Genomic DNA, 56,042 nt, shown 5'->3' with positions numbered 1-56,042 from the left:
CCTGCACTCAACAACGACGACGTCCCCTCACCAAAGGTGATCAGCGCGCCGATCGGGAATCCACCGCCCAGGCCCTTGGCCAGGGTGACCGCGTCCGGCATGATCCCGGCGTCCTCGCTGGCCAGCCATTTGCCGGTCCGGCCGATGCCGGTCTGCACCTCATCGAGGATGAGCAGGGCGCCGGTGCGGGCGGTCAGTTCCCGTGCAGCCTTCAGGTATCCGGGCGGCAGGGGACGGACCCCGGCCTCGCCCTGGATCGGTTCGAGGAACACTGCGGCCACGGTTTCGTCAACGGCTGCCTTCAGGGCTTCGATGTCGCCGAACGGGATGTGCACCACGCCGCCGGGCAGGGGCTCGAACGGCGCGCGGTAGGCCTCTTTTGCCGTCAGCGCCAGGGCGCCCATGGTCCGGCCGTGGAAGGCACCTTCGAGCGCGATGATTTTGGTCCGTTTGGTCTCCCCGCCGCCCGAGTTGCGGCGCGCCAGCTTGAAGGCGGCCTCGTTGGCCTCGGTTCCGGAGTTGGTGAAGAACACCTTGGATCCGGCCGGCGCGTTACTGAGGGCCAGGAGCTTTTCGGCCAGCGCAATCTGGGTGGGGCTGGTGAAGAAGTTGGACACATGGCCCAGGGTGGCCAGCTGGCTGGAAATGACCGATGTGACGAAGGGGTTGGCGTGGCCCAATGCGTTGACGGCAATGCCGCCGAGCAGGTCGAGGTATTCCTTGCCGTCGGCGTCCCACACGAGGCAGCCGGCGCCGCGGACCAGGACGCGCTGCGGGGTGCCGAACACGCCCATCAAGGAGGTGGAATAGCGGGCCAGCCACTCGGATCCGCTTCTCGTTCCAGTCATAACGGAAGCTTTGGAGGCCGGACCGGCGATGGGGGCCCGGGAGTGGTCGGGCACCGCGAAGCGGGCGGGGCCCCCATCGCCGGCCGGACTCACCTCAAAAGTTTCGTTCATGCGTTCATCTCCTCGTCGGGGACGACCTGGGTGCCAATGCCCGCCGTCGTAAATGTTTCCAGAAGCATGGAGTGGGGCAGGCGCCCGTCCACGATGTGCGCACGTTCCACTCCCTCGTCGATGGCCTTGAGGCAGGCGGCCATCTTGGGGATCATGCCCGATTCGAGTTTGGGCAGCATGTCCCGCAGCTCCGAGGCCGTCAGCGAGGAAACCAGGGAGGACTTGTCGGGCCAGTTGGCATACAGGCCTTCAACGTCCGTCAGGATGACCAGCTTGGAGGCGCCCAGCGCCGAGGCGACGGCCGCAGCCGCGGTATCGGCGTTAACGTTGAGGACCTGGCCGGTGGGCTGGAAGCGTGCCGTACCGGCCACGCCGTCGCCGCCGTCCACGATCTCCGGGGCAACGGTGGAGATCACCGGGATCCGGCCGGCCTCAAGGATGTCCACAATGCCTGCCGGGTCGACGCCGACCACCTCGCCCACCAGCCCGAGGTCCACTTCTTCGCCGTCCACCACAGTCCCGGTCCGGACAGCGCGCAGCAGCCCGCCGTCTTCCCCGGACATGCCCACAGCGTAGGGCCCGTGGGAGTTGATCAGGCCCACCAGTTCGCGTCCCACCTGGCCGGTGAGGACCATCCGGACCACGTCCATGGCCTCGGGGGTGGTGACGCGCAGCCCGCCCTTGAACTCGGATTCAATGCCCAGCCGGCCCAGCATGGAGTTGATCTGCGGGCCGCCGCCGTGGACCACCACCGGGTGGATGCCCACGTGGTGGAGGAACACGATGTCCTCGGCGAAGGCGCGGCGCAGCTCGTCGTTGACCATGGCGTTGCCGCCGTATTTGACCACCATGATGGAACCGGCGAACCGCTGGATCCAAGGCAGCGCTTCGATCAGGGTGGCGGCCTTGTCCTGGGCATCGGACATGCTGGTGGTTTCACGCGTCTGGGTGTTCATGCTGTCACTTTCCGCAACGGTTTTTCCGGGGGCGCGGCTCCTAGCTGGAGTAGGCGCTGTTCTCGTGCACGTAGTCGTGGGTGAGGTCGTTCGTCCAGATGGTGGCCTCGGCGTCGCCTGCCTGCAGGTCGATTTCCACGAGCACTTCGCGGGGCTCCAGGTCCACCAGGGCGCGGTCATCGCCGATGCTGCCGTTGCGGCAGATCTGGATTCCGTTCATGGAGACGTTGAGCTGGTCCGGTTCGAAAGCGGCGTCCGTCGTACCCACAGCGGACAGCACCCGCCCCCAGTTCGGATCCTTGCCGAAGATGGCGGCCTTGAAAAGGTTCGACCGGGCCACGGACCGGCTGACGGTTTCGGCGTCGGCCTCGCTTGCCGCGTTGAAGGTACGGATGGCGATGTCGTGGCTGGCACCCTCGGCATCACCAATGAGCTTGCGGGCAAGCTCGGCGCACACCTGGGTGAGGCCGGCGCCGAAAGCCTCGGCGGACGGCACGGCGCCGGAGGCGCCGGAGGCCAGGAGCACCACGGTGTCGTTGGTGGACATGCAGCCGTCGGAGTCCGCGCGGTCGAAGGTGACCCGCGTGGCATCGCGCAGGACGACGTCGAGCATTTCCTGCTCCACTACCGCATCCGTGGTGAGGACCACCAGCATGGTGGCCAGGCCGGGTGCCAGCATGCCGGCACCCTTGGCGATGCCGCCGATGCTGAATTCCTGGCCGTCCGCGTCGGTGCCGATGAACAGCGCCGCCTTGGGCACCGAGTCGGTAGTCATGATGGCGGTGGCAGCGTTCGGTCCGCCGTCGGTGCTGAGGGCCTTGGCGGCTGCCTCAACGCCGGGGAGGATTTTGTCCATGGGCAGCTGCTCGCCGATCAGGCCGGTGGAGCAGACGAACACATCGGTGGCCGAGATACCCAGCACTTCGGCCACTTTTTCGGCCGTGCTGTGGGTGTTCTGGAAGCCTGTGGGCCCGGTGCAGGCGTTGGCTCCGCCGGAGTTCAGGATCACGGCGTCCACCCGGCCGTCGGAGACCACCTGGCGGGACCAGTGGACCGGGGCCGCAGCCACGCGGTTGCTGGTGAACACCGCGGCAGCAGCTTTTGCGGGGCCGTCGTTAACCACCAGGGCAAGGTCCGGGTTGCCGGAGGCTTTCAATCCGGCGGTGACGCCGGCGGCCCGGAAGCCAAGGGGTGCGGTAACGGTCACGGGGCTACTCCCTGCAGGTCAAGGCCGGCGGTTTCCGCCAGGCCGAGTGCGATGTTCATGGACTGCACGGCGCCGCCGGCGGTCCCTTTGGTGAGGTTGTCGATGACACAGGTGACAATCACGCGGCCGGTGTGCGCGTCAAAGGCAAGCTGCATGGCCGCGTGGTTAGACCCCTGGACGGCCTTAGTGGCGGGCCACTGGCCTTCGGGCAGGACGTGCACAAACGGTTCGTCGTCGTACGCGTCGGTCCAAGCCTGGCGCAGCTGTTCGGCGGAAGTGCCGGGTTTAACCCTGGCAGTGGCGGTGGTGAGGATCCCGCGGCTCATGGGCGCAAGTGTGGGAGTGAAGGAAACAGTCACTTGCTCCCCCGCCGCATTGGACAGGCCCTGTTCGATTTCGGGCGTGTGCCGGTGTCCACCGCCCACACCGTAGGGGCTCATGGAGCCCATGACCTCGGAGCCGATCAGGTTCACTTTTGCTGCCTTGCCCGCGCCGGAGGTGCCGGAGGCGGAAACGATGACGACGTCGTCGGGCTCAAGGAGGTGCGCTGCGAACCCCGGCGTGAGGGCCAGCAGGGCCGACGTCGGATAGCAGCCGGGCACGGCGATGCGGCTGGCGCCTTTGAGCGCTTCACGCTGTCCCGGCAGTTCCGGCAGGCCGTAGGGCCAGGTTCCGGCATGGGCTGAACCGTAGAACTTCTCCCAGGCGGCCGGGTCCTCCAGGCGGTGGTCGGCGCCGGCGTCGATCACCAGCGTCCCTTCCGGAAGCTGGGCAGCAATCTCTGCGGAGGCGCCGTGCGGCAGTGCGAGGAAGACCACGTCGTGGCCGGAGAGGTTCTCCACCGTGGTGTCCTCCAGGATGCGGCTGGACAGTCCGTGCAGGTGCGGCTGCAGCTCGCCGAGGCGCGAACCGGCATTGCTGTGCGCTGTGATGGCCCCGATGGTCACATCCGGGTGGCCCGCGAGGAGGCGGAGGACCTCTCCCCCGGCGTAGCCGCTGGCGCCTGAGACTGCAACAGAAATAGTCATGGTTCCACCTTACAGCAAAAGTATTCACTAGGCCCGATATTTATGCATACGCCCGCGTTCCTCCCTCAGACTTAACGGCCGAAGGCCTGCCGTATCCTGAGTAGAGGGTGATCCTGACCGTGCAGTCCGAATGTCGGCTGCAATGTTGCCCGCAACAGTCACGAGGCGTCTTTGACCACCACCCTACCCACTTCCGTCCGCCGTGGCCCGCGTGTCCGGCAGCCGAACGCCGTAGTCCTGAGCTACTCCGAACTCTTGAAAGCCGTCAAAGCCGAAGGCCTGCTGGAACGGCGCGTGGGTTTCTACGCCACACTGTTCTCGGTCCTGGTCCTCCTCATGGCAGCCGCGTGGTTCGGCTTCGCCCTGATCGGGGACAGCTGGTTCCAACTGCTGATTGCGGCCGCCGTCGGCGTTCTCTGCACGCAGCTCAGCTTCCTCGCCCACGAGGCCGGCCACCGGCAGATCTTTGCCTCCCGGCGCGCCAACGACTGGTCAGCGCGCCTGCTGGCCACGTCCGTGGCCGGGATCAGTTATTCCTGGTGGGAACAAAAGCACGGCGCGCACCACAACCACCCCAACGTGGTTTCCAAGGACCCGGACATTGCCACCGGCGCCATCGCTTTCCACGCCGAGGGCGCGGCCACCAGGCAGGGCCCGCTGTCCTTCCTGACCAGGAAACAGGGCTGGTTCTTCTTTCCGCTGCTCCTGCTCGTTGGGCTGGGCCTGCAGATAGATTCCGTGCGCTTCATTATGCGCAGGGCAAAGGTCACGCACCGCTGGGTGGAGATTCCCATCCTCGCCGTCCGGCTGGCCCTGCTCCCGGTCCTGGCTTTCACCTTCCTGCCACCGGGAATGGCGGCCGCTTTCATCGGCGTCCAGCTGGCGGTCTTCGGTTTTTACATGGGGGCCTCCTTTGCCCCCAACCACAAGGGCATGCCTGTCCTGCCGGCGGACAGCAGGGTGGACTTCTTCAGCCGCCAGGTCCTGACCTCACGGAACATTTCCGGCGGCCGTTTTATGGACATCCTGCTGGGCGGGCTGAACCGCCAGGCGGAACACCACCTCTTCCCGGACATGGCACGGCCCCAGCTGGACCGGGCGGCCGCCATTGTTCGTGAGTATTGCAGCAAGCACCAGGTTCCCTATACCGAGACCACTTTGCTGCAGTCCTACGGCATCATCGTGCGCTACCTCAACCAGGTGGGGCTTGCGGCAGGACGCCACTTCGAGTGCCCCATGGCAACGGTTACGCGCCGCTACTGAACAGCCCCGCCGCGTCGCAGGTGGAGCCTAGGATGGGTGAACCGGGCCAGGAAATCCCCGCCCGTGGAAGGAAACCCATGACGCACGCAATTGTCGCCGGGCAAGCCGGCGGTCCCGAAGTCCTCTCCTATGTTCCGGTTGAGCGCCCTGTTCCCGGTCCTGGGCAGCTGCTGGTCAAGGTGGCCGCGGCCGGAGTGAACTTCATTGACACGTACAAGCGCAGCGGCGTGTACAAGGTGCCGTATCCCTTCATCCCCGGTTCCGAGGCGGCCGGAACGGTGGAGGAGGTGGGTGAGGGCGTCACAGCCTTTGTTACCGGCGACCGTGTTGCCACCGCCGAAGGCCAGGACTGCTATGCGGGTTATGCCCTGGTGGAGGCTGACAAAGCTCTGCCCGTGCCTGACGGCCTTGATGATTTCACGGCCGCCGCCCTCCCGCTGCAGGGCCTCACGGCGCACTACCTGATCAACTCCACCTTCAAGGTTGAGGCCGGCCATAACGTCCTGCTGCACGCCGGCGCCGGCGGAGTGGGGCTCCTGCTGATCCAGCTCCTGAAGGCAAAGGGCGCCCGGGTGATCACCACGGTGTCCACCGACGAAAAGGAAGCCCTCGCCCTCGACGCCGGGGCGGACCATGTCCTGCGCTACGACGGCTTCGCTGATCGGGTCCGGGACCTCACGGACGGCCGCGGCGTGGACGTTGCCTACGACGGCGTGGGCAAGGACACCTTCGACGGTTCGCTCAGCTCATTGCGGGTGCGCGGCACTTTGGCTTTGTTCGGCGCTGCTTCGGGTCCTGTCCCGCCCGTGGATCCGCAGCGGCTCAATGCCGGCGGATCGCTGTTCCTGACCAGGCCCACCATGGGCCACTATCTGCAGGACGCAGCAGAACGCCGCTGGCGGTCGGACGAAATTTTCGCCGCAGCAGCCAACGGAAGCTTGAAGGTCCGGATCGGCGCACGCTACCCGCTGTCCCAGGCGGCCCAGGCGCACCGCGACCTTGAGGGCCGGAAGACCACCGGAAAGGTCCTCCTGGTTCCGTAGCAGGCATCAGCTGACATACAGAAAGGTCCCCGCTGCCAGGATGAACTCATCCGGGCAGCGGGGACCTTCCGCGTGTTAAGGCTGCGCTGCCTACCGCTGCACCGCGCCGAAGCGTTCAGCGGCGAGGGCCACGGCGCTTTCCCGTGCAGCCGATGCTTCGTCCGCTGTCAGGGTGCGGTCGTCGGCACGGAACCGGAGTCCGAAGGCCAGTGATTTCTTGCCGTCCTCGATCCCCTTGCCGGCGTAGACGTCAAAGAGTGCAACGTCTTCCAGGAGTTCGCCGGCGCCTTCCCGGAGTGCGGCAAGCACGTCGTCGGCCGGGATGTCCGCAGGAACCACGAGCGCTACGTCCTGGGTGGCCACCGGGAACGAAGAGATGTGGCGGGCCACAATCACATCGGGCGCGGCGTCGAACAGTGCGTCGGCGTTGAGCTCCAGGGCCACGGACCGGGCCGGCATGTCCGATGCCGCCAGCAGCTTGGGGTGCAGCTCGCCGGCGTAGCCCACCAGTTCTCCGGTGCGCAGGGAGAGCCTGGCCGTCCGGCCGGGGTGGAATGCCTGGTGGCTGCCCTGGCTGACCACGAGCTCCACGCCCAGGACGTCACCGGCAAGCCGGGCGATGTCCAGGGCGTCAGCCCAGTCCCACACACGCGGAGCGTGCGCGGCGGCGGCCGGCGAATCATGCCCGGTGAGGACCACGGCGACGTGGAACGGCTGGGCGGGGACGCCGTCGTACAGGGCATCCAGCACCTCATCGGAGGGCTTCATGCCCAGCGGCGGGATGGATTCGGTACCCATCTTCTCGGCGGGCAGGAACACCAGGCCGGACTCGTAAAGCGCCAGGTCGCGGAAGCCGCGCGAGTGGTTCCGCTTGGCCACCTCGATGAGCCCGGGCAGGACGGAGGTCCGCAGGAAGCCCTGCTCCTCGCTGATCGGGTTGGCCAGCTTCACAGCCGTACGGCCCGCACCCTGTTCCGCCACGCCGAAGGTGTCGTTCGCGGCCTTAGACACAAACGGGTAGGACAGGACCTCGGTGAGGCCCGCATCGGCCAATGCCTGGATGAGGCGGCGGCGCTGCTGCTGCACGCGGGTCAAGCCGCGCCCGGGAGGTGCCACGGGCAACGTCGCGGGAATCTTGTCGTAGCCCACCAGGCGGGCGATCTCCTCGGAGAGGTCCTCCTTGGTCTCAAGGTCGTTCCGCCAACTGGGGGCAGTGACGCTCCAGCCGCCGTCGTGCTTTACGACTGCAGCGCCGAGGTCCTCGAGGGAGGTGACAATCTGCTCTTCGGTGAAGTCGATGCCGATCCGGGCGGCAGCAAAGTCTGCGGGGAGATCGATGGTCACGGTGTCCGGGGCCGTTCCTACGTCGGTTCCTGCCTCGTCTGCCGTGCCGCCTGCGAGCTCCACGAGCAGGTCCACCACGCGCTGGGCGGCGATGCCGGCCACCTGCCAGTCAACGCCGCGTTCGAAGCGCTTGGACGCTTCGGACGGGAGCTTGTGGCGGCGGCGGGAACGGGAGATGGACACCTCGTCGAAGTGCGCAGCTTCCACCAGGATGTTCGACGTCGTGTCGCCCACCTCGGTGGCCGCACCGCCCATGACGCCGGCGATGCCGATGGCGCCGGAGTCGTCGGTGATCAGCAGGTCCTCGGGGTCAAGGGTGCGCACCTTGTCATCGAGGGTAGTGATCTTCTCGCCGGCCGCGGCACGGCGCACCACGATGTCTCCGGACAGCTTGTCCAGGTCGTAGCAGTGCGTGGGCTGGCCAAGTTCGAGCATCACGTAGTTGGAGATGTCCACCGGCAGGGAGATGGAGCGGATGCCGGCCAGCCGGAGCCGGGACACCATCCACTGCGGGGTGGGCCTGGTGGCGTCCACGCCGCGGACGGTCCGGGCCACGAAGCGGTCGCAGCCCGGCTTGCCGTAGATGGGCGCGTCGTCGTTGAGCTTGACGCCGTAGCCGCCGGCGAGCTCCTCCCGAGCGGTTACGCGGGATGCGGGATCGGTGAAAGTCGTGCCGGTGGCGTGCGCGTATTCGCGTGCCACGCCGCGGATGGAGAAGGCGTAGCCGCGGTCCGGGGTGACGTTGATTTCGGCGGCTTCGTCGTAGAGGCCGAGCAGTTCCATGGCGTCGGTGCCGATTTCGGGGTCCAGCCCGATGCGCGACAGCACCAGGATGCCGTCGTGGTCCTCGCCGATGCCCAGTTCGCGGACGGAGGCGATCATGCCGGCGGAGAGGTGGCCGTAGGTTTTGCGCGCGGAGATATGGAAGTCGCCCGGCAGCACGGCGCCCGGCAGCGTGACCACCACTTTGTCGCCCTCAACGAAGTTGTGGGCGCCGCAGATGATGCCCTGCACGCCAGAGGGGTCGATGCCCTTGCCGGTGAGCGTCTGCTCCTGCCCCTCGGGGACAACGCGGACCTGGCACCAGTTGATGGTTTTGCCGTTGGTCTGCGGTTCCTTGACCAGGCTCAGGACCTGGCCCACCACAATGGGGCCCTTCAGGGTGTCCGTGGGACGGTGGACGTCTTCTTCCTCAAAGCCCACCTTGACCAGTTCGGCCATCACGTCTTCGGCCGTTGCTCCGGCCGGTACCTCCGCGAATTCACGCAGCCAGGAAATTGGGATACGCACTGTTAGATCTCCATCCCGAAGTGCTCGCTGAAACGTACATCGCCTTCGATCATGTCGCGCATGTCGCCGACTTCGTTGCGGAACATAAGGGTCCGCTCGATGCCCATGCCGAAGGCAAAACCTGAATAAACGTCCGGGTCGATGCCCGCGGCGCGGAGCACGTTGGGGTTGACCATGCCGCAGCCGCCCCACTCGATCCAGCGCGGTCCGCCCTTGGCCCCCGGGTGGAAGATGTCCAGCTCGGCGGAAGGCTCGGTGAACGGGAAGTAGTTCGGGCGCAGCCGGATCTGGGCTTCGTCGCCGAACATCTGCCGCGCGAAGTGCTCAAGGGTGCCGCGCAGGTCCGCCATGCTGAGCCTCTTGTCGATGGCCAGGCCCTCGAACTGGTGGAACACCGGCGTGTGAGTGGCATCGAGCTCGTCCGTACGGAACACCTTGCCCGGACACAGCACGTAGATGGGCAGTTCGCGTTCCAGCATGGAGCGGACCTGCACCGGGGAGGTGTGGGTGCGCATCAGCAGGTGTGCCTCGGGCGGCTCCACGAAGAAGGTGTCCTGCATTTCGCGGGCGGGGTGGTCCGGTTTGAAGTTCAGGGCATCGAAGTTGAACCACTCCGATTCGACTTCCGGTCCCTCGGCTATTTCCCAGCCCATGCCCACGAAGATGTCCGCGACGCGGTCCTGCAGGGTGGACAGAGGGTGCCGGGCACCAGCACGACGGCGGCGGGGCGCGGCAGTGACGTCAACGGTCTCTTCGAGGAGGATCCGGGCGTCGTTTTCGGCTTCCAGCGCTGCCGTGCGGTCCGCGAGCGCCTTGTTAACCCGGCCGCGCGAAGCGCCCATGAGCTTTCCGGCGATGGCCTTCTGGTCCTTGGGCAGCTTGCCGATTTCGCGGTTGGCAAGGCTCAGCGGCGATTTCTCACCGGTGTGCGCGAGCCTCACCGCCTTCAGCTCATCAAGGGTGGCCGCGCCGGCGATGGCGGCGGTGGCCTGGTCTACAGCGGCAGTAATGGCGGCTTCATCCGTGGGGTTCGGGATGGCGGCGCCCGGCAAAGTTTCAGTCATCTACTGTTCTTAGCTACGAGTCGTGGCTGCCGGCGGGCATTTCCGGTTTCCCGGCAGCGCTTCCGCTGGCAGGTCATGGATGAATGACCCCTAATTCACGTGCAAATATCGGTTCATTCAATGACCAGGTCAGGGCATACCGGAAAATCCGGCGGCCACTGCCCTCCAGTCTAATTGAACCGTCCAGCTACCATGGCCTCATGACACCACGGAAGCCTTTGGCGCTTCGTGCGCCGCTGACCGGGCCGCAGGTGCTGCGGCTGCTCGCGAACGCTGCCAACGGCAGCACCGTCCTGGGGCTCGCCGTGGCTGCGTTGGCACGGACGGATGTCAGCCGGGGCCCGCGCGGACTCATTATCGGCGCCGGCTACCGGTGGCGCGTGCCGTTTGCCGGAGCATTTGCTCTGGGCAACGTTATTTTGTGCCGGTGCACCGCCGGTGATTTGCTGGCCCGCCCGGAGCTGCTCGCCCATGAAGAAAAGCACTGTTCCCAGTACGCCTGGTGCCTTGGCGCCCCATTCCTCCCGCTCTATTTCCTGGCTGCCGGGTGGTCGGTGCTGCGGACCGGCAATCCCGGAACGGGCAACTTCTTCGAACGGCATGCGGGTCTTGTTGCCGGCGGTTACCCGGTCCACGGGACACCGCCCCGAAGCTTCCGCCTGCCGGGCATGATACGCCCCTCCGGAACGGAGGCGTGAACCATGCCGGGCGAAGCCGCACATCCAACCGGGGCGACGAGCCGCGATGCGGCGGGCAACGCCGTCGGACAGGCCAGTCATCAGTCCGGCGGCGATGCTTCCGTCGGGACTGTCAGCGTCACCGGGACGGGCTCGGCCGAAGCTGCCCCTGACCTGATGGTGGTTTCCATCGGAGTGGAATGCCGTGCCGATTCCGTGGCCGCGGCGTGGCAGCGGGCAGGCAGCAGTTCCGACGCCGTGGCGTCAACGTTCCGCCGCCATGGCGTTGCCGGTGCGGACATCAGGACCACTGGGCTCAACGTCCGGGCGGACCTCGTCTGGCGCGAAGGCGAAGGCCAGTCCGTGACCGGATACGTCGCCGCGAGCACCCTCACAGTGAGGTTGCGGACGCCCGGTTCAGCTTCTGCCGTTATTTCCGACGCGGTGGAGGCCGGCGGCAACGACGTCCGCCTCAACGGCCTTGAACTGACTTTTGCGGACGACGCCGAGGTCCGGGCGCGAGCGCGGGAAGCGGCGTGGCTTGACGCTCTCCGCTCGGCCGAGCAGTTTGCCCGCCTCGCCTCCGCCCGGCTGGGGCGGGTCCTTTCCATCATGGACACCGTCACGCCACAGGCGCCGGTGCCCCTCCCCCGGATGCAGCGTGCATCCTCCGTGGAAGCCCTGGCGGTGGAAGCCGGGGAAACGGCAGTGGATACGGGCATCAAGGTGGTTTCGGAGCTCAAGGCGCTGACTTGATCCGCTACCGGCGCCTGCGTGGTTCCTTGACTTAAGTTCGAACATACATTCGAATAGAGTCCATGAGATGGGACGCCCAAGCACTGATGCCGCCACCGGCCGGAGCAGCCGCCAACGGCGCCTCACCCGCGCTCCTGCCCTTGGCCGGGCTGGTCCGGTCCGTCACCACTCCTGAATTAGCCGGCATCACCTTCCACGAGGTCACCGCCAAATCGGTGCTCAACAAGGTTCCGGCAGGCTCGCGCATGCCGTTCGAATGGACTATCAACCCTTACCGGGGGTGCAGCCACGCCTGCGTGTACTGCTTTGCCAGGAAAACGCACACCTACTTGGATTTCGACGCCGGGCGTGACTTCGACAGCCAGGTGGTGGTGAAAGTCAACGCGGCGGAGGTCCTCCGGAAGGAACTGGCCCGGCCGTCCTGGGGCCGCCACCAGGTAGCACTGGGCACCAACACCGATCCGTATCAGCGTGCCGAGGGGCGATACCAGCTGATGCCCGGGATCATTACCGCCCTGGCCGAATCCGGCACTCCGCTGTCCATCCTGACCAAAGGAACCTTGCTGGCCAGGGACATTCCGCTGCTGAAGAGCGCCGCCACCCAGGTGCCAGTGGGCCTGGGCATCTCACTCGCCATGACCAACGAAGCATTGCAGGAAGCCATCGAGCCGGGCACCCCCGGTCCCCGGGCGCGGCTCAAGCTGGTCTCCCGGCTGCGCGAGGCCGGTCTCCCCTGCGGAGTCATGGCCATGCCCATCCTGCCCTGGCTCACAGACAGTGACGAAGCCCTGGATTCCCTGTTTTCCTCCCTGGCCGCCGCGGGGGCCACCGGCGTCACCGCGGGCGCCCTGTACCTGAAGCCGGGCGGCACCAAGGAGTGGTTTATGAAGTGGCTCGCAGCCAATCATCCCGGGCTGGCGGGCCGCTATGGCCGGCTCTATGGCTCAGGCTCGTACGCTTCCAAGGAGTACCGGGCGTGGCTGGCCGGCCGGGTCCGTTATTTCAAGGCCCGGTATGGTTTCTCCGATTCGTCGGGCTTCAGCCACCGGGACCTGGACGATCCCCGCAACGAAGAAGCGGAGTACCCGGCGGGCATCATCCCGGCCCCAAAACCCACAACGGCACCGGCATCCCCGACACCCGCGACGCAGGCCACCCTGTTTTAGCGCTCCGGGCTGCTGTCAGCGCTTACCCGCTGCCGGCACTTCGAGTGCCGCCAACAACTCGTGGACAATTGGGAAATCAGCCGGAATCCAGGGCAGGCCAAGGACTTCATCCTGGTCGGCCAAGGACACCCATCGAAGTTCGTCGTGGTCCTGAAGGGGCTGTGGCTCGCCTGCCAGGATCTCTGCGAACCAGACACGCATGCTGGCCCGCTCACTCAGCGGCCAGCCGGTGGGAGAGTCCGCGGCAAGCTCAGGGCCAAGGCGCACCCCGATCCCCAGCTCTTCGACCAGCTCCCGGCGGAGCGCCGACTCAGGCTCTTCACCCGGCTCAACTTTGCCTCCGGGGAACTCCCACAGGCCGGCCAGCTTCTCAGGAGCACTGCGGCGGGCCACGAGCAGCAGGGAAGGGTTCGCGAGGTGGTCCACTACAGCTCCGCCCACCACCTGTATCAGTCCAGTCACCGCCCCATTCTATGAGGGACAATGGGAAGGCCCGGGCACTCACTCCGCTTTCCCGGGAATACCTGCACCTTCCCGGGGGTTGTCCCGGTGGTCCAGGCCCTATCCAGCCCCACTGCCGTGGCTGCAGCCACTTGTATCCCAGCACCTCGAAAAGCAGGCACATGAGCAGCGTCATTCAGTCGCCCACGGCAACCAGCACCACCTCCCCCAATATCGCCCTGGCCATCATTGCGCTGGCCATGGGCGGGGTGGGGATCGGGGTCACAGAGTTCACCATGATGGGCCTGCTGAAGGAAGTGGAACAGGGCCTCACCATCAGCACCCCCGAAGCCGGGCACCTCATCTCCGCTTATGCGCTGGGTGTGGTGGTGGGCGCACCGCTGCTGGCCGCCGTCGGCGCTAAGCTTCCGCGCAAAAACCTGGCCCTCGGCCTGATGCTGTTCTTCACCGTCGCCAACCTGGCCTCTTTCCTGGCCCCCGATTACGGCTCCATGCTGGTTTCACGCTTCGCGGCCGGGCTGCCGCACGGTGCATTCTTTGGTGTTGCTGCCGTCATCGCCGCTTCGCTGGTGCCGCCCACCCGGCGTGGATGGGCGATTTCCATGGTGATGGCGGGGCTGAGCATCTCCAACGTTATCGGCGTCCCGGCGGCAACCTGGGTGGGACAAACCTACGGCTGGCGCCTGCTCTTCATCCTGGTAGGTGCGCTGGGAATGCTCACCCTGGTGCTGATCTGGCGGTTTGTTCCCTTCCAACAGGCTCATCCGGACGCCAGCATCCGCCGTGAACTCGGGGCGCTGAAGCGGCTCCAGGTCTGGCTCGCCATCCTGATCGGCATCGTGGGCTTTGGCGGCTTCTTCGCCACTTACACATACATTTCCCACACCATGACCCACGTCGCCGGCCTCCCCTCGTCGATGATTCCACTGGTGGTGGCCTTGTACGGGCTGGGCATGGTGGCAGGCAACGTGGTGGGCGGCAGGATTGCGGACAAATCCGTGATGGGAACCCTCTACAGGGTGCTGCCGGCCATCGCTGTGGCCCTGGTGGTGTATGCCATCGCCGCGCACTGGCCTTGGTCAGCCCTGGTGATGGTGTTTGTGGTGGGCGCTGCCGGGTCCATGCTGATACCGGCGCTGCAGACCCGGCTCCTGGACGCCTCCCCGGACGCCCCGTCGCTGGCTTCGTCCCTGAACCACGCAGCCCTGAACGTCGCGAACGCGCTCGGAGCATTCCTGGGCGGCCTGGTCATCGCCTGGGGTTGGGGCTATGTTGCCCCCGCACTGGTGGGAGCGTGCCTGGCCGTATTGGGCCTCGGCGTTGCCGTTGCCAGTGGCATGCTGGAACGCAAAAAACCGCTGGCCGCCTCCTGAAAAGGCGGCCAGCGGCCGGCTGGCATCGTGATGTTTCTGACGGGCAGTTGTCAGGGCCTCGGTGCCGCGGCGGCAGGCTGATGGCCGGCACCTGGGGCATCTGAACGGTGCAGGTCAGGCTCCAGGTAGATCACCCGTGCGATAGGCACTGCTGTCCGGATGCGTGACTCTGCGCTGTCGATTTCCTTGGCGATCTCCTCGCCGGTGGCGTTGCGGTTAATGGCGATTTTGGCCGCCACCAGCAGTTCCTCCGGTCCCAGGTGAAGTGTCTTGAGGTGGATGATCCGGCTGCCGTCGGCCTCGATGGCCTGTGCAATCCGCTCCACGTCATCCCGGGAAGCCGATTCGCCCAGGAGCAGGGACTTCGTCTCCAACGCCAGAATCACGGCAATCGCAACGAGCAGCAGGCCAATCATGGCCGTGCCTGCGGCGTCCCAGAGTCCGTTGCCGGTAACAAGCGTCATGCTGACGCCAATAAGCGCGAACACCAGGCCCAGGAGCGCACCCAGGTCCTCAAGCAGGATGACTGGCAGCTCAGGCTGTTTGGCACTGCGCACAAATTTGGCCCAGGACTGCTGTCCGCGTAGATGGTTCGATTCCTTGATGGCAGTCCGGAACGAGAACGATTCGGCAATGATCGCCCCCACCAGCACCGCCAGGGGAACCCACCAGAAGTCGCCCTCGATGGCATGCGGGTGCTGAAACTTCTCCCACGCCTCATACAGGGCAAACAGGCCGCCCACACTGAATAGCACAATGGAAACGATGAAGGCGTAGATATACCGCTCCCGGCCATAACCGAACGGGTGTTCCGGGCTGGCGGCCCGTTGTGCCTTCTTGCCGCCCACCAGCAGGAGGATTTGGTTGCCGGAGTCCGCCACGGAGTGGATGGCTTCGGCGAGCATCGAGGACGAGCGCGTCAGGAAGTACGCAACAAACTTCAGGAGGGCGATGGTCAGGTTGGCAGCCAGAGCCGCAATAATCGCCTTTGTACCGCCACTTGCAGCCAAGGGGCTTCACCTCTTTTACGGTTTTAGGAACACTACGGAATTTGCGGACCCGGACCCCGGCTCCGCCCATAGTTACCGTACCCGCCCCAACAGCCGGCATGCATCCGCGACAGGCCCTAAGCCTGCTGACAAGCAGGGGACCCTATGTTAGCTTGAAGCTCATCGGGAGGGTTTATCCCGGTCACAATAAGGAGGAGACATGGGTTTTCTTGCTTGGATTATTCTCGGCCTCATAGTGGGGGCCATCGTTAAAGCCGTAATGCCCGGCAGGGTAGGCGGCGGTTGGGTCACCAGCCTGGTTCTGGGCGTGGTAGGCGCAATAGTAGGCGGCTGGATCGGCAGCCTGCTCTTCAATAAAGGCGATCTGGCCTTCTTCGATCTCGGCACGTGGATTCTCGCCATCGTAGGCGGCCTGGTGGTCGCCGGCATCTACGGTGCCATTACCGGACGCGGCAAGGCAACACGCTCGCCCTGAGTTCCCGGTAAATCTTCATTCTCCACCCAAGCGTGGGCTCCGGTAATCCGGAGCCCACGCTGCCGTTAAAGCCGCACTTCACTTAGCCCGGCAATGCTGCCGGGAGGTGCTGGGAGCGGGCACTGGCATAGAGGCAGACTGTGGCGGCCGTGCCGAGGTTGAGGCTTTCCGCCGCCCCGTACACAGGCACAGCCACACGGTGGTCGGCCAAGTCTAGTTCGGCCTGGGACAGCCCTTGCGCCTCGTTGCCGAACAGCCAGGCCGTGGGTTTTTCCAGGTCATAGGCTGACCGGGTGCTGTCCCCCGTCAGCCGGCGCCGGGCGTTTTCGTCCTGCAGCGCGTCAAGGTTGAGGGAACCATAGCCGTCCGCAGCCAGGATGCCGATCCCCCGGGCCCGGCACGCCTCGGCCAGTTCAGCTACATCGGCACCCAGCACCACGGGCAGGTGGAACAGGGAACCGGCCGTGGACCGGACCGCCTTGGGGTTGTAGATGTCCACGCTGGAGCCCGTGAGGATGACCGCATCTGCTCCCGCTGAGTCAGCCGCCCGCAGAACCGTTCCGGCGTTTCCCGGATCCCGGACCTGGCAAAGTACGGCAATGAGGCGCGGCCCGGCGTCGAGCACTTCCTCAAGCGCAACGTCGACGAACCGGCAGACGGCAATGATGCCCTGGGGGTTGACTGTGTCCGCCATGGCGGCCAGGACGTCGTCGGTAGCCCACCGGGCATTGGTGCCCTCGGCAAGTTCCTCGAATTCAGGAAACCGGTCCAGGCAGGCGGCACTGGCAAAAACCTCGGTGACAACGCCCGGGGCCCCGTCGGTGAGGCGCTGCTGGTGCAGCTTCAACGCTTCGCGGACCGCCTGCGGGCCTTCCGCCAGGAACTGTCCGCGCTTTAAACGGGCCGGGCGCCCTGCAAGTTTTGCCACATCCCGCACCCGATCTGCTCGGGGGTTGGAGAGTGGTAAATCCTGCGGGCGCCCGGTGTCGTTCATACAGAAAACTTTAGTGGCTGGGGCCACCAGTTCCTGAACTGTCCCGTTGCGGGTGCAGCGTTGCTAGGCAACAACCTTCTTGGCGGAGGTGTCGGCGGGCAGCGAGTCCTTGGCAACCTGGACCAGTGCGGCGAAAGCGTTGGCGTCGGAGACAGCCAGTTCGGCCAGCATGCGGCGGTCAACCTCGACCTCAGCGGCCTTCAGGCCCTGGATCAGGCGGTTGTAGGTGAGGCCATTGGCGCGGGATGCAGCATTGATGCGCTGGATCCACAGGCGGCGGAAGTCGCCCTTCTTCTTCTTGCGGTCGCCGTAGCTGTACACAAACGAGTGCAGCAGCTGCTCTTTTGCCTTGCGGTACAGGCGTGAACGCTGTCCACGGTAGCCCTTTGCGCGTTCAAGGATAACCCGGCGCTTCTTGTGGGCGTTGACCGCCCTCTTCACACGTGCCACGTGCGTACTCCTTCGAAATTCTGATCCCAAGCATCTACTGCCGGATGTCCGGCGGCCTGAGAAGGCTTTTTGGCAGGTGACTTACACCAGGTGGTGGTCAGTCAAGAACTTGGAAATTAGATGCCGAGCATCTTCCGGATGACCTTGGCGTCGCCCTTGAAGACGATCTTGTCGCCGGCGAGGCGGCGGGTCAGCCTGGAGGACTTGTGCTCGAGGTAGTGGCGGCGGTTGGCCTGCTGGCGGCGCAGCTTGCCGCTGCCGGTCAGCTTGAAGCGCTTCTTAGCACCACTGTGGGTCTTCATCTTCGGCATGGGAACCGATCTCCTTACGTGTCCGCAGGCGAGGCCTGCAGTTCTATCGCGCAGCTGCCCCAGGGGGCGGCGTGCTGGTTGCTGACTACCGAAGGGCGACCCCCGGCAGCTGTGAACTAAGTGGTCTTCTTACCAGCCGGCTTCGGCACTGCCTTGGGGGCAGGGCGGGCAGCGGGCTTAGGTGCAGCGGGCCTGGCCACCGGCTTCGGCGGAGCAGGAACGGCTGCGGGCTTCGGCGCCGCCGCTGCCGGCTTGGCAGCTTCGGGCTTCTCCGCAGCAGGCTGGGGCGCCGGTGCAGCTGCCTTGGGAGCCTCCTGCTTCGGAGCTTCCTGCTTCGGCGCTGCAGCCTTGGGAGCCTCCGCCTTCGGAGCAGCGGCCTTGGGGGCCTCCAGCTTCGGAGCTTCCGCCTTGGGAGCCTCAGCCTTGGGAGCTTCGGCTGCCTTGGCCGGGGCTTCTTCAGCAACAGGCTCGACGGCGGGAGCTGCTTCCTGTGCCGGAGCTTCCGGGGCTGCTTCCGGTTCCGTCGAAACGGTGAAACCCTCGGGCAGCAGGTCCGCGAGGGACTGTGTCAGGGGGGCCTGGTCGTCGCCGGAAACGTCAACACGGCCGGAGGCCTTGGCTTCGTTCTGTGCTTTTGCTTCAGCCCGCTGCGTTGCACGGCGTGCTTCGGCCTTGGCTTCTGCCTTGTTCTTCAGCGGGCCGACCACCATAACCATGTTGCGGCCGTCGATGCGGGGGCTGGATTCCACCACACCAACCTCAGCAACGTCATCGGCGAAACGCTGGAGCAGGCGGATGCCCATTTCCGGACGCTGCTGTTCGCGGCCGCGGAACTGGATCATGGCCTTGACCTTGTCCCCGGCGCCGAGGAAGCGCAGTGCGTGCCCGCGCTTGGTCTCGTAGTCGTGGGTGTCGATCTTCAGGCGGAAACGGATCTCCTTCAGAACAGTGTTCGTCTGGTTCTTCCGTGCTTCACGTGCCTTGACCGCGGCCTCGTACTTGTACTTGCCGAAGTCCATCAGCTTGCACACCGGAGGCTTCGCCTGAGGTGCAACTTCAACGAGATCAAGGTCGGACTCGGCGGCCAGACGCAGGGCATCCTCAATACGGACGATTCCTACCTGTTCACCTGCAGGGCCGACCAGCCGCACCTCGGGGACGCGGATACGCTCATTGATTCTTGGCTCGCTAATGTTAAAGCTCCTGTGTTGTTGTGGGATCCCGGCAAATAGAGAAGGCCCCCAATTGCCGGAGCAATCGAAGGCCTCGAGGACTGGTTGCGCGTCCCATATGGCACGCCTTGTTCGATGCCGGCGTGCGCCGGAACCAAACCAACCAGGTACCCGGCAACCTTGCATTCCATCAAACTTGCGGAACAGCGGCTGACGCGGGTGGGAGAGAACTCCGCTTGCAAACTGCATGCCATTCTACAGAAAAAAATTCCCTGCAACGCTGGCGCTGCTGGGAACCTTTGATCGTTTCGCGAACGATCCCTGAAATAACGACATCCAGTCGGTCTGTGTCAAGCTTACCAGTATGAGCACCCCAGACAGTAATTCATACGTTTTCGAGCCTGCCGCGGATGGGGCCGGTGCCGCCGCCGACGTTTCGCAGCAGATCCGCGATATTTCCGAAGTGCCGGCCATTGAGGTCATCACCACCGCCGCCGTCCACCTGATGAGCGCCGCCGCCGTCAAGCTTGGCCTGGCCGCCGAAGAGAACGCTCAGGAGCTCAAGGACCTGGACGAGGCCCGCAAACTGATCACCGCGCTGGCCGGCCTGGTCACCGCCGCAGCCCCTGAGATCGGTTCCCAGCACGCCGGACCGTTGCGTGACGGCCTGCGGTCCCTCCAGCTGGCCTTCCGCGAAGAGTCGCTGATCCCCGACGCCCCAGGCAAGGGCCCGGGCGAGAAATACACCGGCGCAGTCAACTAACGCCGCACCAGCCAAGCACTGACGACGGCGGGCCGACCTCACGGGGAAGGCCCGCCGTCGCGCTTTAACTCTTCCTGCCCCTCTTCATGCCGTGATTTTGCTTCTACGGCGCCGCTGGAGGGCCAGTCCCACGAGGCACAGCGCCACGCCCGCGGCGCCCACCGAGACAAAACCTCCGGACGGACCCACCTGGTCGATGAAGACCCCCGCCAACGGCGCGCCCATCGCCACACCAGCTGTGAGGGCGGAGCCGTACCAGCCCATGGCCTCGCCCCGCCGCTCCTCGTCCACGAGGTCCGCCACCTTCTCGGATGCGGAGGAGAGTACCGGTGCGCAGAGGAGCCCCGGCAGGATCGAAACGAGGGCGAGGGTCCAGGTGTCGTGGGCGAAGCCCATCGGGATGGTCAGGGCCGCCATCCCCAGGAGCAGGACGATAGGCGGGACAGGCCGGTGCATGGCGCCGTAGATAAGTCCGCCCACTACTGAGGCCGCGCACCAGAACAGGAAAACGATGCCGATTTCGGCCTGGTGTCCGCCGGTTTCGAGCGCTGCAACGATTCCCACGTCGGTGCCGCTAAGGACCATACCCGCTCCGGCGGCAACGGCGAAGAGCGCTGCAACAGTGGCGGTGAACCACGTGAAGTTGCCTGCCACCTTCGCCCTGAGGCCCGCGCTGCGGGCAGTGTGGGCAGCGGCCGGGGCAAGGTCCGCGGCGGCTTCCTGCAGGTGGGCGGGAGCGGTGGAGACGACGGCGGCCTCCGCCGCGCGCTGCTGGTCCGCCTCGCAGTCGCCCGCGGTCGAAGCGCTGCGGGTGGGCGGGTTGAACCACATCAGGAACAGGCCGGCCAGGGACGTGGAAACGCCCACGATTGTCAGGCCGGCAATGCTGAAGCCGCTGGTGGCGACGATGGCTCCGGCGGCGGGACCGATCATGAACACCACTTCGGTGGTGATCGCATCGAGGGCGAAGGCAGTACGCCGCTGGTCGCCGTCGGCCAGCACGCCCAAGGACTGCCGTACCACGCTGAAAATGGGCAGTGTGAGCAGTCCGCCCACAAAGACCAGCGGCAGGAGCCACTCGTAGGGCACATGCGGTACGACGGACCAGATCACGGTCTCGGACACCACCGACGGGATGAGTGCCTTGCGCAGGCCCACCGTATCCACCCGGCGGCCCCGCCAGGGCGCACCGAGGGCGATGCCGATGGTCATCACGGCGGCGGCCGTACCCGCGGCGGCGTATCCCTGGCCCAGGGTGAGGACGATGTGCAGGGTCAGCAGCACACCGGCAGCCGAGTGCGGAATGCGGGCAATCATGCCCACAAGGAGCAGCCGCCTGATGGGCCGCACGGCGAGCAACTCCCGGTAGAGAGCGAAATTCACGAAAGAATCCTTCGGTCTGCCGCAGCCGGCCGGGGATCCCCCTCCTCGCCGCAGCTAGTTTTCAGCGCGCCGCAGTTTTACCTCGATGGAGTCGACCCGCTCACCAAACAATACATTCCGGGACCACTGGGCCTGGAGTCCTGCCACCAGTTCCTGCACCGCCGCGGCGTCCAGGCCGTCCTCCAGGTACAGGACCACCTGCAGCTCGGGACCGGCGCCTCCGCCGGAAAGGACGGACCCGTCAGCGGTACGCGAAGCTACTCCCCTGCCCGGCAGGAGCTCCAGGCTCCGCACGGCGGGGAAGCCGGCCGCAGCCTCCCGCATCTGGCGTGCAAGGACCTCATCTGTGTAGGAAGGGATCCAGTCCTGCTGCTGGGCCAAGGCCCACAGGGCCGGGCGCCGGACCACAAAAGTGACGGTCGAGCCCGGGTCAAGGACCAGCAGTTCAGCCCCTTCCGCCACGGCCGAAAGGGCCGCGCGGGCGGCGTAGACCGCTACCGGCCGCGCCTCCGGGTGCCACGCGCTGAGTGCCTCGGCGGATGTGAACGCCGGCATGGCGGTCCGGCCGTCGGCGGCTTTGAGGGTCACCAGTGCCATGTCCGCCTGCTTGTCGGCGTGCAGGCCGTCCTGGCCTTCGGCTTCTTCGGCAAGCTGGGCAACGATCGGGATAAAAACCCGGGCGGTTGCGAGGGAGCCAACGACAGCCGCCTCGTCCCCCTGTCCCGCCTTCAGAGCAGCAAGTGCGGCGACATAGCCGGTGTCGGCCAGTCCGTCGTCGTCCTCAAAATTGTGGATTTTGGCATCGTCCCCGGCCAGGCTCCGGCCCGCCCAGGGCTGGCCGGCCGAGTCGGTGGCACCCCCGGCACCGGACAGCGCCGCGGCGATGTGGCCCGGGAGGTGGCGCTGTGCAGGGGTGCCGGATCCGGGTTCGGTGCTGGACATGTCGTGGCTGCTCGTTGCTTCCGGCAGGCTAGCGGCGGCCGGCGACGTCGAGGGCTTCGGGCAGGGTGAAGGCACCGGCGTACAAGGCCTTGCCGACGATGGCTCCTTCAACCCCTAGAGGCACCAGGGAACGCAGGACTTTAAGATCGTCCAGGCTGGAAATACCGCCGGAGGCCACCACAGGCTTGCCGGTCTTTTCGACCATTTGGCGGAGCAGTTCCACGTTGGGTCCCTGCAGGGTCCCGTCCTTGGTCACGTCGGTGACCACGTAGCGCGAGCACCCAGCCTCCTCAAGCCGGCCGAGCACGTCCCAGAGGTCCCCGCCTTCCTTCGTCCAGCCGCGGCCGGCCAAGGTGGTTCCGCGGACATCGAGGCCGACGGCGATCTTGTCACCGAAGCGTTCGATGGCCCGCTGGGTCCATTCAGGGTTTTCCAGTGCTGCCGTACCAAGGTTGACGCGCGCCACGCCCAGGTCCAGGGCGGCTTCGAGTGATGCGTCATCGCGGAGGCCGCCGGAGAGTTCCACCTTGATGTCCAGCCTGCCCACTACTTCGCGCAGCAGCTCCGCGTTGGAGCCGCGGCCGAAGGCGGCGTCCAGGTCCACCAGATGGACCCACTCGGCACCCTGCTGCTGCCAGTTCAGTGCCGCTTCCAGCGGGGTTCCATAGCTTGTTTCACTGCCGGCTTCGCCTTGGACCAGCCGGACGGCCTGGCCGTTGACGACGTCGACGGCGGGCAGCAGTTCAAGGACCGGCAGGTCGGTAGCGGTGTTCATCAAAATCCTCGAAAGTTGGGGGAACGGGTCAGGGTCTGGCTTAGTTGGCCGGCAGCGTCAGCAGATAGGCGGCCAGCAGCGCCATGCCCGCCAGGACGTAGAAGGAAACCTGCGTCCAGAGCGGTTTGTGCTGCTGCCGGAACGAGATGCCGCCGCCAATGAGCAGGCCGGCGAGGCCCATCAGCAGGACAGACCACACTAGGCGCCGCCGCCGGCGGTCTCTTCGGCATCCGGCGCCCGGTCACCTGAGTCCGCGGCGGTTGCGTCCGTGCTGCTTGCTCCTGCGTTGCCTGCCTCAGCCGGCCGGCGCAGGGCATCCACCCAGTTGCGCAGGAGCTGCGCACCGGCGTCGCCGGACTTTTCCGGGTGGAACTGGGTGGCGCAGAGCGGGCCGTTCTCGACGGCGGCGATGAACGGGGCGCCATGCTCGGACCAGGTGACCAGGGGCGGGGCCATCCGCGGCTGGATGATATCGAAGTTCCATTCCTGCACCCCATAGGAGTGCACGAAGTAGAACCGCTCGTTTTCGACGCCGGCAAAGAGCTTTGAGCCCTCCGGCACCTTGACTGTGTTCCAGCCCATGTGGGGAACAACATCTGCGGGAAGGAGTTCCACTTTGCCGGGCCATTCGCCGATGCCTTCGGCTTCGGTGCCGTGTTCCACACCGGCTTCGAACAACACCTGGAGGCCTACGCAGATGCCCAGGACCGGGCGGCCGCCGGCGACGCGGCGGCCGATGAGGCGGATGCCGTCCACAGCCTTGAGCTCACGCATCACGGTTTCAAAAGCGCCGACGCCGGGAACCACCAGGCCGTCAGCGTTCAGGACATCCTCGGGCTTGGAGCTGAGGATTACCTCGGCGCCCGCGCGCTCCAGGGCACGGACTGCAGAGCGAACGTTTCCCGAACCGTAGTCCAGCACCGTGACGGTGGGCTTCCCCTCGGGGGACGGCAGCTTCTGTGAAGCTGCCGGATCGATGATGGCGCCGTCGCGCAGGACCTGGCCGCTCACAGCGCACCCTTGGTGGAGGGAATGCCTTCGACGCGGGGATCGGATTCAACGGCAGCGCGGAGGGCGCGGGCGAAGGCCTTGAACTGGGCTTCGACGATGTGGTGCGGATCCCTGCCGGCGATCACGTTCATGTGGAGGCAGATCCCGGCGTGCAGGGTGATGGCTTCAAAGACGTGGCGTGTCAGCGAGCCGGTGAAGTGCCCGCCGATCAGGTGGTATTCCTGGCCTGCGGGTTCGCCTCCGTGCACCAGGTACGGGCGGCCGGAGACATCGACGACGGCGTGGGCCAGCGCTTCATCCAGGGGCACGGTGGCTTCACCGAAGCGGCGGATTCCCGCTTTGTTGCCCAGGGCGGTGCGCAGTACTTCACCAAAGGTGATGGCAACGTCCTCCACGGTGTGGTGGACGTCGATGTGGGTGTCGCCGGTGGCCTTGACCGTGAGGTCGATGAGCGAGTGCTTGCAGAGCGCGGTGAGCATGTGGTCGTAGAACGGCACCGAGGTGTCGATGTCCGAGATGCCGGTACCGTCGAGGTTGATCTCCACGAGCACGGAGGACTCGCTGGTGGCACGCTCCATGCGCGCCGTCCTGGCCGCAGTGGATCCGATGGAACTCATGGTCAAGTGTCCTTTGGGAAGAAGGAGTGGTTCAGGGCGCCCAGCGCCAATACTTCCAGTCTAGGCGGGAAGCTTCGACTGGCCGGCAAGGATGCTTTCCAGCGACGTGAGGAACGCTGTGGTTTCGGCCTTCGTGCCCGCGGTGACGCGAAGGTGGCCCGGGATCCCGACGTCGCGGATCAGCACGCCTGCCTCGAGCAATTCCTGCCAGACCTGGTGCGGGTTCTCGAGCCCGCCAAAGAAAACGTAGTTGGAGTCCGAGGCGGCGGGCTTCAGGCCCATCCTGGTCAGCTCCACCACGATCCTGTCGCGCTGTTCTTTGATGTCCTCAACGTCCGCCATCAGGGCCTCGCGGTGCTGAAGGGCTGCCAGCGCGGTGGCCTGGGTGATGGCGGACAGGTGGTACGGCAGCCGGACCAGGCGCAGGGCATCGGTGACTTCCGGTGCCGCGGCCATGTAACCGAGGCGGGCCCCCGCCAAGGCGAAGGCCTTGCTCATGGTGCGCGAGACAATCAGCCGTTCGCGGCCTGGCAGGAGGGTGAGAGCGCTGGGCGTTCCGTCATGGGCGAACTCATGGTACGCCTCGTCCACAATGACAATCGTCTGGCTGGCTTCGCCGGCCTCGTACACCGCCTCCACCACGTCGAGCCCAAGGCCGGTTCCGGTGGGGTTGTTTGGAGAGCAAAGGAAAACAATATTGGGTTGCAGTTCCTTGACCTGCAGGGCGGCCGATTCCGCGCTCAGGCCGTAGCCCTCCGCCCGGTCACCCACGATGTATTCGGTGTCCGTGCCGCTGGCCAGCAGCGGGTACATGGAGTACGTGGGCGGGAAGCCCAGTGCCGTGCGGCCGGGTCCACCGAAAGCCTGGAGGATCTGCTGGAGGACCTCGTTGGAGCCGTTGGCCGCCCAGACGTTCGACTCATCCAGCCCGTGCCCCAAGTACTCCGCCAGGGCCTTGCGCAGCTCGGTAAATTCCCGGTCCGGGTAGCGGTTCAGGCCTGCGGCAGCTTCCGTTACTGCGGCGCTGATGGCTGCGCGGACGTCCGCGGGAACGCCATGGGTGTTCTCGTTGACATTGAGGAGGATGGGAACATCCAGCTGGGGCGCACCGTAGGGGGTCAACCCACGAAGGTTGTTGCGGAGGGGAAGCCGGTTCAGGCGCTCTAGCTGGTCATTCACCTGAACAGTTTAGTGCCCGTGCAGGAGACCGGAAAATGTGACGGTGCCCTGTTCGCGCTCAGCGTGCAGCTAGCGCGTGGGCACGTAGAGCTGCTGCCCGGGGTGCACCGCTCCGGCGCTCAGGTTGTTGAGCTGCACGATGTCCGCCACCACGTCCCGCGCATCCCGCTCCGGGTCAACGGTTCCGGCAATGGCCCACAGCGACTGGCCCGGCTGCACGGTGACGGTGACCGTGGGGGTAATGGAAAGGTCTGCGGCGGAATCCGAGGCCTTGGCCGGCGAGTTGAAGAAGCCTGCCAGGGAGAGCAGCAGAGCCGCCAGCAGCACCAGGGGGATGCCGATCAGAACCACCTTCCCGCGGCGGGTGAGCCGCAGCGGCGGCTGGGGCGCAGGACGATCGGACTGCCGGCGGACCGGCTGCGACATCAGTTGATGCACCGAAAGAAGCTGCGGACGTGAACCCTGTGAAGCAGATGTAGCTGACATGAACTGAGCCCTCCTGGACCTGACCGTGCTGCCCGATGTCCTTCCCAGCTGCCCCCGATGCGCCCGGAACTGATCCGGATCTTCGAATGGCTTCAAGCGGAGTAGAACAAATGTTCGAACTTTGCTTTCTCTGTTTTAGCACTTATCAACGAATAATGTCGAGACTCGCTAGAACAAATGTTTGAAAATGCCATGTGGCTGGCCTAGCTTTGAAGACAAGAACAACCACCTCTGAAGTTGATCAGCAGGGTCTGACAATTACGGCGGCTACTCCGGGTCCGGGCCGAAATGCCGGGGCAAACTGAAAGGCATTGGCGAATATGGCAGCAGCAGCCGCCGGGGGCAGGGCAACCTCCCAACCGAAGAAGACCGCCAAGGGCCTGACGCCGCGGCAGAAGAAAATCCTCGAAACCATCCAGCGCTCGGTTAATGACAACGGCTATCCGCCGTCCATGCGGGAAATCGGCGATACCGTGGGCCTGGCCAGCCTCTCCAGCGTCACCCACCAGCTGTCGCAGCTGGAAAAACTCGGCTACCTCCGCCGCGACCCGAAAAGGCCCCGCGCCATGGAGGTGCTGATGCCCCTGACACTTGACGGGAGTGCCCCCAAGCCGGCATCGGAGCCGTCCGCCCTCTTGCCGGGCACCAGCGCGACAGTGACCCAACTTCCCACCGCCATGGACACTGCCATGGTTCCCCTCGTGGGCCGGATCGCCGCCGGCGGTCCTATCCTGGCCGACCAGGTGGTGGAGGATGTCCTGGCGCTCCCCCGGCAGCTGGTGGGCCAGGGGGAACTGTTTATGCTCAAGGTGGCTGGCGATTCGATGGTGGACGCCGCGATCTGCGACGGCGACTGGGTAGTGGTACGCCGCCAGGCGGACGCCGCGAACGGCGATATCGTCGCGGCATTGCTGGACGACGAAGCGACGGTCAAGACCTTCCGCCAGCGTGATGGCCACACGTGGCTGCTGCCGCAGAACACCCAGTACGAACCCATCCTGGGCGACCACGCCACCATCATGGGCAAGGTCGTCTCAGTACTCCGCTCGCTCTAGGCAGCGGCTTCAGCTAAACAGCGATATCAGCCCTTTGCCGGCAGCGCGAAGGCGCTGCCGGCAAAGTGAAGGTGCTGTCGTCAGGCGTTCTCCCCTGCCAGCCGTTCCAGGGCCGCAATCGCCGTCTTCCGGTCCGTGGTTGGCCAGAAGGGCGGCAGGGCCCCGCGAAGGAATCCCGCGTACCGTTCAGTGGCAAGCCTGGAATCCAGCACTGCCACCACGCCTTTGTCCCCGGTGGAGCGGATCAGGCGCCCGGCTCCCTGTGCCAGGCGGATTGCCGCATGGGTGGCCGAGACGGACATAAAGCCGTTGCCGCCGGCCTGCGCCACAGCACGGGACCGCGCAGTCATTAGGGGGTCGTCCGGCCTCGGGAACGGAATCCGGTCGATGACCACCAGCCGGCAGGCCCCGCCAGGAACATCCACGCCCTGCCACAGCGACATGGTGCCGAACAGGCAGGTATCGGGTTCGTCTGCGAACTGCTTCACCAGCGCCGTCATGGTGGAGTCGCCCTGGCAGAGGATGGTCATCCCCAGCTTCGGCCGCAGCGCGTCGGCCGCTTCCTCCGCCGCGCGCCGGGACGAAAACAGGCAGAGCGCACCGCCGTTGGACGCCCGGATGAGTGCTTCGAGTTCGGCCAGTGCCTCCGGGGAAACTCCGCGGCCTGGCTTGGGAAGGTGGCCTGCGACGTAGAGGATGCCCTGTTTGGGGTAGTCGAAGGGCGATCCCACATCAACGCCGGTCCAGCTGGGTGCGCCCTCACCCACGAGGCCCAAGCCGCCCGCTGCGGGCTCAAAGGCCGAGCCGATGGCGAGCGTTGCAGATGTCAGCACCACGGTGTGCCCTTCGAACAGGCCCTCACGCAGCCGCCCGGCTACGGACAACGGAGCAACGTTGATCAGCGCACGAGCCGTTTCATCCGGCTGCGAATATCCCTGTTGCGGATCAAAGGAGCTGGCGCGGGAGAACCACACCACTTCCCTGTTCTCCCGGGCTGCCAGGAGGCGTTCACAAAGTTCCAGGATGAGCATCAAGCGGGAGCGCGCAAGCTGCCGCCCGCCGTCGGCCGTTGTACTGCTGTCCCCCTTGGAATCAGACAACGCGGCCCGGCAGGCCTCACGCAGCTGGTCAACGCAGTCCAGCTGCTCGTCGTTCAGGCCGTTCGGCAGCAGCCCGTTGGGGACGCCAGCCAGAGCCACCTCCAGGTTGGCGGCGGCGGCATTGAGGGCGTCCACGGTAATGGCGGTGTGCTTGCGGGCGCCGGCGGCAGCGGCGTGGACCATGGCCACCGAAAGCTGCCCGGAGACAGCACCCGTCACCCTGTCCTGGAGTTCATGGGCCTCGTCGACCACCACCACGTCGTACTCAGGCAGCACGGCCAGTCCTTCGAAGGCGCTGACCGCGAGCATGGCATGGTTGGTGACCACGACGTCGGCTTCGGCGGCATTCTGGCGGGCCAGTTCGCTGAAGCATTCCGCCGCCATCGGGCATTTCTGCGCTCCCAGGCATTCCATGGACGTGACGCTGACCTGCCGCCAGGCGCGGTCGGTGACGCCGGGCAGGAGCTCATCCCGGTCGCCGGTGGTGGTCTTCTCCGCCCACTCCCGCAGCCGGACCACTTCCTTGCCCAGCTGGGAGGAGGGACCGCCAACGGCGGCCGCAAAGTGCGGGACGCTGGTGTCCTCCCCCAGGGAGAACAACTGGCCCTCGGCGGGCTCCTCGGAGGGAAAACCCCCTTCGAGTTTGTGCAGGCACACGTAGTTGGACCTGCCTTTGACCAGCGCCACCTTGACGGGCCGGTCCAGGGCAGGAGTGATGGTTTTCAGGAGCCTGGGCAAGTCCCTGCCCACGATCTGGGTCTGCAGGGCAAGCGTTGCAGTGGACACCAGGGCGGGCTTGTCGCTTTCCAGGGCATGCGCGATCAGCGGTATCAGGTATGCCAGCGATTTTCCCGTGCCGGTGCCTGCCTGGACGAGGAGGTGGTCGCCTGTTTCGATGGCCCGTGCAACCTGCCTGGCCATCTCGTGCTGGCCGCTGCGGCTTTGCCCGCCCATGCCCGCAACTGCCCGGTCGAGCAGCTCGATCACGAACTGCTCGCCGGGCGTGGTTGTGGCTTCGTCAGCCACGGCCTCAGTCATGGGTGACGAAGGATTCCAGTTCAGCCGCCAGGCCTTCCCGGACTTTGACTACTGCCCGGGTACCGGCTTCATCGTGGTCGACGCTGATGATCTCGGCGTCCGATTCGTGCAGCTTGCTGACGAGGTCTCCCCGGTCGTACGGGATCAGCAGGTCAAGCTTGACGGACGGCCGCGGGATGGCCTCGCTGATGGCCTGCAGCAGCTCGGGAATGCCTTCCCCTGTGCGGGCCGAAACCACCACGTGCCGCGGTTCGCGCTGCTTGAGCCGTTCCACCACAAATGGATCCGCGGCGTCAGCCTTGTTCAGCACGATGATTTCGGGCACCTTGCGGGCGTCCACTTCGCTGAAGACCTTGCGGACTGCCGCGATCTGGCCCTCGGGGTCCGGGTGCGAAACGTCCACCACGTGGAGGATCAGGTCAGAGTCAGCCACTTCCTCCAGTGTGGAGCGGAAGGCCTCCACCAGCTGCGTGGGCAGCGACCGGACAAAACCGACCGTGTCGGCCAGCGTGTAGCCGAGGCCGTCAGCAGTTTCGGCCTTCCGGACCGTGGGATCCAGCGTGGCGAACAACGCGTTCTCCACCAGCACCCCGGCGTCCGTCAGGCGGTTCAGCAGGGAGGACTTGCCGGCGTTGGTGTACCCGGCAATGGCCACCGAGGGCACCTCATTACGACGGCGGTTGGCGCGTTTGGTCTCACGGGCCGGCTTCATCGCGGCGATCTCCCGCCGCAGTTTGGCCATCCGCGTGCGGATCCTCCGGCGGTCCAGTTCGATCTTGGTTTCACCGGGACCGCGCGAACCCATACCGGCTGCAGCACCGCCCACCTGGCCACCGGCCTGGCGGGACATCGACTCGCCCCAGCCGCGCAGGCGCGGCAGCAGGTACTCGAGCTGCGCCAGCTCCACCTGGGCCTTGCCTTCCCGGCTCTTGGCGTGCTGGGCGAAAATGTCCAGGATGAGCGCCGTCCGGTCGATGACCTTGACCTTGACGATGTCCTCAAGGCCACGCCGCTGGGACGGGGCCAGTTCGGCGTCCACCACCACGGTATCGGCGCCGGTGGACAACACGATGTCCTTCAGCTCCAGCGCCTTTCCCGAGCCCAGGAACGTTCCCGGGTCCGGCTTGTCGCGGCGCTGCACCAGGCCGTCGAGAACCTCTGAGCCGGCGGTTTCGGCCAGGGCAGCGAGCTCGCGCAGCGAGTTTTCCGCGTCGGCTAGGGTGCCTTCGGACCACAGCCCTGCCAGGACCACGCGTTCGAGCCGCAGCTGCCGGTATTCGACTTCGGTGACGTCTTCGAGTTCGGTGGACAGGCCTGCCGTGCGGCGCAGTGCCCGGCGTTCCTCAAGATCCTGCTGGTCGCCGTCGTAGCTTGTATGTTCTTCATCCAGGCGGGAAATCGCCTGGGCTTTGCCCAGTACCGCTTTCCCGTCGCCGCGCGGCGTTGCGCCTGGCGTGCTGAGGGTCTTGGCCGGTACGTCCTTGGAGAGAATCCGGTCGATCACGGCCTGGATTTCCTCAGGGCTCATGTCCTGGGCGGCTGGATCGGATCCGGTGTTGGGCTGGCTGGTCATGGTCTCCTTTGAAGGTTCGGCACTTCCAGAATAGTGCCGATTGCTGGTGATTGGGGAAGTATTCGCGCTGGGCTGACGGCCTGCGGTCATGCAGTTCTCCTGGTTTGTCTCACCGGGCGGCGTGCAGCCCGGCGGGTGGGCCGCCTCCCGTGAGGCGGCGAAGGGGAAGGCGCCGGAGCAGCGGCGAAAGGGACAGCAGGTGGCTGACTTTCGAGTATTGTCCGGCGGCCGGAGCGAACGCGTGGGCGTGGTCCGGTGCACATGTGCGGAAGGCGGAAACGCCTGCATCGCTGTGGGACAGTTTCTTCGGGACGGGCGTGGCCCGTGCCGGCTACTCGAAGATCAGGAACATGCCTTCTACCCTAACAGAGCCGTCCCATGTGCGGTTTCCCATTACGCTGCAAGGGGAACTACTCTGGCCAGTTATGGAGTCCGCTCACTATTTCAGTCCATCCCCCGCCGGCCCGTTTACCCGCAAGCCGCTCACGGTGGAACTGGCAGGGGAAACACGCAGGCTGCAGACTTCAAGCGGCATCTTCAGTCCGGACGGCATCGACAAGGGCACGGCGGTGCTCCTCGCAGAGGTTCCTGCCCCTTCGCCTACCGGCAACCTGCTGGATATCGGCTGCGGCTGGGGCCCGATCGCGCTGACCATGGCCCTGCGCGCGCCGCATTCGACCGTTTACGCGGTGGACGTCAACGAACGCTGTATCGCCCTGACCAGCGAGAACGCGGCGGCACTGGGGCTGTCCAATGTCGTGGCCAGCACGCCCGAGGCTGTGGATCCTGAGGTGCGGTTCGACACCATCTGGTCCAATCCGCCCATCCGGATCGGCAAGGATGAACTGCACTCCCTGCTGAGGCTGTGGCTGCCCCGTTTGGCTCCGGGTGGAACGGCGTGGCTGGTGGTGCAAAAGAACCTGGGCTCGGACTCGCTGCAGCGCTGGCTGGCGGCGGAACTGGATGCTTCCTTTGCCGTAAGCCGGGAGTCCACCTCCAAGTCGTTCAGGATCCTGAAAGTCAGGAAAGCGTCCCTGATGCCACAATAGCGGCGGGCCCGCTGAGCTCCACGTGTTCCTGGCCGCCGGGGCCGGCGAAGAACTTCACGCCCACTACGCCCCCGGGGACGTGAACGCGCCAGGTGTCCGGCGCTTCCGCTCCTGCCCAGTGCCGGATGGCCACAGCAGCCGCGCAGGCTCCCGTGCCACAGGACTGGGTCTCCCCCACACCGCGTTCGTGGACGCGCATGGTGATGGAGCCGACGCCCTCGTGCACCAGTGGTTCCGCGGGAACAACGAACTCCACGTTGGTGCCGTTGGCGGGCACCGGGTCCACCACGGGGGCGGAGTACAGCCGGGTCCCTGCCAGTTCCGAAAGTTCGGCCAGGGCAACTACGGTGTGCGGGTTGCCCATGCTCACGGACAGCGCGGGCCGCGGAACTTCCAGCCCGTCGGCGGTGACGAGCGAATCCATCGCCTTGGCGGTGGCCTCGCCGGGGAAAATGAACTCCCATGGACCCATGTCGACGGCGTAATCGTCGCCTGTGCGCACGACGGTTTTTATACCGGCACGAGTGCCGATGGTGAGCGCACCGCCGTCGGGCAGATCCACCAGGCCCTCCGCGCGCAGAAAGTGCACAAAAACGCGGACACCGTTGCCGCACATCTCGGACAGCGACCCGTCCCCGTTGCGGTAATCCATAAACCATTCGGCGTCAGGGGCGGCAGCCAGCAACTCCCTGCCTTCGGGAAGGAAACGGGACGGGACTGCCCGGATCAGGCCGTCGCCGCCGATTCCGCGGTGGCGGTCGCACAGGGCCGCCACCTGCTCAGGGGCGATGGTGTGCCCTCCCTCGGGATCGGCAACGAGGACAAAATCATTGCCGGTGCCGTGGCCCTTGGAGAAGCGCAGCCCGCCCAGTGTGCGGAAGGCGTGCTCTGTTGTCTCAGCAAGGGTTGCGTTCATGCTGTCAAGGGTACCGGCCGGGTGGGGCTGGCCCGAAACCTGGGCTAGCTGCGAGCAGAGTCCCTTAGCCGCAGAACGAGGCCGCGCGGGAGGTCAGCGCGGGATCCTGCCAGTCCAGCCAGTTGATGCGCGGATCGGCGCGGAACCACGTGAGCTGGCGCCGGGCGAACTGCCGGGTGGCCACGATGGTTTCTTCGGCGGCCTCGGGGACTGTTGCTGCGCCGTCGAGCACCTGCAGGAACTGCGCATAGCCCAGGGCCCGGGGTGCTGTTTTACCCCGCCGCAGGCCTTGGGCCTCCAGCTGCTCCACCTCGGCGAGCAGGCCGTTGTCCACCATCCGGTGCACACGAAGGGCCAGCCGCTCCCGCAACTGGTCGCGGTCAACGCTGAGCCCGATCTGCACGGCAGGCTGGAAGTACTCCCGCTGGGGCATAAAAGAACTGAACGGGCGGCCGGTGAGCTCATGGACCTCAAGCGCGCGGATGATGCGCCTGCTGTCGGAGAGACGGCCGGCGGACACAGGATCCACGGCCTGGAGCCGGGCGAGCAGCGCCCCGGCCCCTTGGGCCGCCAGGTCATCCTCAAGCCGCTGCCGCAACGCAGGGTCGGTTCCTGGGAATTCCAGGACGTCCAGCGCGGCCCGCACATAAAGCCCGGAACCGCCAACCAGAATGGCGCGTTTCCCGCGTGAGTGGATATCCGTGATGGCTGCCCGCGCCTGCTCCTGGAACTGGGAGACGCTGGCCTCCTGGGTCACGTCCAGGATGTCCAGGAGGTGATGCGGTACTCCCCTGCGTTCGGCCAGGCTGATTTTCGCCGTCCCGATGTCCATGCCCCGGTAGAACTGCATGGCATCGGCGTTGATGACTTCGCCATCGAGTTCGAGCGCCAGGTTGACGGCAAGGTCTGACTTGCCTGAGCCGGTGGGACCGACGACGGCGATAGCGGGCTGGGCGCCCACCGTCAGCGGGTGAGCACGGGCAGCGAGGGCATGCCCAGGGAAACGCCGGTCCGGCCATTGCCGTTGCCGCTGCCCGGGGCGGGAACGCCGCAGGAGTCGGCCTGGGACCTGTCCCAGGCGTCGCCGGCGCGGGACCGGCGGAGGCTGTAGTCCTCCGGGGTGGGATCGGCCACGAGGTGGAAGGCGGCAGCCTCGGTGATGGTGACCGTGACGAGATCGCCCGGACGCGGTGCCGGCGCTCCCTCGGGTACGGAGAAGTGCACCAGGCGCTGGTCCCGGGACCGGCCCGAGAGGCGGTGGGTTTCACCTGCCTTGCGGCCCGACTGTGCGGTGACCATGACCTCCACCCTGCGGCCGAGCTGCTTCCGGTTTTCCTCGGCGGCGATGCGGTCCTGCAGGGCAGTGAGCCGTTCGAACCGTTCCTGCACCACTGCTTTGGGCAGCTGGTCCGGCAAATCGGCGGCAGGGGTTCCGGGTCGCTTGGAGTACTGGAAGGTGAAGGCCGTTGCGAAGCGGGACTTTTCCACTACGTCCAAGGTTGCCTGGAAGTCCTCTTCAGTTTCACCGGGGAAGCCAACGATGATGTCGGTGGAGATGGCGGCGTGGGGTATCTTTTCCCGGACCTTGTCCAGAATGCCGAGGAACTTGGTGGACCGGTAGGAGCGTTTCATGTCGCGCAGGACTTTGTCGGAGCCCGACTGCAGGGGCATGTGCAGCTGCGGCATAACGTTCGGCGTCTCGGCCATGGCGTCGATGACATCATCCGTGAAGGCGGCTGGGTGCGGGCTGGTGAAACGCACCCGTTCGAGTCCCTCAATGTCGCCACAGGCGCGCAGGAGTTTGGAGAAGGCCTGCCTGTCGCCGAACTCCACGCCGTAGGAATTCACGTTCTGGCCCAGGAGGGTGACTTCGATGGCGCCGTCGTCAACCAGGGCCTGGATCTCCGCGAGGATGTCGCCGGGGCGGCGGTCCTTCTCCTTGCCGCGCAGGGCTGGAACGATGCAGAACGTGCAGGTGTTGTTGCAGCCCACTGAAATGGAGACCCAGCCCGAGTACACGGAGTCGCGCTTGGTGGGAAGCGTGGACGGGAAAACGTCCAGGGACTCAAGGATTTCCAGCTGGGCTTCGTGGTTGTGCCGGGCCCGCTCCAGCAGGGCAGGCAGGGCACCGACGTTGTGGGTTCCAAACACGGCGTCCACCCAGGGCGCCTTCTTCAGGATGGTTTCCCGGTCCTTCTGCGCCAGGCAGCCGCCCACCGCGATCTGCATTCCCGGGTTGGCCGCTTTCACGGGGGCGAGGATGCCGAGGTTTCCGTAGAGCTTGTTGTCGGCGTTTTCCCGCACGGCGCACGTGTTGAAGACCACGACGTCGGCCTGCCCGCCATCCACGGGCACGTACCCTGCGGCTTCCAGCATTCCGGCCATACGCTCGGAATCGTGCACGTTCATCTGGCAGCCGAAGGTACGGACCTCGTAGGTGCGTGGCTTCTGGCCGCCGGTTTCCAGGGCCGCGTCAGGGCGCGCCGCAGCACTGGGATCCGAAGGGGCGTTGGTGCCGGAAAGGGGGGAAGGAATGGTCAAACTCACCTGTTAAGGGTAACGGGTGAAAGCTCAGGCGTCGGAAGCAGCCGCTTGGTCAAGAACCTCGGAGACAATCCGGAAGGCCTGCGATGGCTGGTAACCCTTCCGCGCCAGCATGGATGCCAGCCGGCGCGTGGTTTTGTCACGTTCTGCCGGGTCTGCCAGATCGGTGCCAGGCCGGAGCTTCCGCTCCACCAGGCTCCTCGCGGCAGCCTCTTCATCGGCGTCGGAGATCTGTTCCAGGGCCGCCGCCGCCGTCTCCTGGTCCACGCCTTTTTCCGACAACTCCCGCCGGAGCGCACCCTTGGCCAGCTTGCGGGTCTGCGACCGGTTCCGCACCCACATCTCGGCGAAATCGGCGTCGTTGATGAGGCGTGCTTCCTCAAACTTATCCAGGACTTCCTCGGCAACGTGCTCCGGGATGTTCCGCTCGGCAAGCTTGCGGGCCAATTGGAGCCTGCTTTTCGCCGAGGCCGTCAGCTGCTGGTAAACGATATTCCTGGCAACGGAAAAGGGGTCAGGCTCAGCGTCCTCCGCGACGGGAGAGCCGGCGTCGGGCCCGTCCTGGAAAGCATCAGTAAAGGAGGCGCGCCGCCCGCCGGTCCGGGACCGGCGGGGACGCGCACTGTCAGTACCGCTCAACGGTTAGAACCCGTCTACGGCTTTCAGCTTCGGGGAATCCTTCGACTCAGCCTCTGCCGGCTTCACCCCAACGCCGAGCTTTTCCTTGATCAGGCGCTCCAGCTCGGCGGCCAGTTCCGGGTTGTCGCGGAGGAACCGGCGCGAGTTCTCCATACCCTGACCCAGCTGGTCGCCGTCATAGGTGAACCAGGAACCGGACTTCTTGATGATTCCGTGCTCGACACCCATGTCAATGATGCCGCCCTCGCGGGAGATGCCCTGGCCGTAGATGATGTCGAACTCGGCCACCTTGAAGGGCGGGGCCATCTTGTTCTTGACGATCTTGGCCTTGGTACGGTTACCGACCGAATCCGCGCCCTCCTTGAGGGTCTGGATGCGGCGGACGTCGATACGGATGGAGGCATAGAACTTCAGTGCCTTACCACCGGTGGTGGTTTCGGGGGAACCGAAGAAGACGCCGATCTTTTCGCGGAGCTGGTTGATGAAGATCGCCGTGGTTTTGGTCTGGCTCAGGCGGCCGGTGATCTTACGCAGGGCCTGGCTCATCAGCCGGGCCTGGAGGCCCACGTGGCTGTCACCCATGTCACCCTCAATTTCGGCGCGGGGCACCAGCGCGGCAACGGAGTCGATGACGATGACATCCAGGGAGCCTGAACCGACCAGCATGTCCATGATCTCCAGTGCCTGCTCGCCCGTGTCCGGCTGGGAGACCAGGAGCGCGTCCGTGTCCACGCCGAGCTTGGCGGCGTATTCGGGGTCCAGAGCGTGCTCGGCGTCGATGAAGGCGGCGATGCCGCCCAGGCGCTGGGCGTTGGCCACGGCGTGCAGTGCCACGGTGGTTTTACCGGAGGATTCCGGACCGTAGATCTCCACCACGCGGCCGCGGGGAAGGCCGCCAATTCCCAGTGCCACGTCCAGGGCAATGGAACCGGTGGGGATGACCTCGATGGGGGCCCGGACTTCGTCGCCGAGCCGCATGACTGAGCCTTTACCGAACTGCTTGTCGATCTGGGCCAGCGCTGCTTCGAGCGCTTTTGCACGATCCGGGGCTGCCGCCATGGTTCACACCTCTAATGCTTTCTCGCTTTGGAGTGGCCTCAGCGGCCGTTTATTGGTCATCTCTGACGCTAATGGGACCCACTGACATTCCGGCCTGAGGACGGCGGCTATGTGGATAACCCGCTAGGAAAAGCATAGCTTTACCCGAACAGGTATTCGAACAATAGTCCGGCGTGTCCCGAAGGATTGGGCCTATTCGACGCGGGGCTTGACGTCCCGGCCCAGCCGGCGCTCGGCGGGAACGTCCTGGACATCGCAGACCGCCAGCCAGACCTTGCGGGGCTCCACACCGGCAGCCAGCGCCTGGTCCGCGGTGCGGCCGCCCACCCCGGCGAGGACAAGGGTGCTGCTGAGGACCCGCGAGTAGCCGGCGCCAAATTCATCATCCATAAGTCGCCAATAATCGCTGATTCGCACCTGTTGAGTCTCTCATGATCCCGGACCCTAGAATTGTTGCCATGAGCAACTCCCCTGCCGCCCCGACCCCCGCTGGCCGCGACGACGATCACCTGGTGGATGCCGCACTGCAGAACGTCGAACACCAGATCAGCGTCTTCTGGCGGCGCGCACGTGCCATCTCCAACCAGCTCTCCCGCCAGGTCCATCCGGACATGGAGCCGGCTGCCTATGGTTTGCTGACAGTGATCCGCAGGGAAGGCCCCATCCGGCTCACCGATCTGGCAATGAACATTGGCGTGGGCAAGCCGAGCGTCAGCCGGCAGATTGCGTTCCTCGAAAGCATCGGGCTGGTCTCCAAGGAAGCGGACCCGCTGGACGGACGCGCGCAGGCCATCCGGCTCACTCCCAAGGGCGAGGAAAAGATGCACCAGGTCCAGGACGCGCGCCGGGAGGTCTTTCGGGAGCGGCTGGGTGAATGGCCTGTGGAGGACTTGCAGGAGCTTGCCCGGTTTATGGCCAAGCTCAACGCCACCTACGAACGTGACGGTTTCCCGCACGACATCTAGGTCCAAACGACAAATCCGCGGGGCAGGCAAAGGCTGGCGCCGGCACCTGGAAAAGTGCCCGGAAACACGAAAAAGCCCCCGGCGGATGCCGGGGGCTTTCCGTGCAGGATGCCACCGTATGGTGGATCAGTCCTTACCGGGCGCCGGAAAGGAGGCCGGTTGAAAGTTCATCGTTGAGTTCGTTGTTGAGATCGCGCTCAAGGTCGCGTCCGTAACGCTGGGAGAATTCCTGCGGTACGGTGTCCGGGACAGCTACGCCTTCGGCTACTGCCACGCGGTCACTGACCTCCCGGAGCATGCTGGACAACGGGACATCCAGGGCCGAGCAGATTGAGGACAGAAGCTCGGAAGACGCTTCCTTCTGACCGCGCTCCACCTCGCTGAGGTAACCCAGGGAGACTCGGGCGCTGTGCGAAACCTCACGGAGCGTACGCCCCTGACGCTGGCGAACATCGCGCAGGACATCACCGATTTCGTGACGAAGTACCACCATCTTGCGCTCCTTCTGTTCGCTCTTAGCCTGATCGGCGAGGCCCACATCCTTCCAGCGGACAACGCCGTTTACGGATACGGGCTGCTTTACCATCTGTATCGCCTTGCTCCTCGTTCAGTCCGGTCCGCCGTGTAGCGAACCGTTGGTGTTTTCATCCTAGGCGCCTCCGCTCTCCGGAAGCGACACAATGTAATAACTAATCGGTACCGGCTTTTGTTCCCGCCAACTTTACAGCCGGGTAACTTCAGGACGCCAGAGCCTGAATCAACTGTTCCAGCGCAGCGCCGCAAGCCTGCCCCCGGATCTCTGCCCGGCTCCCTGAAAACACATACTCGAAGGCATTTGTTCCCGCTGCCGTCGCAACGCCGATATACACCGTTCCCACGGGCTTTCCATCATGTGCTTCCGGCCCGGCAACGCCGGTGGTGGAGACGCCAATATCCGCGCCAAGGGCCGAGCGTGCCCCTTCAGCCATGGCAGCAGCAACGTCATGATCAACGGATCCGGCGTTGGCCAGCAGTTCCGCGGACACCTTCAGCACGTCCGCCTTGACGGAGTTCTGGTAGGCCACCACACCGCCCTGCAGCATTCCGGAGGCGCCGGGTGTGTCGGCCAGGACCGCGGACATCATGCCGGCAGTCAGCGATTCCGCTGTTGCCACCGTAAGTTTGAGCTCCATGGCCTGCCGGACTGCCTGCTCGGCCAGATGGTGAAGCGAAAGATGCTGCTGGTTGGTCATGCCGGTTCCTGCCCGCCCTTCGTGGTTCCTTGCACTTTCCCCCTGGCGCGCAGGCGCATGGCCTCGACGACATATTCGCCGCCGGTCCAGACGGTGATGGCAACGGCCACCATCATCACGGCGAACGCCACCCACGTGAGCCACGGTGCGATGGCACCCAGCGGGAGCAGGTACAGGAAGATGGCGGCCGTCTGGACCACCGTTTTGAGTTTGCCTCCGCGCGAGGCGGGGATGACGCCGTAGCGGATGACGAAGAAGCGCAGGGCGGTAATGCCCCATTCACGCACCAGGATCACCAAGGTGGCCCACCAGGGCAGTTCGCCGAGCACGGACAGCATCACCAGGGCGGAACCAATGAGCAGTTTGTCCGCGATGGGGTCGGCGATCTTGCCGAAGTCGGTCACGAGGTTCCGGCTCCGGGCGATGTCGCCGTCGAGCTTGTCAGTGTAAATCGCGACGGCGAACGCGGCAGCCGCCGCCCAGCGCCAGGGCCCGGACTGGCTGTGGAGTCCGGGCGCGTCGGCGATCAGGAACCAGACGAAGAACGGCACCAGCCCGATGCGGAGCATGGTCAGGATATTGGGAAGGTTCCAGACCCCGGCACGGCTGGAGCCGGCGGCGGTGGCATCTGTGCTAGTCACCTTTCTAGGCTACCGTCTCCGGCCTAGCGGCCCGTGAGGGACCATGCGTCCTCGGAGCCGTCCTCGTCGTCGTACCCGCCCGGCGGAGAGTCGGAGCCGTCGTAATATTCCACGTTCTGCTTCCGCTGGTCCAGGTCCGCGGCCACCAGGTCTTCGGCGTACCCGCCCTGGGCGATGTTCGCGTTGGCGTTGTCGCTGAGCGCAGCAGTCTGCGCATCCGGTGCGGCCGGCGCCTCCTGGCCCTTCATGGCGGCCAGGACGGGGGCGAGATCGTCCGGTTTCACCAGCACGTCGCGGGCCTTTGAACCTTCCGAGGGGCCCACCACGCCGCGGGATTCGAGCAGGTCCATGAGGCGGCCGGCCTTGGCGAAGCCCACGCGCAGCTTGCGCTGCAGCATGGAGGTGGAGCCGAACTGCGTAGTGACCACCAGTTCGGTGGCCTGCAGCAGCACCTCGAGGTCGTCCCCGATGTCGTCGTCGATCTGCTTCTTGGGCGCCTCCGCCGCGACGTCGTCGCGGTAGCTGGCCTGGAGCTGCCCCTTGACATGCTCCACCACCTTGTGGATTTCGGACTCCGTGACCCAGGCGCCCTGGACACGCATGGCCTTGGAAGCGCCCATGGGCAGGAAGAGGGCATCGCCCTGGCCGATGAGTTTTTCGGCACCGGGCTGGTCAAGGACCACGCGGGAGTCGGTGACGGAGGAGGTGGCAAAGGCCATACGAGACGGCACGTTGGCCTTGATCAGGCCGGTCACCACGTCCACCGACGGCCGCTGGGTGGCCAGGACGAGGTGGATGCCGGCGGCACGTGCAAGCTGGGTGATGCGGACGATCGAGTCTTCCACGTCGCGCGGCGCCACCATCATGAGGTCGGCGAGTTCGTCCACGATCACCAGCAGGTAGGGGTAGGGGCGGATGACGCGCTTGGAATCCACCGGCGGCTGGACCTTGCCGGCGCGGACGGCCTTGTTGAAGTCGTCGATGTGCTTGAAACCGTAGTTGGCGAGGTCGTCGTAGCGGGCGTCCATCTCGCGGACCACCCACTGGAGGGCTTCGGCGGCTTTCTTGGGGTTGGTGATGATGGGGGTGATGAGGTGCGGGACACCTTCATAGGCGGTAAGTTCCACGCGCTTCGGGTCCACCATCACCATGCGCACCTCGTCCGGAGTGGCGCGCATCAGGATGGACGTGATCATGGAGTTCACGAAGGAGGACTTACCGGCACCGGTGGCGCCGGCCACCAGCAGGTGGGGCATCTTGGCCAGGTTGGCCACCACGTAGCCGCCCTCAACATCCTTGCCCACGCCCATCACCATCGGGTGGTCGGTGCGGCGGGCGTTCTGGCTGCGGAGCACGTCACCCAGGGAGACGGTCTCGCGGTCCGTGTTGGGGATCTCGATGCCGATCGCGGACTTGCCCGGAATGGGGCTGAGGATCCGCACATCGCTGGATGCGACGGCGTAGGAAATGTTCTTGGACAGCGCGGTGACCCGCTCCACCTTGGTTCCCGGCGCCAGTTCGATCTCGTAGCGGGTGACAGTGGGGCCGCGGCTGAAGCCCGTAACTGTGGCATCGACGTTGAACTGCTGCAGGGTGTCCGTCAGGGCGGCGACGACGGCGTCATTGGCTTCCGTGCGCTCCTTCGGGATGGAGCCGGGCGTCAGGTAGTCCGACGCCGGGAGCGTGTACGTCACGTCGCCGGCGAGGGACAACTGCTCGGTGCGCTGCGGGATGGGGACGGGCGGCGGCGCGGGAGCCACCGGATTGGACGGCACAGTGGGTGCGGCGGCCGGCTTGCTGCCGGCGGCTGCCATGCCGGGGGTGACCATGGGGATGGCTTCGGTGGCGTTGTCCTGGCCGGCTGCCGCGGCGCTGCCGAGGCCCTGTGCTGCCTTGATCTTTTCGACGGCGATCTCCGCCTGGGTGGGCCGGCGCACACCGGGGGCGGGCCGCGGCGGCTCGGGCTCGTCGTCGTCAATGACGGCATGCTCAAAGGCCTCGTCCCCGACGTAACCCTCCAGGCCGGCGTCGGACTCCTCATCCTTGCCGAAGAAGCGACGCTTCTTCTTTTTCGGCGCCGCAGGCGGCGTCCGCTCAAGGTAGCTGCGGTCGTGGCCGTTCCCGTCCTGCTCCTGGAGGTCGATGCCCATCAGGTGCTCGTACGCGCCGCGCAGCCGCCGCGGGATGGCACCGAACGGGGTGGCGGTGATGATGAGCAGCGACACAAAGGCCAGCAGCCCGTAGAGCACCAGCGGCACGGCGGGATGGATCGCGGCCAGCGGAGAGGCGCCCAGGAAGCCCAGCATCCCGCCGGCCTGGCGCAGGCCGTCAAAGCCCTGGGCGACAGTGGGCTGTCCGCCCAGGACGTGCGCCAGGGCGCAGCCGGCAAACGTCATGATGAGGAAGCCGATGCCCACCCGGTTGTTGCCCCGCCCGTCTGAGGGCTGGCGGAAGAGCCGGAAAGAGCACACAAAAAGCATCAGCGGAAGCAGCAGCGACATCCAGCCGAACGTCCCGTTCACCACACTGTAGACCGCGTCCGGGAACCAGCCGGTGAGGCCCCACCAGGCGAAGGTGGCGATGAAGATGCCCAGGGCAAGGTTGAAGAGGGCTGCGCCGTCGCGGCGTTCGTCGGCCGGGAGGTCGCTGACGTCATGGCCGATGCGCCGCACTCCCCCGCCCACGAGATGGCCGATGCCCAGCCATGCTCCGCCCACGACGCGGAGCAGCCAGGGCTGGTGCTGTTCGACGGCGGGAAGCTGGCGTGTCCTGGCCGTACCGGAACTCCCGGCCCGTCCGGACCTGGCCGGAGATTTCGCTGCCGTGGAGCCGGAACCGCGGCCGCCGGATTTGCTGCCGGAACTGGCCTTGCTGGATCCATTGGGCGCGGAAGTAGTACGAGTGGCCATGGTAGCCACGCTACCGGAACCGCACCGTTTTCCCGGGGATTTGGAGCCCCATGAATCCCCCCTGCTCAACGGGCGTGGCGCAGGACGGGTTAAACACCTCCGGCCCGCACTCCCGGTGTGGCGGAGTACGGGCCGGAGCCGGTGCGGGACCCTCTTAAGCCTCGAGGACCACGGGGATGATCATGGGGCGGCGGCGCAGCTTGCGATTGACCCACGTACCCACCACCCGGCGGACCACCTGCTGGAGCTGGTGGCTGGTGTGGTCCGCGTGGTTCAGGACGGCTTCTTCCAGCGCTGCGTTGATCTTGGGGATGATGTCATCGAACACCGAATCGTCCTCGGCCACGCCGCGGGCGTGGATTTCCGGTCCGGAGACCACCTTGCCGGTGGTCCGGTTGACGACGGTGATGATCGAGATGAAGCCCTCATCGCCGAGGATGCGGCGGTCCTTGAGGTCGGCGTCGGTAATTTCGCCCACGCTGGATCCGTCCACATAGACGAAGCCCACTTCCACCTGTCCCACCACATCGGCGCGGTGGTCCTTCAGGTCAATCACGGTGCCATTGTCTGCCAGGATCACGCTGGCTTCCGGAACACCGGACTCGATGGCGATCTTGCCGTTGGCAATCAGGTGCCGGGTTTCGCCGTGCACGGGCATGGCGTTCAGCGGCTCAAGGATGTTGTAGCAGTAGAGGAGTTCGCCGGCAGCGGCGTGGCCGGAGACGTGGACCTTGGCGTTGCCCTTGTGGATGACATCAGCGCCGAGTTTCAGCAGGCCGTTGATGATCCGGAAGACCGCGTTTTCATTGCCGGGGATGAGGCTGGAGGCCAGGATGACGGTGTCGCCGTCGCCCACCACCACGCGGTGGTCGCCGTTGGCCATCCGGGACAGGGCCGCCATCGGTTCACCCTGGGAGCCGGTGGACATGAGCACCACGCGGTTGTCCGGCAGGTTGTCGATGTTCTTGATGTCCACGATCAGGCCCGGCGGAACATCCAGGTATCCGAGCTTCTCGGCGATCGCCATGTTCCGGACCATGGAGCGGCCAACAAACGCCACCTTGCGGTTGTGCTTCCCGGCCGCGTCCAGGACCTGCTGGACCCGGTGGACGTGCGAGGAGAAGGACGCCACGATGATGCGCTTGGTGGCCTGGCCGAAGAGCCGCTCCAGGGTAGGGCCGATTTCCTTTTCCGCGGTGGTGAAACCCGGGACGTCCGCGTTGGTGGAGTCCGACATAAAGAGGTCAACGCCCTCTTCGCCGAGCTTGGCGAAGTGCCGGAGGTCGGTGATGCGGCCATCGAGCGGAAGCTGGTCCATCTTGAAGTCGCCCGTGTGCAGCACGGTACCGCCTGCGGTGCGGATGAAGACGGCCAGAGCGTCAGGGATGGAGTGGTTAACGGCTACGAACTCGCATTCGAAGGGGCCGAACTTCTCTACCTGGCCCTCTTCCACGGTGAGTGTGTAGGGCCGGATGCGGTGTTCCTGCAGCTTCGCCTCGATCAGGGCAAGGGTCAGCTGCGAGCCCACCAGCGGGATGTCGTTGCGGAGCCGCAGCAGGTACGGGACAGCGCCGATGTGGTCCTCGTGGCCGTGGGTCAGGACGACGGCGACGATGTCATCCAGCCGGTTCTCGATGTAGGAGAAGTCCGGGAGGATCAAGTCGACGCCGGGCTGGGTTTCCTCCGGGAAGAGGACGCCGCAGTCAACGATCAGCAGTTTGCCGTCGATTTCGAACACGGCCATGTTCCGGCCGATCTCCCCCAGCCCGCCGAGCGGGACGATCCGCAACGTGCCGTTGGGCAGGCGGGGCGGGGTGACAAGGCCGGTCAGGGCGATTTGGGTCATATTGCACTACTTTCCAGGCGGAAGGGCGTGCCGGTCTTAGCTTTTAGGAAAAGACCAGCCCCGCTTCCGCCAAATCCCCGCGGATGGTTTCGATCTCGGCTTCGTCCGGCTCCACGAGGGGCAAACGGACAATCGAGTTGGGCAGGACTCCCTGCCATTTAAGAATCTGTTTGGCCGCCACGGCGCCCTGGACACGGGTCATGGTTGCGCGCACTACCGGCTGGAGTTCGAAATTGATCTTCCGGGCGGTGCCGAGGTCATTCGCATTCACGGCGTCAATGAGTTCGCGGAAGCGGCGGGTGGCCACGTGGGTGGTCACGCCCACCAGGCCGACGGCGCCCAGCGCCATCCAGGGCAGCGTCAGTCCGTCATCGCCGGAGTAGAAGAGCAGGTCCGTCTCGCTCATGACGCGGGTGGCGGCCACGAAGTCCGCCTTGGCATCCTTCACCGCGACGATGTTGGGGTGCTGCGCCAGCCGGATCATGGTGTCGGGTTCGATGGCGATGGAGGACCGGCCGGGAATGTCATAGAGCATCACGGGCACGTCGGCGGCCGAGGCGATGGTCTCGAAGTGCGCGCGGAGGCCCGACTGGCTGGGCTTGTTGTAGTAAGGGGTCACCAGCAGGATGCCGTCGACGCCGAGCGCCGCAGCCTGCTGGGAAAGGTGCACCGAGTGCGCGGTGTCGTTGGTGCCGGTACCGGCGATGATCGCGGCACGGCCGCCCACGGCTTCCTTGACGGCGCGGAACATGCCAAGGTTCTCTTCGTCGGTGAGGGTGGAGGTTTCACCCGTGGTTCCGGTGACCACAAGGCCGTCGCAGCCGTCGTCCACGAGCTTGGTGGCCAGTTCCGCTGCCTGCTGGTAATCAACTGAACCGTCCTTGGCGAACGGCGTAACCATTGCGGTCAGGAGGGTACCGAGGGCAGGGATGTGCGCGGAAGTGTCAGCCATGGAAAAAACGTTACCCTGTCCACCGCTGGTTAGGACAATAGGGCGGGCGTGATGCACGTCAAATAGGGGTTTCCGGTATACCCGGGGCCCGCGCTTTGGCCGTTCACTGCCGGAACTTTTTGAGGCGGCTGCGCTGCAGGACGGTTGAAACGATCTCGGTACCGGTGCCCGAAGCCTGCTTCAGGGGGAGCCCGTCCGGTCCCCAAAAGCCGCTGAGGCCGCATGATTCGTCCAACGGGCTGGTGCCGCCGAGGTTGGCCAGCGCCGTGAACATCCGGTTGTCCATGGCGCGGGCACCAAGGTGGAGGGCAAGGCGGTGTTCCTCGTTTTTGGTGTAGAGCGCGGACACACAATAGAGGTCGGCGCCAGCAGCCGCGGAATCACCGGAATGCGATGGCACGGAGGCGTCCAGGCAGATCGCCAGAGCAGTCTTCCACCCGTCCACCTCTATATAAGTGGCCCCCTCTCCGGGCGTGAAGAGTTCGAGTTCATCCCCGTGGAGGTGGGTCTTGAAGGCCGTCTCGGTACTCCCATCAGGGTGGACGGCCAGCGATGCCAGCCGCGGGGTGCCGTCGGCCTCCCGAAGGGCGGCCCCTATGATGGCGGTAATCCCCGTCCTGCGGCAGATCTCCCGGACATCCGCGAGCCTGTGGTCACCCGGCGTTACCCACGAGCCAGGGCTGTCGAGGAGATCCAGCCGATAGCCGGTCAGGGAAAGCTCCGGGAAGACCACCAGCCGGGCGCCATGGTCATCAGCGTCCTCAATAAGGCGCACGTGCTCCTCAGCGTTGGCCGGGATGCCTCCATCCAGCGGACGGTACTGAATGACGGAGACAGGAAGGGTGTCAGTCACGCCTCCATCCTAGGCATGCCGGGGTTACACAGGCCCGGGGTGGCAATACCTGCCCACGGCTGCCTGGCGGAGCCCTTCCGCCCAGGTGGCCAGGCGTTGGGCGGCCCGCATGTAGTGGAACAGTTCCACGGGCGTCAGGGCGTCGATGTCCGTCTCGGCCAATCGGCGGGCCAGTTCGGCGCCCTCCGGCTGTGCGGAAAGGCTGATGCCCTCCTGCTCCCACTGGATATCCTCGGACGTCTTTCCTGTCACCAGCTGGCGGAAGAGGTAATCGACCACGCCGGGGCTCATGGCCTTCAGCGGCCCGTCATGGCGTGATCCCGAAGCCTGGGCTCCGGGTGCTGGAGCACCGAATAATGGGACTCCGGAGGATGGGGCTCCGGATGATGGCGTTTGCATGCGATTCATAGTATTCGAACATATATTCGAATACAAGAGCTCTTTGACAGGCCCGCCACAGGCGGATGTGAGACGATCTGGACATGACCTCCCGTAATGCCGCCGCTTCCACCAGGACGTCTCCCGGACGGTCCGCCCCGGCACGGCTGCACGGCATAGACGCCGCCCGCGGGCTTGCACTGCTGGGAATGATGGCCACCCACCTGCTTCCCACCTTCGAGTCGAACGCCAACCTTACGCCCACCTGGATCGGCCTGACCTTTTCGGGCCGGGCGGCCGCCCTGTTCGCGGTCCTGGCTGGAGTGGGCCTTGCCTTATCCACGGGAAAGCACAAGCCGCTGCAGGGTCCCGAGCTGTCCGGCGCCCGGCGCGGCGTGGCCCTGCGCGCCCTGGTGATTGCCGCCGTCGGACTCTCCCTCGGTGGCCTGGAAGTAAACCTGGCCATCATCCTGGTCCATTACGCAGTCCTGTTCCTGTGCGTACTGCCGTTCCTGGGCCTGCAGCTGAAGGCGCTTTGCGCCTGGGCGGCCGGCTGGATTCTGGTCTCCCCCGTGCTGGCGTACCTGCTGCGTCCGTGGCTGCTCGCCGCGAACCCGCCGCTCAAGCTGGGCCACAACCCCTCCTGGGAAGACCTGTCCACACCGGGAAGGCTGCTGGCCGACGTCTTCCTGACCGGCTATTACCCCGTCTTCCAGTGGCTCTCCTACCTCCTGGTGGGGCTCGTCGTCGGCCGCCTGATGCTGCATAAAGCGCTGGTGCCCTGGGTGCTGCTGGTGGGCGGAACCATCATTGCCGTCCTGTCCAAATCACTGGGCACTGCGGCGATGGAAGACTGGGGCGGCCGTGCGGCGCTGGAGAAGGTATTGAATTCCCCCGGCTATCCGCTGGGCAGCGTTCTGCAGGTCAACCTGACCGGCATCCCGCAGGAGGGTTCGTGGTGGTGGCTGGCATCCGCGGCACCCCACTCGGCAACCAGCCTGGACCTGCTGCATACGTCCGCGGTGGCCGCAGCAATCATCGGGGCGTTCCTGCTGTTGGGCAGGCTGGCCGAGTGGGTTGCCCTGGACCTGCTGCTGCCCCTCCGGGGCGCGGGCGCCATGACCCTGACCCTGTATTCCGTCCATGTGTGGGTGGTTTCGGCGTTCTATCTCAAGCCAATGCCGGAGGGCTGGAACGAAGACGCCATGTATTTCGCCCACGCCGCCTCGGCGGTGATCATTGGCATGGTGTTTGTGCTGCTCAAATGGCGTGGGCCGCTGGAATGGCTGGGGCATGCGGCAAACCAGTTGGGCCGCGGCGGGGTAAAAGCCGTCCGCTAAGCCGGAACGTTGCCCCGGAAGAGTTTAACGGCATCACGCATGGAGGCGCGGGCGCGCTTCCGGTCGCCGGCGGCGTCGTACGCGCAGCTCAGCCGGAACCAGGAGCGCCAGTCCTCGGGCGCCGCCTCGGCCTCGATCCGGTATTTCTCGAATTCGGCGTCGGCTGCGGACCGGACGATCCGGCCGGCAGGCGTCCGGGGCAGTTCGTCCACGGGAAGCCCGCCTTCAGCCTCGAGGACTTTGGCCATCTGTTCGGTGCGGGCGCCGAACATCAGCTCGCGGATCAGCGCCCAGGCGCCGATCACGGGCAGCACCAGGTAAGCAGCGCCGATGGCTACGGCTGCAGGATTGCTGTCCGTCAGCAGCAGGACCGAACGCTGGAAGGACACCACCAGGTAAAAGACCAGGAGCAGCGTGACGGCACCCACCCAGATCTTGGTGCGGTTCTTCCGGAAGCCAGCCATGAGCCCGGCCACGGCTATAGCCCCAGGTCCAGGTAGCCGTCCAGGCCCACCGTAAGTCCGGGGTGGGAGGCCACCTTACGCAGGCCAAGGAGCACGCCGGGCATAAAGGAGGCGCGGTCAAAAGAATCGTGACGCAGGGTCAGTTGCTCGCCGGCGCTGCCGAGCAGGACCTCCTGGTGGGCCACGAGGCCGCGGAGCCGCACACTGTGGACACGGACACCGTCCACCTCGCAGCCACGGGCACCGGCGAGTTCGCTGGTGGTGGCATCGGGGCTCGGGGCAACGTTGGCAGCGGCGCGTTCGGCGGCGATGAGCTCCGCGGTGCGGACGGCGGTACCGGAGGGCGCATCCACTTTGTCAGGGTGGTGCAGTTCGATGATCTCCACCGACTCAAAGTACTTGGATGCCTTCGCAGCGAAAGCCGAGGCGAGGACTGAGCCAAGGGCAAAGTTGGGGGCGATCAGCACGCCGGTCTCCGGGTGGCCGGCCAGCAGGTCCTCAAGCGCTGACAGCTTTGCAGCGTCCCAGCCGGTGGTGCCCACGACAGCGTGGATGCCCTGTTCGACGGCGAAGCGGACATTGGCCTCGGTGCTTTCCGGCACCGTCAGGTCAACCATAAAGCGGGCACCTGCTGCCGTGATCTGGTCCAGTGAATCTCCGCGGCCCAGGGCTGCGACCAGTTTCATATCCGGCGCGGCTTCGATGGCTTTTACGGCTTCGGCGCCCATGCGCCCGTTCGCGCCCAGCACGGCAACGGGCAAGGGCGCGGAGAGTTGTTCGGTCATGCCGTTAAGCCTACCGGCGGGCTCCAGCCGCGCAGGAACCGGGGAGTGTGCGTTACCTCGCATGAGCCGTTCCGGACTGGACGGAACCTGGAGGGAACAGGGTCAGTTGCCTGCGCCAACCCATTCGACGGTTCCGTCGGTAAAGAACTGTTCCTTCCAGATGGGAACCTGCTCCTTGATCCGGTCCACCAGCTCGGAGCAGACGGCAAATGCCTGCCCCCGGTGGGCGGCAGACACGGCACATACCAGCGCCGGGTCGCCGATTTCAAGCATGCCGATCCGGTGCGCCGCCCAGATCCGGACGGACTGCACGGACCCGCCGCTTTCCCCGCCGGAGCTGCCGGCTCCCGATTGTTCAGCGACCAGCCGGGCAACGACGTCGGCCATCACCTGGTGTGCCGTGGGGTGCGCACTGTAGCTGAGGCGCTCAACCGGCTTGCCGCCGTCGTGGTTGCGCACCACCCCACTGAAGCTGACCACCGCGCCCGCGGTGTCGCTTTCAACCGCCGCGATGGCCTGGTCAACGGAGATGGGCTCCGCACTCAGGACCGCGTTGACCACCTCGAATGATGTTTCAGTGCCCATGTCCGCCTTCCAGCTGGTCGCAGAGGTGCCCGATGACCGGGTCCAGGACGGTCAGTCCGTCCATGACCCCCTTGGGTGATCCGGGCAGGTTGATGATGAAAGTATGGCCCGCCGCGCCCGCGTAGCCACGGCTCAGCGCGGCCAGTGGAGTCTTCGCAGCACCCGCCCGGCGGATCGCTTCCATGATGCCGGGAATCTCGCGGTCCAGGAGCGGCAGGGTGACGTCCGGCGTACGGTCGTCCGGGCTGAGGCCAGTTCCGCCGCTGGTGATCACGACGGCGGGCCGCTGGGTGAGGAGTGCGCGGATCGCGGCGCCCACGGGCTCGCCGTCGGGCACCACCATGGCCGGGAAGACGTCGAAGCCGTGTTCGGTCAGCCAATCGCTGATCACGGGGCCGGTTTCGTCGTCGTAAATTCCGGCAGCGGCCCGCGTGGAGGCGATCACGACGCCGGCCTTCCGGCCCAGTACGTCGCCGTGGCGGTGCGGCTCGGGGGCACTAAGGGGGCTCGAGGTGCTCACAGTGCCCAGTCCCCGCTTTTGCCGCCGCTCTTAGCCAGGACCTTGATGTCGTCCAGGACGGCGTGCTTGTCCACTGCCTTGATCATGTCGTAGACGCTCAGCGCAGCGACGGACACTGCGGTGAGGGCCTCCATCTCCACTCCTGTGACTCCCCTGGTCTTGACCGTGGCGAGGATCGACACCGAATCGGCGGCAAGGTCGAAGTCCACGGTGACTTTGGACAGCGGGAGCGGATGGCAAAGTGGAATCAGTTCGGGGGTCTTTTTGGCGGCCATGATTCCGGCCACGCGCGCCACGGCGAGCGCGTCGCCTTTGGGCAGTCCACCGGAACCGAGCAGGCCCATAACTTCTGCGGTGGTGCGGACTGTGGCGGTGGCGGTGGCCTCGCGGGTGGTTTCGGCTTTGGCGGAGACGTCCACCATCTGGGCGCTGCCGTCCTGGCGCAGGTGCGTCAGCGCGGCCGGGGATTCTTCTGCATTCACAGCATCCATACTTCCACCTCCGCTCCAGCCGCGAGTTCGGCCACCCCCTGTGGGACGTGAAGCAGCACGTTCGAACCGGCGAGCGCATGCATCAGATGTGAACTTTCGCCGCCCTGCAGCTCTACCGTGCCGTCAGGCTGCAATGTACCTCGGCGGACCTGGTGCTTGTTTGCGGGAGACGCGACTGGCTGTCCGAGGCGTGCGCGAAGCGGCAGGCGGGGTGCGGGAGCGCCGAGCAGGCGGCCCAGCACAGGGCGCAGGAACATTTCAAACGAGACCAGGCAGCTGACCGGGTTGCCGGGGAATCCCAGGAACGGCCGCCCCTCGAAGGTGCCGATTCCCTGCGGGCCGCCCGGCTGCATGGCCACGTGGAGGAATTCCACCGGCTGGTCTTCCATGGCCTGCCGGACCACCTCGTAGGCACCCTTGCTGACCCCGCCGGTGGTGACGATGAGGTCCACCGCCGCTCCCTCGGCGCGAAGCAGCTCACGAAGCTTTCCCGGGTTGTCTGTGACAATACCTGCCCGGCGGACCTCGAGGCCCGCCTGCCGCATCGCAGTTTCCAGGAGCGTGCCATTGGAGTCATAGATCTTGCCGGCGGGAAGGTCCTGGCCCGGTTCCACCACTTCATCACCGGTGGTGACCAGCAGGACCGTCACGGCCCGGTAGACAGTCACTTCCGGGATGCCCAACGCGGCCAGCAGTCCCAGCTGGGCCGGGCCCAGGAAGGTGCCCGCCGCCAGGGCGGTCTGGCCGGCCTGCACATCGCTGCCGGCTTCCCGCACGTAGGTGCCCGGGGCTGCCGCAGGCAGCTTCACCGTTGCTTGCGCCGTGGACTGTCCGGTGGGCGGCAGGAAACGGTCCGGAACGGCCCGCTCAATGGGGACGACGGCGTCGGCCCCCTCAGGCAGCATGGCTCCGGTCATGATCGGGGCGGCTGTGCCGCGCTGGAGGGCGGCCGGACTGGCGCCGGCGGGAACGGGAGGCATCACGCGCAGCTCGCCGCCGTCGTCGGGCAGGTCAGCGGAACGGATGGCGTACCCGTCCATCTGGGAATTGGCGAAGGGCGGCAGGCTGATGGGGGCGGTGACGTCTTTGACCAGGCCCCGGCCCAGTGCCTCGCCCAGCGGAAGCACTTCGGTGCGGCCCGGTGACCGCAGCGGCTGCAGCAGTTCGGCGACGGCGGCCGCGTGCTCAGCCACGGATCGCGCCTGGTGCCGGTGGTGCTTTTCCTGGTGCCGCGCCGGGTGGGAGGTTGGGGGCTGGGACGTCCCGGACAGCGACGTTCCATGCGGTTGCGGGCTGGTCATGGTTCCGCCTTCGGTAGCCATCAGGGTTGCACGTCCACTCTAATGGTGTGGAACCCGGTGGCTCCGTCCGGGGCCGGCGGCCTGCGTTGTTCGTCCTGGGCCCGGCCCGTGAGATCAGTTGCGCGGACCTGGACTTCGTGCTGGCCTGCTGCCAGCTCCAGGCCCACCTTCCATTGGTACCAGGTGTCCACCGAGATGCCTTCGCCCAGCTCCGCCTGCTGCCACGCGCCCCGGTTCACGCGGAGCTCCACCTTCCCAATGCCGGAGTGCTGCGCCCAGGCGACGCCACCGAACATCACAGTTCCGGCCTTCACCCCACGGCCATCGCGCGGGACATCGATCCTGGACGACGTTTTGATGGGTCCGCGCTCAGACCAGCCGCGGGGAGTCCAGTAGCCGGCGTCGTCCGCGAACCTGGTGACCTTCAGCTCGGTAACCCATTTGGTGGCGGACACGTAGCCATAGAGACCAGGCACCACCAGCCGGACGGGAAATCCGTGCTCCAGGGGCAAGGGCTCGCCGTTCATGCCGACGGCAAGCAGCGCATCCCGGTTGTCGGTGAGGACCTCGAGCGGGGTGCCGGCGGTCCAGCCGTCCGTGCTCCTTGAGAGCACCATGTCCGCGCCGGGTTGTGGCCCGGCGAGTGCCAGCAATTCGCGGACGGGCCAGCCCAGCCAGCGCGCATTGCTGATCAGGTCTCCGCCCACTTCATTGGACACGCACGCGATAGTTACGTGGCGCTCGATCTGGGGTTTCGCCACGAGATCGGCGAAGGACAGCTCAACTTCCCTGTCCACCATTCCGGTGACTTTGAGGACCCAGGTATCCGGATCGAGGGCAGGAACGGTGAGTGCGGTGTCGATGCGGTAGAAGTCAGGGTTGGGCGTGACCAGGGGCTGCATTCCATCCAGGCCGGTCTCGGCTCCGGACGGGATGGGCGGCGCTGCTGAGGCGGGTACCGGCAGCGCCACGCGGCTCCTTGCTTCGCTGGCGGCCGCTGCGGCGCCGCGCCAGAGCGATGCCAGCGCCCCGCCGATCACCGTGAAGGCAGCCCCGCCTGCCAGGGCCTGGAGGAAACGACGGCGGGCAGGCACGGCTTCCGTATCGGAGGTGCGCTCACTGCCCGTCCACTCCTGCAGCCGCCGAATCAGGAACCTGAGCAGCGCACCGGCAATGACTGCGGTGATTACCGGCAAGGCCATCGCATTGAAGCTGGCTTGGGCCCGGGTGAGGACGGCTGCCAGCCCCACCAGCCCAAAGAGGCCAACGATGGCGATGCCGGCAAAGCGGCGCCGGTCTTCGACTATTCCCGCCATCGCGGCCAGCGCGGCAATGACCAGGGCCATGCCAGCCAGGAGTGCAAGTTTGTCGGCCGTCCCGAACAGCGCTACAGCCCAGTCCTTCATACCGGGTGGAACGGCATCGATGACTGCGCCGCCAACCGCTGTCATGGGCGACAGCGCCGGGCTGAAAATACCGGCCAGAAGTTCTCCAAGCACCACCGCGCTGCCCACCGCAACGGCGCCCGCGGCGGCGGCGGGCCACACGCGGTGCCGCGGGACCGGCCCGGGGGGCACCGAGGGCACCGGGCGCTCGGGAAGCCGTGTCACGCCGTCGTTCGCTGCATGCTGTGGCTGGGAGCTGTTCACACCTACAGCTTAGGTTCGCTGGCTGCCCGCGGCGCCGGTCGTGGGCCGCGGATTCTGCTGCTGCCGGCCGGACCGGTCACGGTGTGATGCGGAGCCCATTGTGGCGTAGCCTGAATTCATGAGTGTCCAGCTAGGCATGCCCCAGCCACGGGAAGATGCGGGGGCAGCGCTGCCCTCCGTACCCGGTGCGCGCCCCGCCGATGCTCCGGCCGGGCTGGCCGACCGTTACGGCCGCCGCGCCACGGACATGAGGCTTTCCCTGACGGACAAATGCAACCTTCGCTGCACCTACTGCATGCCCGCTGAGGGCCTTGAGTGGCTCGCGAAGCAGGCAGTGATGTCTGCGGAGGAGATCGTGCGGATTGTGCGGATCGGCGTTGAGCAGCTGGGCGTGCGTGAACTGCGGCTGACCGGTGGTGAACCGCTGGTGCGGCACGACCTGGTGGACATCATCGCCTCGCTCCGCAGCAATCATCCTGAGCTGCCTATCTCCATGACCACCAACGGCGTGGGCCTGGCAAAGAAGGCGGCCGCGTTGAAGGCGGCCGGCCTGACCCGGATCAATGTGTCCCTGGACTCGCTGCACGAGGAGACTTTCACCAAGCTGACCCGGCGGCCGTTCCTGGACCAGGTGCTGGCCGGCGTGGACGCGGCCTGGGCTGCAGGCCTGGGCCCGGTCAAGCTCAACGCAGTCCTCATGCGCGGCATCAACGACGCCGAGGCGCCATCACTGCTGGCATGGGCGCTGGACCGCGGCTACGAGTTGCGGTTCATCGAGCAGATGCCGCTTGATGCTGACCATGGCTGGACGCGGCGGAACATGATCACGGCTGCTGAGATCCGCTCTCTGCTGTCGGGTGACTTTGTCCTCAGCTCTGATCCGCGCGCCCGCGATGGTGCCCCTGCGGAACGCTTTGAAGTACGACGGCGGGCGGCGGGGTCTGATTCCGGCCCGCTGCTGGGGACCGTTGGCATCATTGCCTCTGTGACTGAACCGTTCTGTTCGGACTGCCGGAGGACGAGGATCACGGCCGAAGGCAAGATCATGAGCTGCCTGTTCTCGCGTGAGGAATTCGACCTGCTGGGCCTGCTGCGCTCGGGCGCAAGCGACGACGCGCTCGCCCAGCGCTGGCAGGACGCCATGTGGCTCAAGCCAAAAGCACACGGAATGGACCACGTGGGACTTGACGCTCCGGACTTCGTCCAGCCGGACCGCAGCATGAGCGCCATCGGGGGCTGAGACATTTGAACGTACGATACTTCGCTGCCGCACGCGCTGCGGCAGGCGTTGAGGAAGAGCGCTTCGAGCTGGCGCCGGGCGCCACTGTTGCCGACCTGCTGGAGTCGGTCCTTTCTGTGGAGCGGCCCGAGCCACCTGCCGGAACCCCGCCGCTGCCCCGCATCCTGTCGCGGAGCAGCTTCCTGCTGAATGAGGTGGCGGTGCGGAACCACAGTGTTGTCCTAAAGGCCGACGACGTCGTGGACGTGCTGCCTCCGTTCGCCGGCGGCTAGGAGTACTTTCCCCGCGGAGGCTTCTCCCGGGCAGGGAATGTCAGTGCCACGATGGATGCTGTCGGTATGGGAAACCACGAGGGCACGGGGGTCAACAGGGACGCGCTGCTTCGCGCCGCGCCGACTGCGCCGGTTCACCCATCCGCTGACGCCGCCCCGAATGTCAGTGCCTCGATGGATGATTCTTCTATGGGAAACGGCGCGGGTACGGCGGCAACGATGGAAGACATTCACGCCTCAACTGCCCTGCTTGATGCCCTGTTCCTGGAAGATCAGCGGCTGGAAGCCGACGCCGGTCCCGGGGCCGCTGCCAGTGGCGGAGCTGGCGTGGATGTACTGCAGCGTCGCTATGAGATCCGACTCGAGCGCTTGGCAGTGACAAAGCAGCTGGAAGCCCAGATCGCCGGCGTGAAGGCCCGGGACGCCGCCGAAGCCATTGAAATCCAGCATGCGATGATCCCGCCGGAAGCGCCCGTCCACGAACGGACCT

57 protein-coding genes and 1 pseudogene (1 of these 58 running past the window's edge) are annotated in these 56,042 nt (G+C 66.0%); 15 read left to right on the top strand and 43 right to left on the bottom strand.

Annotation, left to right across the window (positions count from 1 at the left end):
* From QRN11_RS19730 to argC, 4 genes are all read right to left on the bottom strand, one after another.
* A protein-coding gene (locus QRN11_RS19730) for an acetylornithine transaminase (protein WP_285314179.1) crosses the window boundary here: on the bottom strand, positions 1-848 show its 5' portion. The gene continues 367 nt to the left of window position 1, outside the view; the window shows 848 of its 1,215 coding nt (coding positions 1-848); the start codon lies at positions 846-848; the stop codon falls past the left edge of the window.
* Positions 849-955: 107 nt separating this feature from the next.
* Positions 956-1,915 carry an acetylglutamate kinase gene (gene argB, locus QRN11_RS19725; protein ID WP_285314165.1) on the bottom strand — a complete coding sequence of 320 codons (960 nt, stop codon included), beginning with the start codon at positions 1,913-1,915 and terminating at the stop codon, positions 956-958.
* A 40-nt stretch (positions 1,916-1,955) separates the two neighbouring features.
* Entirely contained in the window at positions 1,956-3,122 is a 1,167-nt protein-coding gene (argJ, locus tag QRN11_RS19720) for a bifunctional glutamate N-acetyltransferase/amino-acid acetyltransferase ArgJ (RefSeq protein WP_285314164.1), read from the bottom strand.
* Positions 3,119-4,150 (bottom strand): N-acetyl-gamma-glutamyl-phosphate reductase, encoded by a 1,032-nt coding sequence (argC, locus tag QRN11_RS19715; RefSeq protein ID WP_285314163.1) that lies wholly within the window; start codon positions 4,148-4,150, stop codon positions 3,119-3,121. The genes argJ and argC overlap by 4 nt, the downstream gene beginning before the upstream one ends.
* A gap of 171 nt (positions 4,151-4,321) precedes the next feature.
* Between argC and QRN11_RS19710 the strand changes: the two genes are divergently transcribed.
* On the top strand, positions 4,322-5,413 hold the full coding sequence (locus tag QRN11_RS19710) for a fatty acid desaturase family protein (protein ID WP_285314162.1): 1,092 nt from the start codon (positions 4,322-4,324) through the stop codon (positions 5,411-5,413).
* A gap of 77 nt (positions 5,414-5,490) precedes the next feature.
* Positions 5,491-6,456: a quinone oxidoreductase family protein gene (locus QRN11_RS19705; RefSeq protein ID WP_285314161.1), complete on the top strand. Its 966-nt coding sequence runs from the start codon at positions 5,491-5,493 to the stop codon at positions 6,454-6,456.
* Positions 6,457-6,546: 90 nt separating this feature from the next.
* On the opposite strand, the gene pheT is transcribed toward QRN11_RS19705, so the two are convergent.
* Together pheT and pheS are read right to left on the bottom strand one after the other, a co-directional pair.
* The gene (gene pheT, locus QRN11_RS19700) at positions 6,547-9,090 is read right to left on the bottom strand and encodes a phenylalanine--tRNA ligase subunit beta (protein WP_285314160.1); all 2,544 of its coding nucleotides are present in this window, start codon (positions 9,088-9,090) and stop codon (positions 6,547-6,549) included.
* A 2-nt stretch (positions 9,091-9,092) separates the two neighbouring features.
* On the bottom strand, positions 9,093-10,154 hold the full coding sequence (gene pheS, locus QRN11_RS19695) for a phenylalanine--tRNA ligase subunit alpha (protein WP_285314159.1): 1,062 nt from the start codon (positions 10,152-10,154) through the stop codon (positions 9,093-9,095).
* Positions 10,155-10,354: 200 nt separating this feature from the next.
* Here pheS and QRN11_RS19690 point away from each other — a divergent pair, with 200 nt between their 5' ends.
* The 3 genes from QRN11_RS19690 to QRN11_RS19680 all read left to right on the top strand — a co-directional run bounded on the left by QRN11_RS19690 (position 10,355) and on the right by QRN11_RS19680 (position 12,753).
* The gene (locus QRN11_RS19690) at positions 10,355-10,852 is read left to right on the top strand and encodes a hypothetical protein (protein WP_285314158.1); all 498 of its coding nucleotides are present in this window, start codon (positions 10,355-10,357) and stop codon (positions 10,850-10,852) included.
* Between the two features lie 3 nt (positions 10,853-10,855).
* A complete protein-coding gene (locus QRN11_RS19685; protein WP_285314157.1) occupies positions 10,856-11,587 on the top strand; it encodes an SIMPL domain-containing protein in 732 nt (243 codons plus the stop codon).
* Positions 11,588-11,649: 62 nt separating this feature from the next.
* Positions 11,650-12,753, top strand: a complete 1,104-nt coding sequence (locus QRN11_RS19680; RefSeq protein ID WP_285314156.1) for an Rv2578c family radical SAM protein — start codon at positions 11,650-11,652, stop codon at positions 12,751-12,753.
* 15 nt (positions 12,754-12,768) lie between these two features.
* Here QRN11_RS19680 and QRN11_RS19675 read toward each other — a convergent pair whose 3' ends face one another.
* Entirely contained in the window at positions 12,769-13,215 is a 447-nt protein-coding gene (locus tag QRN11_RS19675) for a (deoxy)nucleoside triphosphate pyrophosphohydrolase (protein WP_285314155.1), read from the bottom strand.
* A 161-nt stretch (positions 13,216-13,376) separates the two neighbouring features.
* Here QRN11_RS19675 and QRN11_RS19670 point away from each other — a divergent pair, with 161 nt between their 5' ends.
* Complete coding sequence (locus QRN11_RS19670) at positions 13,377-14,588, top strand: MFS transporter (protein WP_285314154.1); 1,212 nt, start codon at positions 13,377-13,379, stop codon at positions 14,586-14,588.
* A 50-nt stretch (positions 14,589-14,638) separates the two neighbouring features.
* On the opposite strand, the gene QRN11_RS19665 is transcribed toward QRN11_RS19670, so the two are convergent.
* On the bottom strand, positions 14,639-15,598 hold the full coding sequence (locus QRN11_RS19665; protein WP_285314153.1) for a cation diffusion facilitator family transporter: 960 nt from the start codon (positions 15,596-15,598) through the stop codon (positions 14,639-14,641).
* Positions 15,599-15,797: 199 nt separating this feature from the next.
* Between QRN11_RS19665 and QRN11_RS19660 the strand changes: the two genes are divergently transcribed.
* Positions 15,798-16,073: a GlsB/YeaQ/YmgE family stress response membrane protein gene (locus tag QRN11_RS19660; protein WP_285314152.1), complete on the top strand. Its 276-nt coding sequence runs from the start codon at positions 15,798-15,800 to the stop codon at positions 16,071-16,073.
* An 82-nt stretch (positions 16,074-16,155) separates the two neighbouring features.
* Here the strand turns inward: QRN11_RS19660 and QRN11_RS19655 are convergent, their stop codons facing one another.
* The 4 genes from QRN11_RS19655 to infC all read right to left on the bottom strand — a co-directional run bounded on the left by QRN11_RS19655 (position 16,156) and on the right by infC (position 18,979).
* Positions 16,156-17,067 (bottom strand): TrmH family RNA methyltransferase, encoded by a 912-nt coding sequence (locus tag QRN11_RS19655; protein WP_285314151.1) that lies wholly within the window; start codon positions 17,065-17,067, stop codon positions 16,156-16,158.
* 63 nt (positions 17,068-17,130) lie between these two features.
* A complete protein-coding gene (gene rplT, locus QRN11_RS19650) occupies positions 17,131-17,517 on the bottom strand; it encodes a 50S ribosomal protein L20 (protein WP_050055645.1) in 387 nt (128 codons plus the stop codon).
* A 116-nt stretch (positions 17,518-17,633) separates the two neighbouring features.
* A complete protein-coding gene (gene rpmI / locus QRN11_RS19645; protein ID WP_009358635.1) occupies positions 17,634-17,828 on the bottom strand; it encodes a 50S ribosomal protein L35 in 195 nt (64 codons plus the stop codon).
* 116 nt (positions 17,829-17,944) lie between these two features.
* Positions 17,945-18,979 (bottom strand): translation initiation factor IF-3, encoded by a 1,035-nt coding sequence (gene infC / locus QRN11_RS19640; protein ID WP_502935061.1) that lies wholly within the window; start codon positions 18,977-18,979, stop codon positions 17,945-17,947.
* A gap of 385 nt (positions 18,980-19,364) precedes the next feature.
* Between infC and QRN11_RS19635 the strand changes: the two genes are divergently transcribed.
* On the top strand, positions 19,365-19,763 hold the full coding sequence (locus tag QRN11_RS19635; RefSeq protein ID WP_091418049.1) for a DUF1844 domain-containing protein: 399 nt from the start codon (positions 19,365-19,367) through the stop codon (positions 19,761-19,763).
* An 84-nt stretch (positions 19,764-19,847) separates the two neighbouring features.
* Here QRN11_RS19635 and QRN11_RS19630 read toward each other — a convergent pair whose 3' ends face one another.
* The 8 genes from QRN11_RS19630 to QRN11_RS19595 form a co-directional block, all read right to left on the bottom strand.
* Positions 19,848-21,146, bottom strand: a complete 1,299-nt coding sequence (locus tag QRN11_RS19630) for an MFS transporter (protein WP_285314150.1) — start codon at positions 21,144-21,146, stop codon at positions 19,848-19,850.
* A 54-nt stretch (positions 21,147-21,200) separates the two neighbouring features.
* The gene (locus QRN11_RS19625; protein WP_285314149.1) at positions 21,201-22,088 is read right to left on the bottom strand and encodes an SseB family protein; all 888 of its coding nucleotides are present in this window, start codon (positions 22,086-22,088) and stop codon (positions 21,201-21,203) included.
* Between the two features lie 28 nt (positions 22,089-22,116).
* Positions 22,117-22,863 (bottom strand): bifunctional 1-(5-phosphoribosyl)-5-((5-phosphoribosylamino)methylideneamino)imidazole-4-carboxamide isomerase/phosphoribosylanthranilate isomerase PriA, encoded by a 747-nt coding sequence (gene priA / locus QRN11_RS19620; RefSeq protein ID WP_285314148.1) that lies wholly within the window; start codon positions 22,861-22,863, stop codon positions 22,117-22,119.
* A 40-nt stretch (positions 22,864-22,903) separates the two neighbouring features.
* The gene (locus QRN11_RS19615; RefSeq protein ID WP_181762693.1) at positions 22,904-23,062 is read right to left on the bottom strand and encodes a CG2302 family histidine operon protein; all 159 of its coding nucleotides are present in this window, start codon (positions 23,060-23,062) and stop codon (positions 22,904-22,906) included.
* A complete protein-coding gene (hisH, locus tag QRN11_RS19610; RefSeq protein WP_285314147.1) occupies positions 23,062-23,874 on the bottom strand; it encodes an imidazole glycerol phosphate synthase subunit HisH in 813 nt (270 codons plus the stop codon). Before hisH ends, QRN11_RS19615 begins: the two co-directional genes overlap by 1 nt.
* The gene (hisB, locus tag QRN11_RS19605) at positions 23,871-24,491 is read right to left on the bottom strand and encodes an imidazoleglycerol-phosphate dehydratase HisB (protein WP_091418061.1); all 621 of its coding nucleotides are present in this window, start codon (positions 24,489-24,491) and stop codon (positions 23,871-23,873) included. The genes hisH and hisB overlap by 4 nt, the downstream gene beginning before the upstream one ends.
* Positions 24,492-24,551: 60 nt before the next feature.
* Positions 24,552-25,670, bottom strand: a complete 1,119-nt coding sequence (locus QRN11_RS19600) for a histidinol-phosphate transaminase (RefSeq protein ID WP_091418063.1) — start codon at positions 25,668-25,670, stop codon at positions 24,552-24,554.
* A 69-nt stretch (positions 25,671-25,739) separates the two neighbouring features.
* Positions 25,740-26,096, bottom strand: a complete 357-nt coding sequence (locus QRN11_RS19595) for a LysM peptidoglycan-binding domain-containing protein (RefSeq protein ID WP_285314177.1) — start codon at positions 26,094-26,096, stop codon at positions 25,740-25,742.
* Positions 26,097-26,476: 380 nt separating this feature from the next.
* Here QRN11_RS19595 and lexA point away from each other — a divergent pair, with 380 nt between their 5' ends.
* Positions 26,477-27,211, top strand: coding sequence for a transcriptional repressor LexA (lexA, locus tag QRN11_RS19590; RefSeq protein ID WP_285314146.1), 735 nt, complete (start codon positions 26,477-26,479; stop codon positions 27,209-27,211).
* 80 nt (positions 27,212-27,291) lie between these two features.
* Here the strand turns inward: lexA and QRN11_RS19585 are convergent, their stop codons facing one another.
* On the bottom strand, positions 27,292-29,349 hold the full coding sequence (locus QRN11_RS19585; RefSeq protein ID WP_285314145.1) for an ATP-dependent DNA helicase: 2,058 nt from the start codon (positions 29,347-29,349) through the stop codon (positions 27,292-27,294).
* Positions 29,342-30,922: a GTPase HflX gene (gene hflX / locus QRN11_RS19580; protein ID WP_142062641.1), complete on the bottom strand. Its 1,581-nt coding sequence runs from the start codon at positions 30,920-30,922 to the stop codon at positions 29,342-29,344. The genes QRN11_RS19585 and hflX overlap by 8 nt, the downstream gene beginning before the upstream one ends.
* A gap of 425 nt (positions 30,923-31,347) precedes the next feature.
* On the opposite strand from hflX, the gene QRN11_RS19575 reads away from it, so the two are divergent.
* Positions 31,348-31,971 carry a class I SAM-dependent methyltransferase gene (locus QRN11_RS19575; protein WP_285314144.1) on the top strand — a complete coding sequence of 208 codons (624 nt, stop codon included), beginning with the start codon at positions 31,348-31,350 and terminating at the stop codon, positions 31,969-31,971.
* Here the strand turns inward: QRN11_RS19575 and dapF are convergent.
* The 6 genes from dapF to QRN11_RS19545 form a co-directional block, all read right to left on the bottom strand.
* On the bottom strand, positions 31,943-32,887 hold the full coding sequence (gene dapF, locus QRN11_RS19570) for a diaminopimelate epimerase (protein WP_285314143.1): 945 nt from the start codon (positions 32,885-32,887) through the stop codon (positions 31,943-31,945). The two genes, QRN11_RS19575 and dapF, sit on opposite strands and share 29 nt — an antisense overlap.
* A 64-nt stretch (positions 32,888-32,951) precedes the next feature.
* A complete protein-coding gene (miaA, locus tag QRN11_RS19565; protein ID WP_285314142.1) occupies positions 32,952-33,848 on the bottom strand; it encodes a tRNA (adenosine(37)-N6)-dimethylallyltransferase MiaA in 897 nt (298 codons plus the stop codon).
* 2 nt (positions 33,849-33,850) lie between these two features.
* The gene (gene miaB / locus QRN11_RS19560; protein WP_502935060.1) at positions 33,851-35,434 is read right to left on the bottom strand and encodes a tRNA (N6-isopentenyl adenosine(37)-C2)-methylthiotransferase MiaB; all 1,584 of its coding nucleotides are present in this window, start codon (positions 35,432-35,434) and stop codon (positions 33,851-33,853) included.
* A 24-nt stretch (positions 35,435-35,458) separates the two neighbouring features.
* Positions 35,459-35,923, bottom strand: coding sequence for a regulatory protein RecX (locus tag QRN11_RS19555; RefSeq protein WP_285314175.1), 465 nt, complete (start codon positions 35,921-35,923; stop codon positions 35,459-35,461).
* Positions 35,924-36,073: 150 nt separating this feature from the next.
* Positions 36,074-37,129: a recombinase RecA gene (gene recA, locus QRN11_RS19550; RefSeq protein WP_091418086.1), complete on the bottom strand. Its 1,056-nt coding sequence runs from the start codon at positions 37,127-37,129 to the stop codon at positions 36,074-36,076.
* A gap of 192 nt (positions 37,130-37,321) precedes the next feature.
* Positions 37,322-37,546: a DUF3046 domain-containing protein gene (locus QRN11_RS19545; RefSeq protein ID WP_091418089.1), complete on the bottom strand. Its 225-nt coding sequence runs from the start codon at positions 37,544-37,546 to the stop codon at positions 37,322-37,324.
* A gap of 41 nt (positions 37,547-37,587) precedes the next feature.
* Between QRN11_RS19545 and QRN11_RS19540 the strand changes: the two genes are divergently transcribed.
* Positions 37,588-38,094: a MarR family winged helix-turn-helix transcriptional regulator gene (locus QRN11_RS19540; RefSeq protein ID WP_285314141.1), complete on the top strand. Its 507-nt coding sequence runs from the start codon at positions 37,588-37,590 to the stop codon at positions 38,092-38,094.
* A 133-nt stretch (positions 38,095-38,227) separates the two neighbouring features.
* Here the strand turns inward: QRN11_RS19540 and QRN11_RS19535 are convergent, their stop codons facing one another.
* The 8 genes from QRN11_RS19535 to QRN11_RS19500 form a co-directional block, all read right to left on the bottom strand.
* Complete coding sequence (locus QRN11_RS19535) at positions 38,228-38,680, bottom strand: helix-turn-helix domain-containing protein (protein ID WP_050055661.1); 453 nt, start codon at positions 38,678-38,680, stop codon at positions 38,228-38,230.
* A 151-nt stretch (positions 38,681-38,831) separates the two neighbouring features.
* A complete protein-coding gene (locus tag QRN11_RS19530; protein WP_285314140.1) occupies positions 38,832-39,326 on the bottom strand; it encodes a CinA family protein in 495 nt (164 codons plus the stop codon).
* On the bottom strand, positions 39,323-39,967 hold the full coding sequence (pgsA, locus tag QRN11_RS19525; protein WP_285314139.1) for a CDP-diacylglycerol--glycerol-3-phosphate 3-phosphatidyltransferase: 645 nt from the start codon (positions 39,965-39,967) through the stop codon (positions 39,323-39,325). Before pgsA ends, QRN11_RS19530 begins: the two co-directional genes overlap by 4 nt.
* A 23-nt stretch (positions 39,968-39,990) precedes the next feature.
* Positions 39,991-42,876 (bottom strand): FtsK/SpoIIIE family DNA translocase, encoded by a 2,886-nt coding sequence (locus QRN11_RS19520; protein WP_285314138.1) that lies wholly within the window; start codon positions 42,874-42,876, stop codon positions 39,991-39,993.
* Positions 42,877-43,030: 154 nt separating this feature from the next.
* Complete coding sequence (locus QRN11_RS19515; RefSeq protein WP_091418101.1) at positions 43,031-44,722, bottom strand: ribonuclease J; 1,692 nt, start codon at positions 44,720-44,722, stop codon at positions 43,031-43,033.
* A gap of 43 nt (positions 44,723-44,765) precedes the next feature.
* Entirely contained in the window at positions 44,766-45,674 is a 909-nt protein-coding gene (gene dapA, locus QRN11_RS19510; protein ID WP_142062608.1) for a 4-hydroxy-tetrahydrodipicolinate synthase, read from the bottom strand.
* A gap of 103 nt (positions 45,675-45,777) precedes the next feature.
* The gene (locus QRN11_RS19505) at positions 45,778-46,527 is read right to left on the bottom strand and encodes a carbon-nitrogen hydrolase family protein (RefSeq protein ID WP_285314137.1); all 750 of its coding nucleotides are present in this window, start codon (positions 46,525-46,527) and stop codon (positions 45,778-45,780) included.
* 24 nt (positions 46,528-46,551) lie between these two features.
* Positions 46,552-46,926: a hypothetical protein gene (locus tag QRN11_RS19500; protein ID WP_285314136.1), complete on the bottom strand. Its 375-nt coding sequence runs from the start codon at positions 46,924-46,926 to the stop codon at positions 46,552-46,554.
* An 83-nt stretch (positions 46,927-47,009) separates the two neighbouring features.
* Between QRN11_RS19500 and QRN11_RS19495 the strand changes: the two genes are divergently transcribed.
* Positions 47,010-48,245, top strand: a complete 1,236-nt coding sequence (locus QRN11_RS19495; protein WP_285314135.1) for a heparan-alpha-glucosaminide N-acetyltransferase domain-containing protein — start codon at positions 47,010-47,012, stop codon at positions 48,243-48,245.
* On the opposite strand, the gene QRN11_RS19490 is transcribed toward QRN11_RS19495, so the two are convergent.
* From QRN11_RS19490 to QRN11_RS19460, 7 genes are all read right to left on the bottom strand, one after another.
* Positions 48,242-48,709, bottom strand: coding sequence for a hypothetical protein (locus QRN11_RS19490; protein WP_502935059.1), 468 nt, complete (start codon positions 48,707-48,709; stop codon positions 48,242-48,244). The genes QRN11_RS19495 and QRN11_RS19490 overlap by 4 nt on opposite strands.
* A 14-nt stretch (positions 48,710-48,723) precedes the next feature.
* Positions 48,724-49,494, bottom strand: a complete 771-nt coding sequence (dapB, locus tag QRN11_RS19485; protein WP_285314133.1) for a 4-hydroxy-tetrahydrodipicolinate reductase — start codon at positions 49,492-49,494, stop codon at positions 48,724-48,726.
* 102 nt (positions 49,495-49,596) lie between these two features.
* Positions 49,597-50,079 (bottom strand): molybdenum cofactor biosynthesis protein MoaE, encoded by a 483-nt coding sequence (locus tag QRN11_RS19480; protein WP_285314132.1) that lies wholly within the window; start codon positions 50,077-50,079, stop codon positions 49,597-49,599.
* Positions 50,069-50,599 (bottom strand): MogA/MoaB family molybdenum cofactor biosynthesis protein, encoded by a 531-nt coding sequence (locus tag QRN11_RS19475; RefSeq protein WP_285314131.1) that lies wholly within the window; start codon positions 50,597-50,599, stop codon positions 50,069-50,071. The genes QRN11_RS19480 and QRN11_RS19475 overlap by 11 nt, the downstream gene beginning before the upstream one ends.
* A complete protein-coding gene (gene moaC / locus QRN11_RS19470) occupies positions 50,596-51,090 on the bottom strand; it encodes a cyclic pyranopterin monophosphate synthase MoaC (RefSeq protein ID WP_285314130.1) in 495 nt (164 codons plus the stop codon). Before moaC ends, QRN11_RS19475 begins: the two co-directional genes overlap by 4 nt.
* A complete protein-coding gene (locus tag QRN11_RS19465) occupies positions 51,078-52,391 on the bottom strand; it encodes a molybdopterin molybdotransferase MoeA (protein ID WP_285314129.1) in 1,314 nt (437 codons plus the stop codon). The genes moaC and QRN11_RS19465 overlap by 13 nt, the downstream gene beginning before the upstream one ends.
* A 20-nt stretch (positions 52,392-52,411) precedes the next feature.
* Positions 52,412-53,977 (bottom strand): molybdopterin-dependent oxidoreductase, encoded by a 1,566-nt coding sequence (locus QRN11_RS19460; RefSeq protein WP_502935062.1) that lies wholly within the window; start codon positions 53,975-53,977, stop codon positions 52,412-52,414.
* A 181-nt stretch (positions 53,978-54,158) separates the two neighbouring features.
* Between QRN11_RS19460 and moaA the strand changes: the two genes are divergently transcribed.
* The 3 genes and pseudogenes from moaA to QRN11_RS19445 form a co-directional block, all read left to right on the top strand.
* Positions 54,159-55,280: a GTP 3',8-cyclase MoaA gene (gene moaA / locus QRN11_RS19455; protein WP_285314128.1), complete on the top strand. Its 1,122-nt coding sequence runs from the start codon at positions 54,159-54,161 to the stop codon at positions 55,278-55,280.
* Positions 55,281-55,285: 5 nt separating this feature from the next.
* Positions 55,286-55,552: a MoaD/ThiS family protein gene (locus QRN11_RS19450; RefSeq protein WP_285314127.1), complete on the top strand. Its 267-nt coding sequence runs from the start codon at positions 55,286-55,288 to the stop codon at positions 55,550-55,552.
* A gap of 66 nt (positions 55,553-55,618) precedes the next feature.
* A pseudogene (locus QRN11_RS19445) lies at positions 55,619-56,042 on the top strand (hypothetical protein); the annotation flags it as partial.

The sequence above is a fragment of the Pseudarthrobacter sp. fls2-241-R2A-168 genome (assembly GCF_030209335.1).
Classification (GTDB): domain Bacteria; phylum Actinomycetota; class Actinomycetes; order Actinomycetales; family Micrococcaceae; genus Arthrobacter.
This window is presented reverse-complemented; position numbering and strand designations above follow the sequence as displayed.

Bases quoted from the DNA above. Each gene is read 5' to 3' on its own strand.
- argB (WP_285314165.1), bottom strand. From the start codon at position 1,915: ATGAACACCCAGACGCGTGAAACCACCAGCATGTCCGATGCCCAGGAC.
- argC (WP_285314163.1), bottom strand. From the start codon at position 4,150: ATGACTATTTCTGTTGCAGTCTCAGGCGCCAGCGGCTACGCCGGGGGA.
- QRN11_RS19705 (WP_285314161.1), top strand. From the start codon at position 5,491: ATGACGCACGCAATTGTCGCCGGGCAAGCCGGCGGTCCCGAAGTCCTC.
- pheS (WP_285314159.1), bottom strand. From the start codon at position 10,154: ATGACTGAAACTTTGCCGGGCGCCGCCATCCCGAACCCCACGGATGAA.
- QRN11_RS19690 (WP_285314158.1), top strand. From the start codon at position 10,355: ATGACACCACGGAAGCCTTTGGCGCTTCGTGCGCCGCTGACCGGGCCG.
- QRN11_RS19685 (WP_285314157.1), top strand. From the start codon at position 10,856: ATGCCGGGCGAAGCCGCACATCCAACCGGGGCGACGAGCCGCGATGCG.
- QRN11_RS19680 (WP_285314156.1), top strand. From the start codon at position 11,650: ATGAGATGGGACGCCCAAGCACTGATGCCGCCACCGGCCGGAGCAGCC.
- QRN11_RS19670 (WP_285314154.1), top strand. From the start codon at position 13,377: ATGAGCAGCGTCATTCAGTCGCCCACGGCAACCAGCACCACCTCCCCC.
- QRN11_RS19660 (WP_285314152.1), top strand. From the start codon at position 15,798: ATGGGTTTTCTTGCTTGGATTATTCTCGGCCTCATAGTGGGGGCCATC.
- QRN11_RS19655 (WP_285314151.1), bottom strand. From the start codon at position 17,067: ATGAACGACACCGGGCGCCCGCAGGATTTACCACTCTCCAACCCCCGA.
- rpmI (WP_009358635.1), bottom strand. From the start codon at position 17,828: ATGCCGAAGATGAAGACCCACAGTGGTGCTAAGAAGCGCTTCAAGCTG.
- QRN11_RS19635 (WP_091418049.1), top strand. From the start codon at position 19,365: ATGAGCACCCCAGACAGTAATTCATACGTTTTCGAGCCTGCCGCGGAT.
- QRN11_RS19625 (WP_285314149.1), bottom strand. From the start codon at position 22,088: ATGTCCAGCACCGAACCCGGATCCGGCACCCCTGCACAGCGCCACCTC.
- priA (WP_285314148.1), bottom strand. From the start codon at position 22,863: ATGAACACCGCTACCGACCTGCCGGTCCTTGAACTGCTGCCCGCCGTC.
- hisB (WP_091418061.1), bottom strand. From the start codon at position 24,491: ATGAGTTCCATCGGATCCACTGCGGCCAGGACGGCGCGCATGGAGCGT.
- QRN11_RS19595 (WP_285314177.1), bottom strand. From the start codon at position 26,096: ATGTCGCAGCCGGTCCGCCGGCAGTCCGATCGTCCTGCGCCCCAGCCG.
- lexA (WP_285314146.1), top strand. From the start codon at position 26,477: ATGGCAGCAGCAGCCGCCGGGGGCAGGGCAACCTCCCAACCGAAGAAG.
- QRN11_RS19585 (WP_285314145.1), bottom strand. From the start codon at position 29,349: ATGACTGAGGCCGTGGCTGACGAAGCCACAACCACGCCCGGCGAGCAG.
- hflX (WP_142062641.1), bottom strand. From the start codon at position 30,922: ATGACCAGCCAGCCCAACACCGGATCCGATCCAGCCGCCCAGGACATG.
- QRN11_RS19575 (WP_285314144.1), top strand. From the start codon at position 31,348: ATGGAGTCCGCTCACTATTTCAGTCCATCCCCCGCCGGCCCGTTTACC.
- dapF (WP_285314143.1), bottom strand. From the start codon at position 32,887: ATGAACGCAACCCTTGCTGAGACAACAGAGCACGCCTTCCGCACACTG.
- recA (WP_091418086.1), bottom strand. From the start codon at position 37,129: ATGGCGGCAGCCCCGGATCGTGCAAAAGCGCTCGAAGCAGCGCTGGCC.
- QRN11_RS19540 (WP_285314141.1), top strand. From the start codon at position 37,588: ATGAGCAACTCCCCTGCCGCCCCGACCCCCGCTGGCCGCGACGACGAT.
- QRN11_RS19535 (WP_050055661.1), bottom strand. From the start codon at position 38,680: ATGGTAAAGCAGCCCGTATCCGTAAACGGCGTTGTCCGCTGGAAGGAT.
- QRN11_RS19530 (WP_285314140.1), bottom strand. From the start codon at position 39,326: ATGACCAACCAGCAGCATCTTTCGCTTCACCATCTGGCCGAGCAGGCA.
- QRN11_RS19520 (WP_285314138.1), bottom strand. From the start codon at position 42,876: ATGGCCACTCGTACTACTTCCGCGCCCAATGGATCCAGCAAGGCCAGT.
- QRN11_RS19515 (WP_091418101.1), bottom strand. From the start codon at position 44,722: ATGACCCAAATCGCCCTGACCGGCCTTGTCACCCCGCCCCGCCTGCCC.
- dapA (WP_142062608.1), bottom strand. From the start codon at position 45,674: ATGGCTGACACTTCCGCGCACATCCCTGCCCTCGGTACCCTCCTGACC.
- QRN11_RS19500 (WP_285314136.1), bottom strand. From the start codon at position 46,926: ATGCAAACGCCATCATCCGGAGCCCCATCCTCCGGAGTCCCATTATTC.
- QRN11_RS19495 (WP_285314135.1), top strand. From the start codon at position 47,010: ATGACCTCCCGTAATGCCGCCGCTTCCACCAGGACGTCTCCCGGACGG.
- QRN11_RS19490 (WP_502935059.1), bottom strand. From the start codon at position 48,709: ATGGCTGGCTTCCGGAAGAACCGCACCAAGATCTGGGTGGGTGCCGTC.
- dapB (WP_285314133.1), bottom strand. From the start codon at position 49,494: ATGACCGAACAACTCTCCGCGCCCTTGCCCGTTGCCGTGCTGGGCGCG.
- QRN11_RS19480 (WP_285314132.1), bottom strand. From the start codon at position 50,079: ATGGGCACTGAAACATCATTCGAGGTGGTCAACGCGGTCCTGAGTGCG.
- moaC (WP_285314130.1), bottom strand. From the start codon at position 51,090: ATGGATGCTGTGAATGCAGAAGAATCCCCGGCCGCGCTGACGCACCTG.
- QRN11_RS19465 (WP_285314129.1), bottom strand. From the start codon at position 52,391: ATGACCAGCCCGCAACCGCATGGAACGTCGCTGTCCGGGACGTCCCAG.
- moaA (WP_285314128.1), top strand. From the start codon at position 54,159: ATGAGTGTCCAGCTAGGCATGCCCCAGCCACGGGAAGATGCGGGGGCA.